The sequence below is a fragment of the Blastococcus sp. SYSU DS0617 genome (genome assembly GCF_054051075.1).
In genome coordinates, this window is record NZ_JBJHAO010000020.1 from 1 (window position 1) to 55,248 (window position 55,248).

At 73.5% G+C, this 55,248-nt stretch carries 58 protein-coding genes (1 of these 58 only partly in view); 37 read left to right on the forward strand and 21 right to left on the reverse strand.

The features are described from left to right. Positions 1–90 precede the first annotated feature (90 nt). Both ACI793_RS17515 and ACI793_RS17520 read left to right on the forward strand, forming a co-directional pair. Positions 91–861 carry a crotonase/enoyl-CoA hydratase family protein gene (locus ACI793_RS17515; protein ID WP_456607654.1) on the forward strand — a complete coding sequence of 257 codons (771 nt, stop codon included), beginning with the start codon at positions 91–93 and terminating at the stop codon, positions 859–861. Between the two features lie 109 nt (positions 862–970). Next, on the forward strand, positions 971–1,492 hold the full coding sequence (locus tag ACI793_RS17520) for a hemerythrin domain-containing protein (RefSeq protein ID WP_456607655.1): 522 nt from the start codon (positions 971–973) through the stop codon (positions 1,490–1,492). A 27-nt stretch (positions 1,493–1,519) separates the two neighbouring features. Here ACI793_RS17520 and ACI793_RS17525 read toward each other — a convergent pair whose 3' ends face one another. Both ACI793_RS17525 and ACI793_RS17530 read right to left on the reverse strand, forming a co-directional pair. Then, positions 1,520–2,302, reverse strand: coding sequence for a tyrosine-protein phosphatase (locus ACI793_RS17525; protein ID WP_456607656.1), 783 nt, complete (start codon positions 2,300–2,302; stop codon positions 1,520–1,522). 33 nt (positions 2,303–2,335) lie between these two features. Continuing rightward, a complete protein-coding gene (locus ACI793_RS17530) occupies positions 2,336–3,187 on the reverse strand; it encodes a PHP domain-containing protein (RefSeq protein ID WP_456607657.1) in 852 nt (283 codons plus the stop codon). Between the two features lie 322 nt (positions 3,188–3,509). Here ACI793_RS17530 and ACI793_RS17535 point away from each other — a divergent pair, with 322 nt between their 5' ends. After that, a complete protein-coding gene (locus ACI793_RS17535; protein ID WP_456607658.1) occupies positions 3,510–4,256 on the forward strand; it encodes an alpha/beta fold hydrolase in 747 nt (248 codons plus the stop codon). Between the two features lie 86 nt (positions 4,257–4,342). On the opposite strand, the gene ACI793_RS17540 is transcribed toward ACI793_RS17535, so the two are convergent. After that, positions 4,343–4,714: a helix-turn-helix domain-containing protein gene (locus tag ACI793_RS17540; RefSeq protein ID WP_456607659.1), complete on the reverse strand. Its 372-nt coding sequence runs from the start codon at positions 4,712–4,714 to the stop codon at positions 4,343–4,345. 339 nt (positions 4,715–5,053) lie between these two features. Between ACI793_RS17540 and ACI793_RS17545 the strand changes: the two genes are divergently transcribed. From ACI793_RS17545 to ACI793_RS17560, 4 genes are all read left to right on the forward strand, one after another. Then, positions 5,054–6,733 (forward strand): class I adenylate-forming enzyme family protein, encoded by a 1,680-nt coding sequence (locus ACI793_RS17545; RefSeq protein ID WP_456607660.1) that lies wholly within the window; start codon positions 5,054–5,056, stop codon positions 6,731–6,733. 160 nt (positions 6,734–6,893) lie between these two features. Continuing rightward, the gene (locus tag ACI793_RS17550) at positions 6,894–8,135 is read left to right on the forward strand and encodes a 3-deoxy-7-phosphoheptulonate synthase (protein WP_456607661.1); all 1,242 of its coding nucleotides are present in this window, start codon (positions 6,894–6,896) and stop codon (positions 8,133–8,135) included. Between the two features lie 227 nt (positions 8,136–8,362). Next, the gene (locus ACI793_RS17555) at positions 8,363–8,710 is read left to right on the forward strand and encodes a hypothetical protein (RefSeq protein ID WP_456607662.1); all 348 of its coding nucleotides are present in this window, start codon (positions 8,363–8,365) and stop codon (positions 8,708–8,710) included. Continuing rightward, positions 8,707–9,132 (forward strand): substrate-binding domain-containing protein, encoded by a 426-nt coding sequence (locus ACI793_RS17560; RefSeq protein WP_456607663.1) that lies wholly within the window; start codon positions 8,707–8,709, stop codon positions 9,130–9,132. Before ACI793_RS17555 ends, ACI793_RS17560 begins: the two co-directional genes overlap by 4 nt. Before the next feature lie 12 nt (positions 9,133–9,144). On the opposite strand, the gene ACI793_RS17565 is transcribed toward ACI793_RS17560, so the two are convergent. Continuing rightward, on the reverse strand, positions 9,145–9,288 hold the full coding sequence (locus tag ACI793_RS17565; protein WP_456607718.1) for a hypothetical protein: 144 nt from the start codon (positions 9,286–9,288) through the stop codon (positions 9,145–9,147). A 52-nt stretch (positions 9,289–9,340) separates the two neighbouring features. Then, entirely contained in the window at positions 9,341–11,875 is a 2,535-nt protein-coding gene (locus tag ACI793_RS17570; RefSeq protein WP_456607664.1) for a SpoIIE family protein phosphatase, read from the reverse strand. 179 nt (positions 11,876–12,054) lie between these two features. Here ACI793_RS17570 and ACI793_RS17575 point away from each other — a divergent pair, with 179 nt between their 5' ends. Together ACI793_RS17575 and ACI793_RS17580 are read left to right on the forward strand one after the other, a co-directional pair. Further along, positions 12,055–12,237, forward strand: coding sequence for a PspC domain-containing protein (locus ACI793_RS17575; RefSeq protein WP_456607665.1), 183 nt, complete (start codon positions 12,055–12,057; stop codon positions 12,235–12,237). A gap of 48 nt (positions 12,238–12,285) precedes the next feature. Beyond that, positions 12,286–13,053, forward strand: coding sequence for an alpha/beta hydrolase (locus ACI793_RS17580; protein ID WP_456607666.1), 768 nt, complete (start codon positions 12,286–12,288; stop codon positions 13,051–13,053). A gap of 2 nt (positions 13,054–13,055) precedes the next feature. Here the strand turns inward: ACI793_RS17580 and ACI793_RS17585 are convergent, their stop codons facing one another. Then, a complete protein-coding gene (locus tag ACI793_RS17585) occupies positions 13,056–13,652 on the reverse strand; it encodes a TetR/AcrR family transcriptional regulator (RefSeq protein WP_456607667.1) in 597 nt (198 codons plus the stop codon). 24 nt (positions 13,653–13,676) lie between these two features. On the opposite strand from ACI793_RS17585, the gene ACI793_RS17590 reads away from it, so the two are divergent. From ACI793_RS17590 to ACI793_RS17610, 5 genes are all read left to right on the forward strand, one after another. After that, positions 13,677–14,903 carry an MFS transporter gene (locus ACI793_RS17590; RefSeq protein WP_456607668.1) on the forward strand — a complete coding sequence of 409 codons (1,227 nt, stop codon included), beginning with the start codon at positions 13,677–13,679 and terminating at the stop codon, positions 14,901–14,903. A 44-nt stretch (positions 14,904–14,947) separates the two neighbouring features. Next, positions 14,948–15,772, forward strand: a complete 825-nt coding sequence (locus ACI793_RS17595; protein ID WP_456607669.1) for an MBL fold metallo-hydrolase — start codon at positions 14,948–14,950, stop codon at positions 15,770–15,772. Between the two features lie 14 nt (positions 15,773–15,786). Next, on the forward strand, positions 15,787–16,206 hold the full coding sequence (locus ACI793_RS17600) for a Zn-ribbon domain-containing OB-fold protein (RefSeq protein ID WP_456607670.1): 420 nt from the start codon (positions 15,787–15,789) through the stop codon (positions 16,204–16,206). Continuing rightward, positions 16,203–17,357: a thiolase C-terminal domain-containing protein gene (locus ACI793_RS17605; protein ID WP_456607671.1), complete on the forward strand. Its 1,155-nt coding sequence runs from the start codon at positions 16,203–16,205 to the stop codon at positions 17,355–17,357. Before ACI793_RS17600 ends, ACI793_RS17605 begins: the two co-directional genes overlap by 4 nt. 150 nt (positions 17,358–17,507) lie before the next feature. Then, positions 17,508–18,233, forward strand: coding sequence for a TetR/AcrR family transcriptional regulator (locus ACI793_RS17610; RefSeq protein WP_456607672.1), 726 nt, complete (start codon positions 17,508–17,510; stop codon positions 18,231–18,233). Positions 18,234–18,240: 7 nt separating this feature from the next. On the opposite strand, the gene ACI793_RS17615 is transcribed toward ACI793_RS17610, so the two are convergent. Next, positions 18,241–19,101 (reverse strand): MaoC/PaaZ C-terminal domain-containing protein, encoded by an 861-nt coding sequence (locus ACI793_RS17615; RefSeq protein WP_456607673.1) that lies wholly within the window; start codon positions 19,099–19,101, stop codon positions 18,241–18,243. Between the two features lie 223 nt (positions 19,102–19,324). Here ACI793_RS17615 and ACI793_RS17620 point away from each other — a divergent pair, with 223 nt between their 5' ends. Next, positions 19,325–20,896 (forward strand): MFS transporter, encoded by a 1,572-nt coding sequence (locus ACI793_RS17620; protein WP_456607674.1) that lies wholly within the window; start codon positions 19,325–19,327, stop codon positions 20,894–20,896. A 10-nt stretch (positions 20,897–20,906) separates the two neighbouring features. Here the strand turns inward: ACI793_RS17620 and ACI793_RS17625 are convergent, their stop codons facing one another. Beyond that, positions 20,907–21,818: an acyl-CoA thioesterase gene (locus ACI793_RS17625; protein ID WP_456607675.1), complete on the reverse strand. Its 912-nt coding sequence runs from the start codon at positions 21,816–21,818 to the stop codon at positions 20,907–20,909. 67 nt (positions 21,819–21,885) lie between these two features. Between ACI793_RS17625 and ACI793_RS17630 the strand changes: the two genes are divergently transcribed. From ACI793_RS17630 to ACI793_RS17655, 6 genes are all read left to right on the forward strand, one after another. Then, positions 21,886–22,497: a TetR family transcriptional regulator gene (locus tag ACI793_RS17630; protein ID WP_456607676.1), complete on the forward strand. Its 612-nt coding sequence runs from the start codon at positions 21,886–21,888 to the stop codon at positions 22,495–22,497. Further along, positions 22,494–22,718 carry a ferredoxin gene (locus tag ACI793_RS17635; RefSeq protein WP_456607677.1) on the forward strand — a complete coding sequence of 75 codons (225 nt, stop codon included), beginning with the start codon at positions 22,494–22,496 and terminating at the stop codon, positions 22,716–22,718. The genes ACI793_RS17630 and ACI793_RS17635 overlap by 4 nt, the downstream gene beginning before the upstream one ends. Continuing rightward, positions 22,705–23,973, forward strand: coding sequence for a cytochrome P450 (locus tag ACI793_RS17640; protein ID WP_456607678.1), 1,269 nt, complete (start codon positions 22,705–22,707; stop codon positions 23,971–23,973). The genes ACI793_RS17635 and ACI793_RS17640 overlap by 14 nt, the downstream gene beginning before the upstream one ends. A gap of 105 nt (positions 23,974–24,078) precedes the next feature. After that, on the forward strand, positions 24,079–25,323 hold the full coding sequence (locus ACI793_RS17645; protein ID WP_456607679.1) for an NAD(P)/FAD-dependent oxidoreductase: 1,245 nt from the start codon (positions 24,079–24,081) through the stop codon (positions 25,321–25,323). 131 nt (positions 25,324–25,454) lie between these two features. Beyond that, positions 25,455–25,838 carry a VOC family protein gene (locus ACI793_RS17650; protein ID WP_456607680.1) on the forward strand — a complete coding sequence of 128 codons (384 nt, stop codon included), beginning with the start codon at positions 25,455–25,457 and terminating at the stop codon, positions 25,836–25,838. Positions 25,839–25,879: 41 nt separating this feature from the next. Further along, complete coding sequence (locus ACI793_RS17655; protein WP_456607681.1) at positions 25,880–26,164, forward strand: DUF1905 domain-containing protein; 285 nt, start codon at positions 25,880–25,882, stop codon at positions 26,162–26,164. A 111-nt stretch (positions 26,165–26,275) separates the two neighbouring features. Here ACI793_RS17655 and ACI793_RS17660 read toward each other — a convergent pair whose 3' ends face one another. Next, complete coding sequence (locus tag ACI793_RS17660) at positions 26,276–27,394, reverse strand: epoxide hydrolase family protein (protein WP_456607682.1); 1,119 nt, start codon at positions 27,392–27,394, stop codon at positions 26,276–26,278. Positions 27,395–27,470: 76 nt separating this feature from the next. Continuing rightward, entirely contained in the window at positions 27,471–28,121 is a 651-nt protein-coding gene (locus ACI793_RS17665; RefSeq protein ID WP_456607683.1) for a helix-turn-helix domain-containing protein, read from the reverse strand. A 145-nt stretch (positions 28,122–28,266) separates the two neighbouring features. Here ACI793_RS17665 and ACI793_RS17670 point away from each other — a divergent pair, with 145 nt between their 5' ends. Both ACI793_RS17670 and ACI793_RS17675 read left to right on the forward strand, forming a co-directional pair. Next, positions 28,267–28,623: a hypothetical protein gene (locus ACI793_RS17670; RefSeq protein ID WP_456607684.1), complete on the forward strand. Its 357-nt coding sequence runs from the start codon at positions 28,267–28,269 to the stop codon at positions 28,621–28,623. A 199-nt stretch (positions 28,624–28,822) separates the two neighbouring features. Further along, positions 28,823–29,203 (forward strand): hypothetical protein, encoded by a 381-nt coding sequence (locus ACI793_RS17675; RefSeq protein WP_456607685.1) that lies wholly within the window; start codon positions 28,823–28,825, stop codon positions 29,201–29,203. A 120-nt stretch (positions 29,204–29,323) separates the two neighbouring features. Here the strand turns inward: ACI793_RS17675 and ACI793_RS17680 are convergent, their stop codons facing one another. Together ACI793_RS17680 and ACI793_RS17685 are read right to left on the reverse strand one after the other, a co-directional pair. After that, positions 29,324–30,556, reverse strand: coding sequence for an ABC transporter permease (locus ACI793_RS17680; protein ID WP_456607686.1), 1,233 nt, complete (start codon positions 30,554–30,556; stop codon positions 29,324–29,326). After that, a complete protein-coding gene (locus tag ACI793_RS17685; protein ID WP_456607687.1) occupies positions 30,553–31,503 on the reverse strand; it encodes an ABC transporter ATP-binding protein in 951 nt (316 codons plus the stop codon). Before ACI793_RS17685 ends, ACI793_RS17680 begins: the two co-directional genes overlap by 4 nt. Before the next feature lie 132 nt (positions 31,504–31,635). Here ACI793_RS17685 and ACI793_RS17690 point away from each other — a divergent pair, with 132 nt between their 5' ends. From ACI793_RS17690 to ACI793_RS17700, 3 genes are all read left to right on the forward strand, one after another. Continuing rightward, entirely contained in the window at positions 31,636–31,917 is a 282-nt protein-coding gene (locus tag ACI793_RS17690; protein ID WP_456607688.1) for a helix-turn-helix transcriptional regulator, read from the forward strand. Continuing rightward, positions 31,914–32,369: a hypothetical protein gene (locus tag ACI793_RS17695; RefSeq protein WP_456607689.1), complete on the forward strand. Its 456-nt coding sequence runs from the start codon at positions 31,914–31,916 to the stop codon at positions 32,367–32,369. The genes ACI793_RS17690 and ACI793_RS17695 overlap by 4 nt, the downstream gene beginning before the upstream one ends. Before the next feature lie 74 nt (positions 32,370–32,443). Next, the gene (locus ACI793_RS17700; protein WP_456607690.1) at positions 32,444–33,088 is read left to right on the forward strand and encodes a GPP34 family phosphoprotein; all 645 of its coding nucleotides are present in this window, start codon (positions 32,444–32,446) and stop codon (positions 33,086–33,088) included. 65 nt (positions 33,089–33,153) lie between these two features. Here the strand turns inward: ACI793_RS17700 and ACI793_RS17705 are convergent, their stop codons facing one another. Together ACI793_RS17705 and ACI793_RS17710 are read right to left on the reverse strand one after the other, a co-directional pair. Next, entirely contained in the window at positions 33,154–34,086 is a 933-nt protein-coding gene (locus ACI793_RS17705; RefSeq protein ID WP_456607691.1) for an alpha/beta hydrolase, read from the reverse strand. A 69-nt stretch (positions 34,087–34,155) separates the two neighbouring features. Further along, positions 34,156–35,661 carry a flavin-containing monooxygenase gene (locus ACI793_RS17710; RefSeq protein WP_456607692.1) on the reverse strand — a complete coding sequence of 502 codons (1,506 nt, stop codon included), beginning with the start codon at positions 35,659–35,661 and terminating at the stop codon, positions 34,156–34,158. Positions 35,662–35,848: 187 nt separating this feature from the next. On the opposite strand from ACI793_RS17710, the gene icmF reads away from it, so the two are divergent. From icmF to ACI793_RS17725, 3 genes are all read left to right on the forward strand, one after another. Next, a complete protein-coding gene (gene icmF, locus ACI793_RS17715) occupies positions 35,849–39,103 on the forward strand; it encodes a fused isobutyryl-CoA mutase/GTPase IcmF (RefSeq protein WP_456607693.1) in 3,255 nt (1,084 codons plus the stop codon). Further along, positions 39,100–39,852 (forward strand): helical backbone metal receptor, encoded by a 753-nt coding sequence (locus ACI793_RS17720; RefSeq protein WP_456607694.1) that lies wholly within the window; start codon positions 39,100–39,102, stop codon positions 39,850–39,852. The genes icmF and ACI793_RS17720 overlap by 4 nt, the downstream gene beginning before the upstream one ends. A gap of 189 nt (positions 39,853–40,041) precedes the next feature. Next, complete coding sequence (locus ACI793_RS17725; RefSeq protein WP_456607695.1) at positions 40,042–41,148, forward strand: transglycosylase family protein; 1,107 nt, start codon at positions 40,042–40,044, stop codon at positions 41,146–41,148. A gap of 18 nt (positions 41,149–41,166) precedes the next feature. Here ACI793_RS17725 and ACI793_RS17730 read toward each other — a convergent pair whose 3' ends face one another. Further along, the gene (locus tag ACI793_RS17730; protein ID WP_456607696.1) at positions 41,167–41,961 is read right to left on the reverse strand and encodes a crotonase/enoyl-CoA hydratase family protein; all 795 of its coding nucleotides are present in this window, start codon (positions 41,959–41,961) and stop codon (positions 41,167–41,169) included. A 59-nt stretch (positions 41,962–42,020) separates the two neighbouring features. Between ACI793_RS17730 and ACI793_RS17735 the strand changes: the two genes are divergently transcribed. The 4 genes from ACI793_RS17735 (at position 42,021) to ACI793_RS17750 (ending at position 45,366) form a co-directional block, all read left to right on the forward strand. Continuing rightward, positions 42,021–42,422: a DoxX family protein gene (locus ACI793_RS17735; protein ID WP_456607697.1), complete on the forward strand. Its 402-nt coding sequence runs from the start codon at positions 42,021–42,023 to the stop codon at positions 42,420–42,422. 201 nt (positions 42,423–42,623) lie between these two features. Further along, on the forward strand, positions 42,624–43,328 hold the full coding sequence (gene fabG / locus ACI793_RS17740; protein ID WP_456607698.1) for a 3-oxoacyl-ACP reductase FabG: 705 nt from the start codon (positions 42,624–42,626) through the stop codon (positions 43,326–43,328). 58 nt (positions 43,329–43,386) lie between these two features. Further along, complete coding sequence (fabI, locus tag ACI793_RS17745) at positions 43,387–44,157, forward strand: enoyl-ACP reductase FabI (RefSeq protein ID WP_456607699.1); 771 nt, start codon at positions 43,387–43,389, stop codon at positions 44,155–44,157. Positions 44,158–44,223: 66 nt separating this feature from the next. Beyond that, positions 44,224–45,366 (forward strand): ferrochelatase, encoded by a 1,143-nt coding sequence (locus ACI793_RS17750; RefSeq protein WP_456607700.1) that lies wholly within the window; start codon positions 44,224–44,226, stop codon positions 45,364–45,366. A gap of 112 nt (positions 45,367–45,478) precedes the next feature. Here the strand turns inward: ACI793_RS17750 and ACI793_RS17755 are convergent, their stop codons facing one another. The 3 genes from ACI793_RS17755 to ACI793_RS17765 all read right to left on the reverse strand — a co-directional run bounded on the left by ACI793_RS17755 (position 45,479) and on the right by ACI793_RS17765 (position 48,443). Beyond that, positions 45,479–46,111, reverse strand: a complete 633-nt coding sequence (locus ACI793_RS17755) for a hemerythrin domain-containing protein (protein ID WP_456607701.1) — start codon at positions 46,109–46,111, stop codon at positions 45,479–45,481. Between the two features lie 91 nt (positions 46,112–46,202). After that, on the reverse strand, positions 46,203–47,654 hold the full coding sequence (gene argG / locus ACI793_RS17760) for an argininosuccinate synthase (RefSeq protein WP_456607702.1): 1,452 nt from the start codon (positions 47,652–47,654) through the stop codon (positions 46,203–46,205). A gap of 51 nt (positions 47,655–47,705) precedes the next feature. Further along, positions 47,706–48,443, reverse strand: a complete 738-nt coding sequence (locus ACI793_RS17765; protein WP_456607703.1) for a hypothetical protein — start codon at positions 48,441–48,443, stop codon at positions 47,706–47,708. 124 nt (positions 48,444–48,567) lie between these two features. On the opposite strand from ACI793_RS17765, the gene ACI793_RS17770 reads away from it, so the two are divergent. Both ACI793_RS17770 and ACI793_RS17775 read left to right on the forward strand, forming a co-directional pair. Beyond that, positions 48,568–49,005 carry an NfeD family protein gene (locus tag ACI793_RS17770; protein WP_456607704.1) on the forward strand — a complete coding sequence of 146 codons (438 nt, stop codon included), beginning with the start codon at positions 48,568–48,570 and terminating at the stop codon, positions 49,003–49,005. 78 nt (positions 49,006–49,083) lie between these two features. Beyond that, positions 49,084–50,295, forward strand: coding sequence for an SPFH domain-containing protein (locus ACI793_RS17775; RefSeq protein WP_456607705.1), 1,212 nt, complete (start codon positions 49,084–49,086; stop codon positions 50,293–50,295). A gap of 81 nt (positions 50,296–50,376) precedes the next feature. Here ACI793_RS17775 and ACI793_RS17780 read toward each other — a convergent pair whose 3' ends face one another. Together ACI793_RS17780 and ACI793_RS17785 are read right to left on the reverse strand one after the other, a co-directional pair. Further along, positions 50,377–51,375 carry an RNA polymerase sigma factor SigF gene (locus tag ACI793_RS17780; protein ID WP_456607706.1) on the reverse strand — a complete coding sequence of 333 codons (999 nt, stop codon included), beginning with the start codon at positions 51,373–51,375 and terminating at the stop codon, positions 50,377–50,379. Next, on the reverse strand, positions 51,372–51,869 hold the full coding sequence (locus ACI793_RS17785) for an ATP-binding protein (protein WP_456607707.1): 498 nt from the start codon (positions 51,867–51,869) through the stop codon (positions 51,372–51,374). The genes ACI793_RS17780 and ACI793_RS17785 overlap by 4 nt, the downstream gene beginning before the upstream one ends. A 301-nt stretch (positions 51,870–52,170) precedes the next feature. On the opposite strand from ACI793_RS17785, the gene ACI793_RS17790 reads away from it, so the two are divergent. Together ACI793_RS17790 and ACI793_RS17795 are read left to right on the forward strand one after the other, a co-directional pair. Next, complete coding sequence (locus ACI793_RS17790) at positions 52,171–53,940, forward strand: SpoIIE family protein phosphatase (protein WP_456607708.1); 1,770 nt, start codon at positions 52,171–52,173, stop codon at positions 53,938–53,940. 58 nt (positions 53,941–53,998) lie between these two features. Beyond that, positions 53,999–55,006 carry a DNA topoisomerase IB gene (locus tag ACI793_RS17795; RefSeq protein ID WP_456607709.1) on the forward strand — a complete coding sequence of 336 codons (1,008 nt, stop codon included), beginning with the start codon at positions 53,999–54,001 and terminating at the stop codon, positions 55,004–55,006. A 63-nt stretch (positions 55,007–55,069) separates the two neighbouring features. On the opposite strand, the gene ACI793_RS17800 is transcribed toward ACI793_RS17795, so the two are convergent. Then, positions 55,070–55,248: the 3' end of an STAS domain-containing protein gene (locus ACI793_RS17800; RefSeq protein ID WP_311344105.1), read on the reverse strand. Its footprint extends 220 nt past the window's final position; 179 of the gene's 399 nt are visible here — the last part of the coding sequence; its start codon lies off the right edge, out of view; the stop codon is at positions 55,070–55,072.

The window sequence follows — 55,248 nt, forward strand, 5'->3', positions numbered from 1 at the left end:
CAGCCGCTGCTGACAGCGGCTGCGCCCCCGGCCCCCTCGCACGCACCACTGCACGACTCCCCGCCACGACTGCGCGACCGACCGAAGGAGATGGCTGTGTCCGACGAGGTGCTCCTGGACCGCCGGGACGGTGTCCTGATCATCACGATCAACCGGCCGGAGGCGCGCAATGCCCTGAACAAGGCCGTGGCGGACGCCGTCGCGGCCGCCGCCGACGAGCTCGACTCGTCCGACGAGCTGCGCGTCGGCGTCCTGACCGGCGCTGGAGGCACCTTCTCGTCCGGCATGGACCTGAAGGCGTTCATGCGTGGTGAGACCCCGAGCATCGCGGGTCGCGGGCTGTGCGGGATCACCGAGACCCCGCCGCGCAAGCCGCTGATCGGCGCCGTCGAGGGCTGGGCACTGGCCGGCGGCTTCGAGCTGCTGCTCGCGTGCGACCTCATCGTCGCCGCGGAGGACGCCCGGTTCGGTGTCCCCGAGGTGAAGCGCTCGCTCGTGGCGGCCGGTGGCGCCGCCCTCGCCCTCCCGCGGCGGATCCCGCAGGCCATCGCGCTGGAGCTGCTGCTCACCGGCGAGCCGATCAGCGCCTCCCGGGCCGCCGACGTCGGCCTGGTCAACCGGGTGACCGCACCGAGCGCCGCCCTCGAGGGGGCATTGGCCCTGGCCGCCGTCATCGCCGCGAACGGACCGCTCGCCGTGGCCGCCACCAAGCACATCGTCCGCTCGGCCCCGGACTGGACGTTCCGGGAGGGCTGGGACGAGCAGAGCAAGGTCATCGCGCCGGTCTTCGCCAGCGAGGACGCGCGCGAGGGGGCGACCGCCTTCGCGGAGAAGCGCGCGCCGCAGTGGAAGAACCGCTGAGGCCGCGGCGGAGCCCATAGCCGTCAGGCGTCCGCCCGGCAGCGACCAGGTCCCCGGGTGGGCCTGCTCCCGACTCTTACGAGCCGCAGGGACGGGTAAGGGGTCCGGCATGTCGGACTTCGAGATCACCGCCCTGGTTCTTGCCGAGCACGAGGTCTTCCGGCGGGAGTTCGCCGCGCTCGACGACCTGAACGGGCAGGAGCTCGCCGACGCCTGGAAGGCGCTGCACGACAAGCTCGAGGTGCACGCCGTCGCCGAGGAGCAGCTGTTCTACCCGCTGCTCGCCCAGGAGGCGGACGGCGAGAAGGAGACGGCCGACGGCGTGCACGACCACAACGAGATCCGGCACGCCGCGGCCGCGGTCGAGGAGCACGAGGTCGGCAGCGAGGCCTGGTGGGACGCGGTGCGCAACGCGCGGCAGATCAACGCCGACCACATGGCCGAGGAGGAGACGGACTTCTTCCCTCCCTTCAAGGAGGCCGTCGACGACGAGCAGCGCGAGGCCCTCGGGATGCGCTGGCTGGCCTTCCACGACGAGCACGAGGAGGCCGACGGGCTGTCCGGGAACGACGCGAAGGTGGCCGAGGTGGTCGCGATCGAGGTGCCGGAGGGCGACCCCACCGTCCAGTGATCCCGAAGCGCGCGGGCTGCTCGGGCGTCAGGGCTCCATGCGCCGTCGGAGGGCGTCGATGGTGCCGTTCGCCAGCCCCAGCCGGCGCAGGTAGCCCGAGGTCGAGCCGTACGCGGTGCTGACGTGATCGAGCATCCGCAGGATGGCATCGCCACCCCGGCGGTCCTCGAAGGGTGAGGCAGGCGCGTCGGGACCGAACAGTTCCGGGACCAGGGCGTAGTCGGCGGCGATGACCTCGCGCTTGGCACCGGCCAGGTCCAGGAGCAGCGCGACGACCATGCCGGTGCGGTCGCGCCCGGCGCGGCAGCACACCAGGACCGGGCCCGGCCCCTGCGGCGCCTCGGCCAGGGCGACGAAGATGGCGGCGATGTGCGTGGCGTTGCGCTGCAGGCTGCTGCTGTAGATCTCGCCGAGCGTCCGGTACCGGCTCATGTCCTCACGTGCCTCCGCCGCCGGATCGATCAGCGGCACGGACCGGTAGCCCGGAAGCTGCGCCAGGGGGTGTGGGCAGTCCCGTACCTCGTCATGGGACCGGAGGTCCAGGACCGCCTCGAACCCGACGGCTCGGGCGGCGGCCAGCTCGGCCTCGGTCAGCTTCGCGGGCGTGTCGGCCCGGACGATGCGCCCCGCAGGCACGCGCCGACCGTGGGACAGCTCCAGACCCCCGAGGTCGGCAGAGTTGGGAAAGCCGGCCAGCAGCCCGCGGGGCCGGGCTCGAGGAGTTCCCGCCGCGGCCACCGCAGGACGGTAACCCGCTGTCCGTCGACCCAGCCGACCGGCTGCACCTCCACGACCTCCCGGGCACGGCACGACCCGCCGGCGCGGGGCTGCACGGAGGGCTGGTCAGCGGGTCCAGAAGTCCTCGGGCCGCGTTCCTGGGGCGAAGCCGACGTGGTCGAGCAGTGCGACGGCTTCGTGGAAATGCGCCGCGAGCCCGTTCGTCGCGTGGTCGTCACTGCCGAAGCTGACGGCTCGTCCGCCCTCCTCGGCCCACCATTGCGGGATCCACGGTCGGAGGGGGCGCCCGGTGTTCATCTCCAGGGCCCGCCCGGTCGAGGCGATGGCGCGCATGGCCTGCCGGAAACCGTCCTCGAACCGCAGGTGGTCGAAGGGGCCGTGCTCGTCGGCCGGCCAGGAGCGCGCCGCGTAGTCGATGTGGGTGAAGACCTCGAAGTCTCCGCCGTCGACCATGACCGGGACCTCCGCCAGGTAGGTCCAGATCACCTCGGCAGGGTCGGACCACTCGCGGAACAGGGTCACCGGCTCGCTGCGGTGTCCGTCGTGCGGCAGCGTGTGCAGCGAGCCGTTGACCCGGTCGAGCGTGGAGAAGTCGACGAGGGCTTCGGCGGCTCGACGGTCCAGGTGGGGCTGGCCCAGTTCGACGCCCGTGAGGATGCGGAGGTCGGGGAACTCGCGCCGGCAACGCTCGATGGAGTCGACGTAGCCCTCGACGTCGAGGGGCGGCGGCTGCATCAGCCCGTCCCGGTCGATGAGCCGGCGGTGGTGCTCGGCGAAGTCTTCGGGGGCGGCGCGCCACCCGCTGACGTCGAGGTGCTCGGTGAAGATCACGGCGGGGAGGCCGATGCGGACGGCGCGCGCGCAGGTGCGCCTCATGGTCCCGGCCGCCGACGCAGCCGCCGGACCACCGGTGTCCCAGGAGAACTCGCTGTGGACGTGGGCATCAGCCGGCAGCACCAGCACTCCAGACGCGGACGAGGGAACGAGCCGTGGGGGCGTGGTGATGGGCTCGCGCGACGCGGTGGTCCCCGGCGCGACGCCGCGTTGCTGCGGATGGCGCGCACTGCACGTGAGGCTAGGCCGTGGCGGCCGGGGACGACCCGGTGTCCCGCCGAGCGGGCGGCCTCGGGTGACCCGGGCCGATGGCCGGGGGAGTGCGTGACCCGCCGCGAGATGGGCATCGACGGCGGGCATGGAGCTGCCTTCAGGAACTGTCCGGTCGGTCGACGTCGGCGGTTGCCGGCTCAATGTCCGGTCAGCGGGTGACAGCGGTCCGCCGGTGCTCCTGGTGCACGGGATCCCCACCAACCACCGGCTCTGGGACGACGTGATCCCGGCGCTGGCCGCGCACGCCCGGGTGTTCGCGGTGGACATGCTCGGATACGGCGATTCCGCGAATCCGCAGCGCCATCGCGTCGACCTGGCCGCCCAGGCCGCTCTGCTGGTCGACCTCCTGGACGCGCTGGAACTGGACCGGGTGGTCGTCGTGGGTCACGACCTCGGTGGCGGAGTGGCCCAGATCCTCGCCACCACCAGCAGCACGCGGGTCGCGGGGCTGGGGATCGTGGACGGCGTCTGCTACGACGGGTGGCCGGTGCCCCTCGTCCGGGCCATGAAGGCGGCGTGGCCGCTGGTCGACCGGCTGCCCCCGTCCGCGCTGGGGGCCGCATTGCGGCCGGCGTTGCGCACGCTGTTCGCCCACCAGGAGCGCTCAGGCCCCTTCATCGACCACTTCGTGCGCCCGTGGACGCGACCGGGAGCGCCTCGGCAGCTCGCCGCGCACCTGCGCTCGCTGGACTCGGTGTACACCCAGACCGTGGCGCCGTTCCTGTCGCGGCTCGACGTCCCTGCCGAGGTGGTGTGGGGGCGTCTGGACCACCAGCTGTCACCGGCGTACGGGGAGCGACTGGCCGGGGAGATCCCGGGCGCCCGGCTGACCGTGGTGGACGACGCGAGCCACTTCGTCCCGGCCGATCGGCCCGACGTCGTCTCCGACGCGGTGATCCGGCTGGTGCGTGCCGTCTGACGACGCCTCTGCCGGGGCGGCGGACGGTGCGGCCGTGGAGTGGGCGCCGGACGCCGGGTGCCGCCTCGCCGTGCGGCGGCGGGAGATCAGGCGACGTCGGTGCGGGCGCCGGCCAGGTACTCGCGCACGGCCGGCTCGGGAACGCGGAAGGAACGGCCGACGCGGACGGCGGACAGCTCCCCGCCGTGCACCAGGCGGTACACGGTCATCTTCGAGACGCGCATGATCGCCGCCACCTCCGTCACGGTCAGGAACGAGACCGCCGTGCGCGGAGCCGGCCGCTGCATCACAGGACCCGCAGGCGCCTGCGCCTCGGGGCGCATCCCCATCGGCCGAGCGCCCATGGTGGGCTGGACGGGCAGGCGCGCGCCGGGCACGGCCGGACGGTGGACGGGACGCTGGCCGTAGCCGGCGGGGCGGGCGAGAGCGGGAGCGGCGGAGCGCTGGGGAAGGGTCACGGTCGTTCTCCTCGGTGTGGTCCGCTCGGCGCGGGGACTGCTCGTCACCGGCGACTTTGTGCGCCCGTGCTGCTACCGACAGTAAGCGGGGGCGACGGCGGCGGCGAGGTGCACAGCGGACGAGACGGAACGGTCCGGTTCGTCAGATGTTGCCCGTGCGCCCGACGGGAGCGATGAGACGCCACCGCGGGCCGGAGCGTCGTCGAGGCGGAGTAAACGACGCGGTGGAACGCCACGTCCGGACGGCTGTTGCCCGAAATGCTTCGAGCATGAAAGTGTCGATGTTGCCGAGGTCACTGCTCGGCGTCCTGTCGCACAACCGCCTAGGAGGCGTCTTCCGTGTCGTTGAGTCACCAGGAGGCAGTGGCCCAGCTCACCAGCCCCGGGCAGATGTTCGAGCTGGAGCCCTGGATCCGCCCCGACGGGGGGACCTACCAGGTCTTCAAGAACGCTCCGCCGAGCATGCGCGAGATCTTCGGCCTCGCCCGCGCTCATGGCGACGCCCCCTACCTGGTCTACGGCGACGAGCGGCGCACCTTCGCCGAGACCTTCGCCGAGGCCGACGCCTTCGCCGCCACGCTGGTGGAGCGCTACGGCGTGAAGAAGGGCGACCGGGTCGCGATCGCGATGCGCAACTACCCGGAGTGGGTCGAGGCGTTCATCGCGGTCCTCTCCATCGGCGCGATCAGCGTCTCCATGAACGCCTGGTGGACCGAGGACGAGCTCGACTTCGCCCTGCAGGACTCCGGTGCGACGGTGCTCGTCGCCGACGAGTCCCGGGCGAAGATCGCCGGCGCCTCCGCCGCGCGGCTCGGCTGCCGCGTCATCGTCGTCCGCGCTGCCGAGCCGGTCGAGGGCGCCGACAGGTGGGAGGACGTCTTCATGACGGGCGCCCCGCTGCCCGACGTGGCGGTCGGCCCCGACGACGACGCCACCATCCTCTACACCTCCGGCACCACGGGCCGCCCCAAGGGCGCCGTCTCGACCCACCGCGCGCTGGTCAGCGCGGTCATGGGGTTCCTGGCCCGCGGCATGGTGCAGGCCCTGGTCAACCCGCCGGAGGACCCCGACGCGCCGCCCGGCGGCGCGATCCTCGCCGTGCCGCTGTTCCACGTCACCGGCTGCGTCGCCGTGATGCTGGGCTCGCTCGTCGCCGGGCGGAAGCTGGCGATCATGTACAAGTGGGACCCGGAGGCCGCGCTCAAGCTGATCGAGCGCGAGCAGCTGGCCGCCTTCGTCGGCGTCCCCACGCAGAGCATCGACATGCTGCAGCACCCGCGGTTCGCCGAGTACGACACCTCGAGCCTGGTCTCGGTGGGTGGTGGTGGCGCCCCCACGCCGCCCGCGCTGATCGCCAACATCGACAACGCCTTCAAGGCCGCCAGCCCGGGCTTCTCCTACGGGATGACGGAGACCAACGCGCTCGGACCGAGCCTGGCCGGCCAGGACGCGCTGGACAAGCCGATGGCCGCGGGCCGGGTTCCGCTCCCCATGGAGGTGGAGATCCGCGACCCCGCCACCTTCGAGGTGCTCCCGGTCGGCGAGCGCGGCGAGATCTGGTTCAGGGCCGCCAACCTCATCCGCGGGTACTGGAACCGCCCGGACGCCACCGCCGAGACCATCGTCGACGGCTGGCTGCGCACCGGCGACATCGGGCACCTGGACGACGAGGGCCTGGTCTACGTCGACGACCGGCTCAAGGACATGGTGCTCCGCGGCGGCGAGAACGTGTACTGCGCCGAGGTCGAGGCGGCCATCTACGAGCACCCGGCCGTGATGGAGGCCGCCGTGCTGGGCGTCCCGCACGAGCGGCTGGGGGAGGAGGTCGCCACGGTGATCGTGCTGAACCCCGGCGCCTCCCTCACCAAGGACGAGCTGATCGGCTTCCTCGGCGAGCGGCTGGCGTCCTTCAAGCTGCCGACGGTGATCGACATCAGGACGTCGCCGCTGCCGCGCAACCCGGCCGGCAAGTTCCTCAAGCGCGAGCTGCGCGGCGAGCTGGAGCCGCAGCAGGGCTGACCCACCCCGCCCGCCCGTCGCGCGCCCCCCGCCGGACCTCCGGCGGGGGGCGCGCGGTTCCCCGCGCGGGTCCGGTGTCGGGGCGGCGCGGACGACGGACGATGCTGGGGTGCCGGACCGCTTCCCGCGGTGCGGATCCCGTCGAGGCGCTGGAGGACCCGTGACGACGCAGGAGCACGCCCATCCGGGGAACAGCATCCTGGCCGAGGCCACCCGCGTGGCCGACCTGCTGGTCGACGTCCAGACGCAGGTGAACGCCCGGATCGACGCCGCCCTGGTGGAGCTGCTCCCCGAGGTCGCGCGGCGGCTGGACGTCGCGGACGCGCCGCCGGTCGACCTCGGGGATCTGGTCAACGCCCGGATCACCGGCCTGAGCGTCGTCGTCACGCCGGCAGCGGTCGCGTCCGTCGTGCCGCTGTCCGCGGCGTCGGTCGCCACCACCCGGGCCGCGCGGCGCGCGGTCACCGACGTGCTCGCCGGCGCCGACGACCGCGTCGCCGTCATCGCGGGGCCCTGCTCGATCCACGATCCGGCGGCCGCGCTCGAGTACGCCGACTTCCTCGCCCGCATGCGCGAGCGGCACGGCGCGGACCTCGAGATCCTGATGCGCACCTACACCGAGAAGCCGCGCACCGAGGTGGACTGGAAGGGTTTCGCCTACGACCCGTTCCTCGACGGCTCCAGCCGCATCAGCGTCGGGCTGGTCGCCACCCGCATGCTCATGGGCCGGATCACCGGGCTCGGCGTGCCGGTCGCGGCCGAACCGCTGAACGCCCTCACGCCGCAGTACGTCAACGGGCTGGTCACCTACAACGGCGTCGGCGCCCGCAACGTCACCGACCAGACGGCCCGGGAGCGGGTGTCCGGGTTCTCCTCGGTCGTCGGCTTCAAGAACTCCCCGGAGGGCAGCATCGACGCCGCCATCCAGGCGGTGGTGGCCGCGCGGGCTCGGCACGAGTTCCTCGGCGTCGACGCGCACGGCGTGAGCGCCCAGCTGTCGACGACGGGCAACGCCACCGGGCACGTCATCCTGCGCGGCGACCGGTCGGGGCCGAACTACTCCGCGGCCCACATCGCCGCGACCAGGGCCAAGCTGGCCGCCCGGGGCCTGCCGGAGGTGGTCGTGGTCGACGCCTCGCACGGCAACAGCCAGAAGGACCACCGGCGCCAGATCGAGGTCGTGCGCGACCTCGCCGGGCAGATCGCCGGGGGTGAACGGGCCATCCGCGGCGTGATGGTGGAGAGCAACCTGGTCGAGGGGCGGCAGGACCTCGACCAGCGCCACCCCGACCGGCTGACGTACGGCTGCAGCGTCACCGACGCGTGCGTCGACCTCGGCACGACCGAAGTGATCCTCGCCGAGCTGGCCGAGGCGGTCCGGGCCCGCCGCGCCGCCGCGTAGCCCGCCCCCGCCGGGCGCGGGCGAGCACCGGCGAGACGACGACGGCGAACAGGACCGCCAGCGCGGCGACCCCGAGCATCGCGCCCCGGAGGTCCACGGCGTCGGCCAGCTGCCCGACGTACACGTGGACGGACCGGCGCCCTCGGCGTGGTGCTCGGTGAACCCTCACGTACGCCTTCGACGACCCCCAGGCCACCCAGTTCCTCGCCGGCGTCTCCGGTGTCTGCGTGGACCACGAGCTCGGGCTCACGCTCATCCCGGTGACGGGGACCGCCGCGGACGCCGACCGTGTCCGTGAGGCGGCCGTCGACGGGTTCGTGCTCTGGACGACGGTCGACGACGACCCCCTGCTCGACGTCGTCAGCGAGCTCGGCGTCCCCGCCGTCGTCCACGGTGGCCCTCGGGTCGACGGCATGGCCCTGGTGTCGGTCGACGACCGGGCGGCGGCCCGGGCGGTCGGTGGGGCGACGTTCGCCGGCAGCCGGTCCCCGGCAGTCGTCTCGTTCCCCTGGACCGTCGGCGGGAGCCCGCGCTGCTCCACGGGCCCGACCCGGGCTCCGCGCCGTTCCCGGTGACCCGGGCCCGGCTCGAGGGGTTCGCGGCGGCGCTCGGCGAGCGGTGGGCCGAGACGCCCGTCGTGGTCCTCGCGCGCAACGACCCGGTCGAGGCGGAGGCAGCCGCAGAACGGCTGCTCGCCGACGGCGCCGTCGACGCGGTCGCCGCGATGGGGGACGAGCTCGCCCTCGGAGTCCTTCGCGCCGCCGCCCGGCTCGGCCGGTCGGTTCCCGCTGAGCTCGCCGTCTCCGGCTGGGACGACTCGGCAGCGGCCGAGGCCGCCGGCCTCACGACGATCCACCAGTCGCTGCGCGAACAGGGGCGGGCGTGCGCCCTGGCGGTGGTGCAGGACGAGGCGGGGGAGACGCTCCTGCGTCCGGAGTGGCGGCTGGTCGAACGTGCGACCACCCGACGGGCGTCCCCGGCAGCTCGGACCGACTGAGCGGCCGCGGCGTCAGTCCAGGTCGTCCGGGCCCGGGCCGACCCCGCCCGAGTCCGGCAGCGGCGAGGTCTCCGGCACGTCGTCGTCGGGTGGCTCGTCGGCCACCGGGCCCTCGCTGTACAGGGTGCTCGGGTCCTTGGGGTTCATCTCGCGCACGTCGCAGGTGTGCCCGGCCCCGCACCCGGCCATGCGTCGCGCGGCGCCGTGCCTAGCCGTGCAGCCGGATGGCGACCAGGGCGACGTCGTCCTCGGGCCGGCCGTCGACGAGCCGGTCGATGACGCCGTCGCACAGCTCGTCGAGCGTGCAGCCGGCCAGCTCCTGCACCGCGTCGCGCAGCCGCTGCAGGTCGACGTCGAGGTCGCTGCCGCGGCGCTCCACCAGGCCGTCGGTGTAGAGCAGCACGGTCGTGTCCCGCTCCAGGGTCCGGACGTACTCGGCGCGTTGCGCCGTCGGGTCGACCCCCAGCAGGAGATCGGCCCGCGGACCGGTGAGGAAGTCGTGGCTGCCGTCGGCGTGCACCAGCAGGGGCGGCGGGTGACCGGCGTTGGCCCACACGAGCCGGGTCCGGCCCCGGGTGCGCTCCTCGGCGCTCTGCTCGAGGCGGGCGACGGCGGCAGTCGCCAGGGTCCGGGTGCCCAGCAGCTCCATCGACGCGTCGAGCCCGCGCAGCACCTCGGCCGGCCCGCCTCCGCCGTACGTGGCGATGCCGCGCAGCATGCTGCGCAGCTGCGCCATCGCGGCAGCGGCCTCCACGTCGTGCCCGGCGACGTCGCCGATGACCAGCATGGTGCCCCGGTCGGGTTGGACGAAGGCGTCGTACCAGTCGCCACCCACGCGGGCGGACTCGCTGGCCGGTACGTACCGCACCACGATCTCGACCGGCTCCTGCTCGGGCGGCGGGGTGAGCAGGTTGCGCTGCAGGCCCTCGGCGAGCTGCGACTGGGCTCGCGCGAGCCGGGCGTTCTCCAGCGCCAGGCCGATCCGGTAGGCGATCTCCTGGGCCGCTGCCTCGTCGTCCGGGCTGTGGGTCCTGGCGGCGCCGGAGAAGAGCGACAGCGCGCCGACGAGCCGACCCCGGCCGTGGATGGGCAGCACCAGCCCGTCCTGACCGCCGAGCTGGTCGAGCAGGTCCCGGGCCGGCCCGTCGGTCAGCAGCCCGCGCAGCTCGTCGGCGGTGCTGCGCACCGGTCGCCCGGTGGCCAGCACCCGGGCCACCGGCGCCCCGGCGGGCATCGAGTCGAGGCGTTGGGAGGTGTACTGGACCAGGGCCTCGCGGCGGGCGGGGTCGGCGTGCCAGCAGCCGACGTCCTGGGGGCGGCCGTCCTCCTGGAGCAGCGTGATGAAGCAGCCGTCGGCCAGCAGCGGGACCAGCCGGCGGGGGAGGTCGGCCACGACGCCGGGGACGTCGTCGGCGACGAGCAGCGCGCTGTTGACCTCCGCCAGCAGCAACAGACGTCCCGACGCGGCCTGGGCCTCGGCGGCGGCCGCCTTGCGGTCGGTGACGTCGGCGAAGTACAGCGAGAGCCCGTCCGGGGTGGGCCAGCAGAGAATCTCGTACCAGGCGTTGAGCGGGCCCGGGTAGAACGCCTCGATGGTCCGCGGTGTCCGGGTCTCCACGGCGGTGCGGAACGCCGTCTCGAACTCGTTGTCCACCGTGTCCGGGAAGGCCTCCCAGATCGTGCGCCGCAGCAGCTCGTCGCGGTGCCGGCCGAGCAACCGCTCGGCGGCGGTGTTGAGCACGGTGAACCGCCACTCGGCGTCCAGCGAGACGAATCCCGACGGCATGGCCTCGAGCATCCGGCTGGTGCGCGGCTGGTGGACGTCGGTGGTGTCGTAGGCCGCGCCGAGCAGGCGCACGGCGGTGCCGTCCTCGTCGCGCAGCGTCTTGCCGCGACCCTGGAGCCACCGAGTGCTGCCGTCGGGGGTGACCACCCGGTACTCGACGTCGAGGTCCCCGTCGCCGCGCACCGTCGCCTCGATCGCCTGGCCGACCCGGTCGACGTCGTCGGGGTGCAGCCGTGCGTTGAACGCCTCGATCGTCCGGTCGAACTCCCCGTCGGCGTAGCCGAAGAGCTCCTGCAGCCGTGCGTCCCAGACCAGCTCGCCGGTGAGCAGGTCGTAGTCGAAGCTGCCCACCTCGGCGGCGTCCACGGACAGCGTCCAGCGGAGCCGCTCGGACTCGTGCGCCACGAGGAACGCGGCCATGGTCAGCTCGTTGGCGACCGCCCGGCCGAGGACCCGCAGGATGTCGACGTCCCCGGCCGACCAGTCGCGCGGGCCGGGGTCGAACACGCACAGCGAGCCGAGCACCTCGCCGTCGCGGTCGAACAGCGGCACACCGAGGTAGCCCCGGACCGTGCCGGTGGCCACGGGCCCGAGGGGAGCGGCCCGGTCGTCCAGCCGGGCGTCGCGCAGGACCAGCGGCCGGCGATCCGCCGCGGTGAGGGTGCACAGCGAGTCGTCCAGCGGCCCGGTGGTGCCGACGTCCGCCCGGGCGACGCCGGACCCGGCGGCCACGAACTGCTCGTCCGACAGCACCGACACCTGGCCGGACGCCGCGCCCAGCAGGCGGCAGGCCGCGGAGACGAGACCGTCGAGAGCGGCGGGGACCGACGTGTCGACACGCAGCTTCCGGACGGCGGCCAGCCGGCCCTCACCGAGCAGTTGCCGGGCCGCTTCGGCTGCCCCACGGGCACCGGCACGCGAGCCCGGCGCCGATGGGTCGGCCCCTGTCGCACTCACTGCGTCGCGGTCCTTCCGCCGGGGCCGGGGGTCCTGGCACCGCGTCGGGGACGACGATGGCCGTTCCCTACATGATCGTGCACGGTGCTTCCTCCCGTCCAGGGTGCCCGGTGAGATCGGCCACGTGGCGGTGCTCCCGCGGGTGTGCGTCCCCCCGTCCCGGGGGTAGGGGTCCCCGCATGGCATCGACTCTGGTGAGGCCCCGGTCCGGCAAGGTCATCGCGGGGGTGTGCGCGGCGCTGGCCGACCGGTTCGGCCTGTCGCGCGGCCTGGTGCGCGTGGGCTTCGTGCTGTTCGGGCTCTTCGGCCTCGGCGAGCTCGCCTACATCGTCCTGTGGATCATGATCCCGAAGGCCCGGTGAGCGGCAGCCAGGATCGGTTGCGCCCGGTCGCGCGGGTACAGGACGGCAGTGCTGACGCGTCGAGGGCTCCTCGCGGCCGCCGCCGGCCTGCTCGCGGCCTGTGGTGCGCCCGCCGGCGAGCGGCGGAGCGGGGGAGCAGCAGGTGACGCCGGCGTGCTGACCGCGCGCCCGGGAGCCCGGTCGTCGGCGTCGGCTGCGCCGCCCGCTCCTGGTACCCGGCCGCTGGGTCTGCAACCCGAGCGGGACGCGCTCCTGCACGTGCCCGGGACCCTGGTACCGGGGGAGGCGGCGCCGCTGGTGCTCAGCCTGCACGGAGCCGGGGGGAACGCCGAGGGGGCACTGACGCTGCTGCGCCCACTGGCCGAGGAGTACGGCCTGCTGGTGGTGGCGCCGGCGTCGCGGGGCAGCACCTGGGACGCCGTCACCGGCGATTACGGGGTCGACGTCGAGGTCGTCGACCGCGCACTCGAGGCCGCGTTCGCCGCCGTCCCGGTGGACCCCGGGCGGGTCGCGGTCGCCGGCTTCTCCGACGGCGCGTCCTACGCTCTCGGCCTGGGCCTGGCCAACGGGGACCTGTTCGGCGACGTCCTCGCCTTCTCGCCGGGCTTCGTGCCGCCGGGGGCGCCGCGCAGCGGCAGGCCGGCGATCTTCGTCTCCCACGGGATCGCCGACGACGTCCTGCCGATCGAGCAGACCAGCCGTCGGATCGTGCCCGCCCTGCGCGACGACGGCTACGACGTGACCTACCGCGAGTTCCCCGGGCCGCACGTCGTGCCGCCCGAGATTGCGCGCGAGGCGGTGGACCGGCTGGTCTGAGCTCAGCCGGAGCGGGCGGCGCGCACGTGCAGCGCGGCCAGCCGGCGCGCCCGCGCCAGCGGGTCGTCGGCCGGCAGTCCGGGTGTCGTGGCGGCCCGGGCGAAGCGGTTGAGCGCGCCGTCGTAGAGCAGCAGCAGCGTGGCGGCGACGTCCGCGGGGTCCTCGACGCCGGCCTCCGCGGCGAGCTCGCGCAGCCGGGTGGTCAGCAGTTGCGAGTCGGCGTCCAGCCAGCGCTGCCCGGCGTGGCCGGGGGGCAGCTCGGTGGCCGCCGCGAGGAAGCCGCAGCCGCGGCGGTTCCCCGCGCGCTCCCGGTAGCGGGCCACCGCGTCGAACACGGACAGCAGGCGCTCGACCGGGTCGCGCCGCTCGGCGAGGACGTCGTCCCAGGCCCGCCGCCAGTCCTCGTGGCGCTGCTGCAGGTAGGCGGCCACCAGGCCGTCCTTGCCGGCGAAGTGGGCGTACATCGTGGCGGGGGAGACCGAGGCTCGGGTGAGGACGGCGTCGACGCCGGTCGCGGCGATGCCCGACTCGTAGAACAGCTCGCCTGCGGCGGCGAGCAGCCGTTCCCGAGCCGGTCGGGATGCGAGATCAGCGACCATGCGCCTACTGTAACGCTCGTTATGATGAAACGATCGTTACGGCTCAGTCGGGGGAACCGGCTGGTCGCTGCCGGACTGGCCGTCATCGCGGTCACCTACGGCCTCGCCCGGTACGGCTACGGCCTCTACCTGCCCGAGTTCCGAACCGCCTTCGGGCTGTCCGCGGGCACGGCGGGAGTCGTCGCGGCGGGCAGCTACGGGGGCTACTGCGCCTCCGCCGTCCTGGCGGGCCGGCTTGTGGGCGCCGGTCGGGCCCGCGCCACGCTGTGGCTGGCCGGTGGGAGCGCGGCGCTGGGGTGCCTCGTGGTCGCCGTCGCCTGGAACGGCCCCGTCCTCGCCGTCGGCGCCCTGGTCGCGGGCAGCGGCGCGGGTGCGGCGACCCCCGCGCTGGTCGCCGCCGTCGCCTCGACCGTGCCCGCGGCCGGGGCGGCACGGGCGCAGGGGGTCGTGAACAGCGGTACCGGGGCGGGCGTCGTCGCCGGTGGCCTGCTGGTGCTCTTCCTGCCCGACGCCTGGCGCTGGTCGTGGGTGGCGTTCGGTGTGGTCGCACTGGCGGTCACCGGCTGGGCGGACCGGAGTGCGCGATGGGGCGCGGAGGCACCGGCGACCGCGGCGCCGAGGGCCGCTGGGCTCCGCGCGCTGCTCGGCCGGCTGTGGCGGCCGCTGCTGGCCGCCGTGCTGTCGGGCGCCGGGTGTGCCGGCGTGTGGACGTTCGGGCGTGACCTCATGACCCAGGAAGGTCTTCCGCCCCGGGTCACCGGACTGCTCTGGTGCGTCCTGGGCGCCGCCGGACTGGTCGGCGGGATCAGCGGCGTGCTGGTCCAGCGCCTGGGACTGCGCCGTGCCTGGATCTGCACGGTCCTGATCACCAGCGCCGGGACCGCGGGGCTCGCGTGGGCGCCCGGTGACCCGGTGCTCGCCGCCCTGGCCCTGGCCTGCTTCGGCGGCGCCTTCGTCGCCCTGAGCGGTGTCCTGATCGCCTGGGGGGCGGACCGGGCACCGGCAGCCGCGCCGGCCGCGGCCGGCGTCCTGTTCATCGGGCTGACCGTCGGCCAGGCCGTCGGCGCCGTCCTGCTCGGCGCGGTGACCGGCGCGGCGAGTTCGCAGGTGGCCTTCTTCGTCGCCGCCGGACTGCTCGTGGTGTCCACGGGGGCCGCCGAAGCACGACGACGGCCGGCCGCCGGCTGCGCCGCACAGGGCCGCCGCAGCGCCACCGGGGAGCGCTCGGGGGTGCCCGAACCCATGGTCTAGGGTGCGAGGCGGATTCTAGAACCGCGATCTAGGAGGCGCTCGACGTGTGGACCCGGGACACCGCGCCCCCGCGCCCTGGCGTCCCGTCGCCCGCCACCGAGCGGGCCACCCTCGTGCTCGCGCCCAACGCCAACGCCTGGACCTTCGAGGGCACCAACACCTGGGTGCTCGCCGAGCCGGGCAGTGACGTCTGCGCGGTGCTCGACCCCGGTCCCGACGACGACGCGCACCTCGCCGCGGTCCTGGCGGCGGCCGGGAACCGCCGCGTCGTCGAGGTGTGGGTTACCCACGCCCACTCCGACCACTCCGAGCTCGCCCGCCGGCTGGCCGCGGTCACCGGCGCGACCTTGCGGGCGGCGAACCGCCGCCTCTCCGACCGGCCCTTCGCCGACGACGAGCTGATCGGGATCGGCGCGCTCGAGGTCCGTGCGCTGTGGACGCCGGGCCACACCGGCGACTCCTTCTGCTTCTCCCTCCCCGTGGAGGGCAGCGTCCTGACCGGCGACACCGTCCTCGGACGCGGGTCACCGATCGTCGAGCCCGGTCGGCTCGGGGAGTTCTTCGCCGGCCTCGATCGGCTCGGCGAGGTGCTGTCCGCGCCGGGGTCGGTCATCCTCCCCGGGCACGGCCCTGCCCTGCCCGACCCGCTGCCCGAGCTCGAACGCCGTCGGCAGGCGCGGATGCGCCGTCTCGACCAGGTCGTGCAGGCCATGGCGGACGGCATCCGCGAACCCGACGCGCTGGTCGACCACCTGTACCCCGAGCTGGCCCCCGAGCTGCGCGACGCCGCGAGGATCTCCGTGGAGGCCTCGATCGCCCACACCCGGACCCCGCACCCCCAGACCACTGCCGATCCCGTTCCGACCTGAGGAGAGCCACGCCGGTGCCGCCACTCACGAAGCCCGCCCCCGTACCCACCCCGGAGACCCTTCCCTTCTGGGAGGGCTGCGCCGCCGGTGAGCTGCGCATCCAGCGGTGCACGTCCTGCGGGAAGCACGTCTTCTACCCGCGGCCCGCGTGCCCGCACTGCTACTCGACCGACCTGGAGTGGGTGGTCAGCGACGGCACCGCCACGCTGCACTCCTACGTCATCAGCCACCGGGGCGGCCCCGGGTTCGCCGAGGAGGTGCCCTACGTCATCGCGGTCGTGGAGCTCCCCGAGGGCGTCCGCATGATGACCAACCTCGTCCAGGTGGAGGCCGACCCCGAGCAGCTGCCGCTGGACATGCCGCTGCGCGTGGTCTTCGAGCCGCGCGGCGACGTCCACCTGCCGCTGTTCGCACCTGCCGGGAGTGCCGCATGAGCGCCAAGGACGACATCGTCATCATCGGTGCGGCCGAGACCGACGAGCTGGGCAAGCTGCCCCACCTCTCGACGCTGAGCCTGCACCTCGAGGGGGCGCGCAACGCGCTCGCGGACGCGGGGATGACCCCCGCCGACATCGACGGCATCGCGACGGTCCAGTCGCCGGGGCCCGTGGGCATCGCCCACGCGCTCGGCATCGAGGCGAAGTGGCTCGACGGCACGGGTGTGGGCGGGACGTCGTTCCTCTTCCACGTCCGGCACGCCGCCGGGGCCATCCGCGCCGGCCTGGCCGAGACCGTGCTCATCACGCACGGCGAGTCCGGGCGCTCGCGGGTCGACGCCCCCGGCTGGGGTCGCAGCCCGCAGTCGCTCAACGGCCAGTTCGAGGCGCCCTACGGCGTCTTCGGCCCGCCGACCGCCTTCACGCTCACCGCGCTGCGGTACATGAAGGAGACCGGCACGACGCTCGAGCAGCTGGCGGAGGTCGCGGTCGCCCAGCGCCGCTGGTCGAACAAGAACCCGCGCGCCCTCATGCAGGACCTGGCCACGGTCGACGACGTCCTGAACTCGAAGATGATCGCCTGGCCGTTCACCCTGCTCATGTGCTGCCTGGTCACCGACGGCGGCGGCGCGCTCGTGGTCACGACGCGGGAGAAGGCCGAGGCCCGCGGGTACGACAAGCCGCTGGTGCACCTGCTCGGTGCCGGCGAGGCCGCGGACTCCCCGATGGTCAGCCAGATGCCCGACCTCACCTCGTTCGGCGCCTTCAAGCGCTCGAGCGCGGCGGCGTTCGCCGAGGCCGGCATCACCCACTCCGACGTCGACCACCTGATGATCTACGACGCCTTCGCCCACGTGCCGCTCTACGGGCTCGAGGACGCCGGCTTCGTCGGACGCGGTGAGGCGGGGGCGTTCGTCGCCGAGGGGCACACCTCCCCGGGCGGGCGGCTGCCGCTGAACACCAACGGCGGCGGCATGTCGTACACGCACACCGGCATGTACGGCATGTTCGCGATCCAGGAGGCCGTGCGGCAGGTGCGCGGCGAGGCCGCCGCGCAGGTCGAGGGCGTCGAGCGCAGCGTCGTCATGGGCAACGGCGGCATGTTCATGGCGGGCGCGACCCTCGTGCTGGGGAAGTCGCCCCGCTGATCCCGCGGCCGGCCGCCGCTCCGCTGGGGGCGGCGGCCGGCGCGGTCTCCCGTGAGCGTGGCGGAGCTCGCGTTCCGCCGGGAGGTTCCCGGCCCGTCGGTGCCCTACGCTGTTCTAGAACGTCGTTCTAGCCCGGGAAGGGGAGCTGCGATGCCGCGCGACGCCGGTCCCGTCCCGGGGCGCAGTGCCTGGAAGTGGAGCCGCACCGGCGAGACCCGCCGGGTACTGCTGGACGCTGCCCGCGAGGTGTTCGCCGAGCGAGGCTTCGCGGAGTCCAGCGTGGCCGACGTCGTCGAGCGCGCGGGCTCCAGCGTGGGCAGCCTCTACCACCACTTCGGCGGCAAGAGCGAGCTCTTCCTGGCCCTGTGGGAGGACTGGCAGGGCAGCCAGGAGAAGCGTGCGGCCGAGGCCGTCTCCGCCGCGCGGCGAGCGGGGGAGGACCGGCCCCTCGCGCTCTTCGTCGCGGGGGCGCGGGGCTTCCTGCGCGGCTCGTGGGAGGGGCGCGGCGTGGGCAGCCTGTTCGTCGACAAGGACGGCCCGCCCGGTTTCGAGCTGATGCGGCGCACCCGCGGCCACGAGTGGCTGAGGCAGAACTCGCTGCTGCTGCAGGCCCGGGACGACGCCATCGGCCGCGTCACGGTCTCCGTGCTGACCACCGTCATCGGCGAGGCGAGCCGTGAGGTCATGGCAGCCCGGACCCGCCGGGAGGCCGATGCCATCGTCGACGCGGCCGTGGCGATGATCGAGCGGCTGGGTCTCCTGCCCGCGGTCGCCGACGAGCTCGGCGCCGGCACCGGCCCGGAGGAGACGGACCCCTCCGCAGCCGGTGAACCGGAGCCGCGGTCAGACGCCGGCGCGGCCGTCGCCGGCGCCTGACCCCGGATCACTCCGGCGCGCCGACCTCCGCCCGGCCGCGGTCGATGACGACCGTGCCGTCGCCGCGGAGCGTCCGGAACAGCAAGGCGCCGTCGGCACCGCCGTCCTGGCGCCAGATGCGCACGGTCAGCTCGTCACCGGGCAGTACCGGAGAGCTGAAGCGCCCCGACATGGCGCGGAACTGTCCCGGGTCGCCGTCCATGGCCGACATGAGCAGCGCGCGGCCGGTGATGCCGTAGGTGCACAGCCCGTGCAGGATCGGCCGCTCGAACCCGGCGCGCGCCGCGAACTTCGGGTCGGAGTGCAGCGGGTTCCGGTCGCCGTTGAGCCGGTAGAGCAGCGCCTGCTCCGGGCGGGTGGCCAGGGTGACCTCCCAGTCCGGCGCGCGGTCGGGCTGCGCCCAGTCGTCGGCCGGTGCGGCCGAGCCGGACTCGACCTGCTCGCCCCGGATGAAGATCGAGCTGCGCGTGGTGATCAGCGGCGCGCCGTCGACGTCGACGGCCGTGGACGACGTCGTGACCAGGGCGCCGCTGCGCTTGCCCTCCATCGACTCCACGCGGGCCTGGGCGCGCACCGTGCCCTCGACCGGCAGGACCCGGTGCAGCCGGATCTCCTGCTCGGCGTGCACGAGCATCGTCCGGTCGAACTCGCCGATGCCCGGGCCGGGCGCCTGGGCGAGCAGGACGCCGAAGGTGGGCAGCACCTGCTGGTCCACGCCGTGGCTGTTCTCCGTGGTGAAGGAGAGCTCCTGGCTGGGGTCACCCAGTCCGGCGCCCACCCCGACGGCGTAGAGCAGGGCGTCCTTGGACGTCCAGCTCCGCTCGTGGGGTGCCCCCTCGCGACCGATGGCCGATGGGTCCAGCGCCATGGTCAGGCACCCCCCGCCCGCGCGCCCGGGCCGGTCTGCCCGTCGAGCTCCTGGAGACGGCCTGGGCCGCCCGCACTCGTTCCGATCGCCACCGCGTCCACTGCCGGCATCCGCCTTCCCTCGACCTCGCGGCGCTGCTCTGCGCCGCCCGGCCAGCATGCCCCACCGCCGTCCTCAGCTCTAGAGCCTTGTTCTAGGATTGCCGGGACAAGGGGGAGGGCTCATGGCCTGGTCGACCGCCTCGCGCCCGGACGGGCTCGAGCAACCGGTCGTCGGCACCTCCGGCGCGACCGACAGCCCCGAACCGGCCTTCCCGGCCGTGCCCCCGACGGAGTCGGCGCCTGCCCGCGACGAGTCCGCCGTCATGCGCGAGGCCTGGCGGGTGCTCTCCGTCGTCGGGCTCGCCAGCATGTTCTCCGGGATGTCGAACAGCGCCCTGAACGTGGCGCTGCCCGCGGTGGCGCGCGAGTACGACGCCTCGGCGACGGCGTCGAGCTGGATCCTGCTGTCGTTCATGCTCACCCAGACGCTGCTCATGGTGTCCTTCGGCCGGCTGGCCGACCTCTTCGGGCGCCGGTCGATGTACCTGACCGGCCTGGCGGTCTTCACCGTGGGCAACCTGCTCGCGGGGTTCGCCCCGGACGCGTGGTGGCTGGTCGCCTGCCGGGTCCTGCAGGCGGCGGGCGCGGCGATGCTGCTGACCAACAGCGCGGCTCTGGTCACCGGCGCCTTCCCGCGGCACCGGCTCGGCCAGGGCATGGGCATCTACCTGGCGTCGTTCTCCGTCGCCCAGCTCGTCGGTCCGACGCTGGGCGGCTTCCTCGCCGAGCACGTCGGGGTGCAGTGGCTGTTCTGGTCCAACGTGCCGGTCGGCATCGGCTGCCTGATCTGGGGCATCGTCGCGCTGCCGCCGGTACCGCGCTCCGGTGAGCGGATGGCGCTGGACGTCCCGGGCAACCTGCTGGCGTTCCTGGGACTGGGGTGCGGTCTCGTCGCGCTGTCGCAGGCCACCGCGCTCGGCTGGGGGCACCCGGTGGTCGTGGGTGGGCTGATCGCGTTCGCCGTCCTGCTGCCCGCGTTCCTGCTGGTCGAGCGCCGGGTGCGTGACCCGCTGATGGACACCCGCCTGTTCGAGGACCGCAGCTTCTCCTGGGGGCTGAGCGCCTCGTTCCTCAACGCCATCGGGCAGTTCGGCGTCGTGCTCCTGGTCTCGCTGTACCTGCAGGCCGTGGGTGGGGAGGATCCGCTGTCGGCCGGGCTGAAGGTCCTCCCGCTGGCGGTGTCGGCGCTGGTCTTCTCCGCGGCGTCGGGCTTCTTCCAGCGGTGGATCGAGGCGCACACCCTCACCGTGCTGGGCAACGCCGCCACGGCGGCCGGCCTGGGCGTCCTGCTGGCGTTCGCCTCTGCGGAGGTCCACTACGGCGCGGTGGTGTTCGCGCTGGTCCTCGTGGGCGCCGGCTCCGGGTTCTTCATGCCCTCCAACACCCAGGTGCTGCTCGCCACGATGCCCAGCGAGCGCCTCGGCATCGCCAACGGCATGCGGCTGATGCTGCAGAACACCGGCGCCGTCCTGGGCACCGCGGTGATCCTCACCGTGCTGACCAGCCCGCTGCCGCAGGAGCTCCGGCGCTACGTGTTCGCCGGGACGATCTCCGAGGTGTCCGACGCGGGTCTGCTGGATCTGGTGACCGGGTACCGGTGGACGGCGATCACCATGCTGGTCGTCTGCCTCGGCGCGATGGCGTGCTCGCTGGGTGCCCGCCGCGCGGTCCGGACGGCCGCCCGGCAGGACTGACGCCGGCGGGTCACCGGGGCCCGAGCGGGCGCACCATGCCCTCCTGCGCGACGGTCATGACCAGCCGGCCGGCGCGGTCGAAGAGCCGGCCGGAGCAGTGGCAGCGCCCACCGGCGGCCCACGAGCTCTCCTGCTCGAAGCAGAGCCACTCGTCCGCGCGCACCGGGCGGTGCAGCCAGACCGCGTGGTCGAGGCTGGCCGCGGCGACGTCGGGGGCGCCCACCGCCCGCGCGTGCGGCGCCAGCGACGTCGACAGCATGAGCATGTCCGACGCGTACGCCAGCGCGGCCGCGTGAACCAGTGGCTCGTCGGGCAGCGGCTCGAGGGAGCGCATCCAGAACCGCTGCCTGGGGGGCGCCGCCTCACCGCGGGACGCCGCGACGCGGGGGAGCTCGCCGTCGAAGCGGATGTCGAAGGGGTGGCGGCGGGGAAGCCGGGCGAACCAGTCGCCCAGCGGCCCCTCGATGTCGGCCGCCGCCTCCTGGGCGGTGGGCAGCGACTCGGGCTCGGGTGCGGCCAGCTGCGGCACCTGGTGGGTGAAGCCGGCCTCGGCGACCTGGAAGGAGGCGGTCAGCTCCAGGATCGCCCGGCCGGACTGCTCGGCGGTCACCCGGCGGGTGCTGTACGACCCGCCGTCGCGCACCCGGTGGACGTGAAGGTCGATCGGGGCGGAGGCCTCTCCGGCCCGCAGGAAGTAGGCGTGCAGGGAGTGCGCGGGGCGGTCCGGGGGAACCGTGGCGCCGGCCGCCAGCAGCGACTGGGCGACGACCGCACCCCCGAAGGAGCGCTCCGGCGCGCGGCGGCGCGGCGGCGCACGGAAGGTGTCCGTCCCCGTCGGTGAGACGGGAAACACCCCGGCCCAGCCCTCGCGGACGACGTCCTGCTGCTCGCCGCCGGACTCTGCGACGCCTTCGACCTGCATGGATTCTTCGACTCCTCCGGGGCCAGCCCTCTTGACCTGTTAAGTGAATCACTATTCAATTCGTGTCGTGGGACGCATCGCGGGCGCAACGGGCGCACAGACACGGCAGCGGCTGCTCCGTGCTGCCGCCGACGTGTTCGCCCGCCGCGGCTACGACGGCACCCGCGTCGCCGACATCGCGGCGGAGGCGGGGCTCAGCAACAGTGCCCTGTACGCCTACTTCACCTCCAAGGCCGAGCTCCTCGTCGGGGCGCTGCGCACGCACGGCCGCCGGCCGATGGAGGACATGGTCGCCGCCGACCCCCACGGCTCGATCGTCGACATGTTCCTCCGGACCGGTGCCGGTCTCCGCGAGCGCCCGGACCCCGAGCGCTACCTGGTCATCGAGGCGCTCATCGCGGCGCGTCGCGACCCGGAGGTGGCCGCGTCGATGACCGCCTACGTCCGCGAGCGCGCCGACTGGATGACCGGCCTGATCGAGCAGGCGCAGCTGCGCGGCGAGATCGACCCGACCGTGTCGCCGCGCGCGGTGTCCCACCTCGCCACCTCGCTGGCCATCGGCAGCACGCTGCTGACCCCAGATCTGCACGACGTCGACGACGAGGAATGGACAGCGCTGCTGACCCGCGTCGTGACGAGCATCGCCCGTACCGAGGAACAGATAGGAACCCGCACATGAAGGTGCAGATCGACTCGCAACTGTGCCAGGGCCACGGCCGCTGCTACGACCTCGCTCCCGACCTGTTCGGCGAGGACGAGGAGGGCTACGCCACGCTCACCGCGCTCACGGCCGACGGCAACGTGCCGGACGGCCGCGAGGGCGACATCCGTCTCGCTGCAGCCAACTGCCCCGAGTCCGCCGTTCTGGTTCATGAGGAGGCACGGAATGACAGTCGATGACAGGTTCACCGACTCCCCGTTCCAGCGGGCCGATCCCGCGGAGCTCACCCGGTTCGAGGTGATGGACGGCCCGGTCTCCGACTGGGCCACCGACTTCTCGCACATGGACGAGCAGTACGCCGAGAACGCCCACGAGATCTGGGACGACCTGCGTGGGCGCTGCCCGATCGCGCACACCGAGCGCTTCGGTGGCGCGTGGCTGCCCACGAAGTACGAGGACGTCCAGGCCATCGCCTACGACACCGACCACTTCACCTCGCGGGCGATCATCGTCGGCAACTACCGGCCCCCGCTGGACCTGGCGCCCGTCGGAGGGGTCCCCCCGATCTCGTCCGACCCGCCGTTCCACCACGACGCCCGCAAGCTGCTGCTGCCGGCGTTCACGAAGGCGAACGTCGCGAAGCAGGAGATCACCACCCGGGCCTTCTGCCACTCGCTGATCGACTCCTTCGAGGGCCGCGACAGCGTCGACGCGGCCACCGAGTACGCGATGCACATCCCGATCCGGGTGATCGCGGACATGCTCGGTTTCCCGGCCGAGGACGCGCCGAAGTTCAAGGTCTTCGTCGAGAACGCGCTCGAGGGCATCAACCGGTCGCCCGAGGAGCGCGAGGCCTCGACCGAGGTGCTGTTCGCCTACCTGCTCGAGCAGGTCCGCGACCACATCGACAACCCGCGCGACGACCTGACGACCTACCTCATCAACGCCGAGCTGTACGGGCAGAAGCTGGCGCCGAACCACGTGGTGGGCACGATGGCGCTGCTGCTCATCGCCGGGATCGACACCACGTGGAGCGCGATCGGCGCTTCCCTGTGGCACCTGGCGAAGAACCCCGAGGACCGCAAGCGCCTCGTGGCGGAGCCTGCCCTGCGGACGACGGCGGTGGAGGAGTTCCTCCGCGCCTACGCCCCCGTGACCATGGCCCGCCTGGTCAAGGAGGACGTCGAGCTCGGTGGCGTCGAGATGAAGAAGGAGGACTGGGTCCTCCTGCCCTTCCCGGCCGCCAACCGCGACCCGGAGAAGTTCGAGCGGGCCGACGAGGTGGTCATCGACCGCGAGGTCAACCGGCACGCCGCCTTCGGTCTCGGCATCCACCGCTGCGCCGGCTCGCACCTGGCCCGCATGGAGCTGCGGGTGGCGCTCGACGTCTGGCTGGACCGGATCCCCGAGTTCAGCCTGGCCGAGGGTGCGCCGATGCGCTGGTCGACCGGTCAGATCCGCGGTCCCCGGATGCTGCCGATCAACATCGGCTGACGCCGCAGGAGCCCCGGTGGTCGTGCCCGTCACGATCACCGGGGCTCCGTCACGTCCAGCACCTCGCACCAGGGCCACATCCACTCACAGCAGGGGGTCCCACCCGTGTCCACCCAGACCGTCGTGGTCGTCGGCTCGTCCGTCGGCGGGGTGCGCGCCGCCCAGGCCCTGCGCCGCGAGGGCTTCCCCGGCCGGATCGTCCTCGTCGGGGAGGAGGCGGCGGCCCCCTACGACAAGCCGCCGCTGTCCAAGCAGTACCTGGCGGGGGAGTGGGACCTCGACCGGCTCGCGCTGATCACCCCGGAGGCAGCGGAGACCGCGGAGATCGAGCTGCAGCTCGGCGTCGCGGCCGTCCGGCTGGACGTCGCCGCGCAACAGGTGCTGCTCGCCGACGGCACGGCGCTGGACTTCGACCACGTCGTGATCGCCACCGGAGCCGCCGCCCGTCCCTCGCCGTGGCCGGCCGACTCGGGCGTGCACGTCATCCGCACCCTGGCCGACGTCGACGGGCTGCGCGCGGACCTGGCGGCCGGTGGCGCCGTCGTCGTCGTCGGCGGTGGCGTCGTGGGCGCCGAGGCGGCCGCCACGATCCGCACGCTGGGTCACGAGGTCACCGTCGTGGACCCGCTGGCCACGCCGCTGGCCCGGCTGGTCGGCCGCGAGGTCGGCGGGCCGCTGGAGGAGCTGCACCGCAGGCACGGCGTCGACCCCCGGTTCGGGGTCGGCGTCGAGGACGTCGAGGGCTCCGCCGGGGACCTCACCGTCCGGCTGACCGACGGGACGGTCCTGAGGGCCGCCACCGTCCTGGTCGGCATCGGCGCGGCGCCCAACGACGGGTGGCTCGCCGACTCCGGCCTGCTGATCGACAACGGCGTCGTCTGCGACCGGTACTGCCGCGCGGTCGACTCCGACCACGTCTGGGCCGTGGGCGACGTCGCCCGCTGGCAGGACCCCCGCTACCCGGCGGAGGTGCGCCTGGAGCACTGGACGAACGCCGTGGAGCAGGCGGCCGCGGTCGCGCACAACATCGTGCACGCCGACGACCTGCAGCCCTACAGCCCGCTGGAGTACGTCTGGAGCGACCAGTACGACTGGAAGCTGCAGATCGTCGGGCACGCCTCGCGCGGCGGGCGGCACGAGGTCGTCGGCGACCTGTCCGCCGACCCGGCGCGGGCGGCGGTGCTCTACTCCGACGACGACGGCCGGCTGATCGGTTCGGTGACCGTCAACTGGCCCAAGGCGCTGGTGACGAGCCGGCGGGCACTCACCGCCGGGGACGTCGACTTCGAGCAGTTCGTCGCCCAGATCAGGGCGCTCCCCGCCAAGCCGTCCGCACCTGCCGCTCGCTGACGACCCGACCCCACAGGAAGCGTCGGGGCACCGGGAGAGGCGTGTCCGTCCGTCGTCCCGTCGCCGGACCTCCGGCAGGGGAGACCGGGCGCGGCCGATGAGTTTCCGGGCGAGGCGGCGTCTGGAACGGTATGACGCTGACGACGAGAGTACTGAGTGTCTCCGTTCCGGTGGCCGACCAGGACGCGGCGCTGAGGTTCTACACCGACGTACTGGGCTGCGAGCTGCGCGCCGATGTGGAGGTGTGGCCGGGCGCCCGGATGATCGAGGTCGTTCCGCCGGGGTCGAGTGTCGCCCTGGTGCTCTTGACCCCGGACAGCGGGATTCCGATCGCGATCCGGTTGGGCACCTCCGATGCCCGACAGGCCCACGACAAGCTCCGCGAGGCCGGCGCGACCCTGCACGGCGAGGGACTGGTGCGGATGGAGGGGGTCCCGCCGATGTTCTCCTTCGCCGACCCGGACGGCAACGGTCTGGTCTACCTGGAGGACTCGGACCAGAACGAGCCTCGGTGAGCCCGGCAGCCTCCCGCCCAGCGCAGCGAAGGAGCACGACCATGGCAGGTCCCCGCCCCCTGGACATCACGTTCACCGCTCGGCTGGGCAAGGTCCGGCCCGGAGACACCTGGACATGTGTGCAGTTGCCGGAGTCAGCACAGATCTTCGGGACGCGTGGCCTGGTCAAGGTCGCCGGCACCGTCGACGGGCACCCGTTCACCGGAGCGTTCATGGCCCTGGGAGACGGCACCCACAAGCTCCCGGTGGCTGCTCCGATCCGCGCGGCCATCGGTAAGGGCGACGGCGACGACGTGGAGGTCCGCCTGACCGAGCGGCTGAACTGAACAGGCAGATGCCGGATGGCGGGTGAGGATCCCGGATCGGGATCCTCTGCGTGACCACGACGGCAGGACCTCTCGGCGGTCTCCCGCCTCTCCGCGCACCGTCGCTGTGGCTCATCGAGAGAAGATCGCCGCTGCCTGTAGCAGGTCGCGAGCGACGACGGCGGGGCATTCTGTCGCCGCGAAGTGGCCGCCCCGCTCGTGCGTGCGCCATTGGGCGATGTCGTAGAAGCGTGCGGCGAGTGCCTCGGGCGGGACGCCGATGTCGCGCGGGAAGATGGAGAACGCTGCCCGCGGCTTCGCCGCCGCTGACCGATCGCCGGCGGTCTCGTCGGCTCCCCATGCCTGGTCGTCCCATGTGGTCTGGTCATCGGCGTAGAGCCGCAGTCCCGACCAGGCCGTCCCGGTCAGCCACGTCAGCGCGGTCAGCCCGACCACGTCCTCGGGGTCCACGTCGTCGCTCATGGCGTCGAACTTGTCGGCGATCCAGGCGAGCAGCCCGATGGGTGAGTCGGTGAGCCCGTACGCGAGCGTGAGCGGCTCGGCGGACTGCACCGAGAAGTACACCGCCTTCTCCATCCACGCATCCGAGGCGGCGAAGAACGCCTGCTCGTCCGCGTCGAGCGAGTCGCGGTCGACCGTGAACTGCTTGGGGAACGGCACATCGGTCAGGTGCAGCCCCGCGACGTCGTTCGGGTAGGCACTGACGAGCTCGTCCGCGATGACGCTTCCGAAGTCGCCGCCGTGGAGGACGTACGTGGTGAGACGCAACTCGGCCAGGGCTGCCCGCACCCGCTCGGCTGCGGTCGTCGCGGTCAGCGGCTCGTCGGGCTGGCCCGAGAACGCGAATCCGGGCAGCGAGGGGACGATGACGTCGTGCCCGGCGGCCGTGAGCAGTGGGATGAGCTTCCGGAATCGGAGGAACGTGTCCGGCCAGCCGTGCAGGAGCACGATGGGAAGGCCCGCTCTCCGTTCAGCCGGCGCACGCACGATGTGCAGCGGGTAGTGCCCGTCGTCGTGGATCAGATGCTCGAACTGGTCGATGGACGCCGCGAACGCGTCCCACTCGAAGGCTTCCCTCCAGTAGTCGGCGAGCTCGCGTACGCGCGAGATGGCGATGCCGTGTCCGTCGACGCCGGCGGGGACGTTCGGCCAGACCGTGGTCTTCAGGCGCTCGTCGAGCAGCTCCCGACGTGCGGGGTCGATGCTGATCCGGAAGGGGGTGATGGGCACGGAACTCCTCCTGAGGTGTGCCCGCACACTCCCGGCGGCGCGCCCCCACCGTCTTGAACGATGTGGCCACTTCGTCCTATCGGCCGGAGAGGATCTGACCCGGTGTGCGGCCGGCAAGCGCTCGGAGAGACCTGGTCAGATGTGCCTGATCGCTGTAGCCGGCCCGCTCGACGACGTCGGGGATCCCGACGCCCTCGCTGAGCAGTCGAAAGGCCTCGCGCGCTCGCTCCATGCCCGCGATCTGCTGACGGTTGAGCGCCGTCACCTCCCGTACACGACGTCGCAGCGTCCTGCCGTCGCTGGCGGGTGCGCCCGACAGTGCGGTCCTCACCGATGGCTCCACAGCGAGCAGCCCGTCTGCGACGAGCGCTTCGACGACATCGCCGAGGTGGTCCTCATCCGGGATCTCGTACTCGCCAGCACCGACGGTGAAGCGGTTGGCCCGGGACGGAAGGGCCTGGATGACGTCGAGCGCTTCCTTCGCAACACCGCGGAGGAAGGCGTAGGCCTCGAACTCGACTCCCCAGAAGCGGTCACCGGGGGCCATCTCGAAGGCTCGGGGGCGAGCCGTGGGGCCGACGAACTCCGCTCGTCGCCCTCTGGCTGTCGCGGTGAAGCCGAGACCCCAGAACTCGGTGGCGGGCTGCACCCATGTGCCACCGGTCTCTGCCGCTACGGCCCAGGCGCAGCGCACCTCGGCCCGCGGCAGGACCCACTCCCGGTACATGCCTCGATCCTGCGCCACGCCAGCGACCGGCACCGCCCCCGGTAGGACAGTCGCCTTGCCTCGGAGGGGAAGGAACTCGGGGTACTGGCGCCTCCGCTGTCAACCTGAGGTTGACAGCGGAGGCCTGGTCGGGTGGCATGGGGGCATGCGCGACCACCTGCCGACGCTCGCCGTCGCAGCTGCCATCACTGTCGCGGTCGGGCTGCTCACGGCCGCGGGGTGGCCCGGCTTCGTCATCGGCGCGGTGCTCGCGGCGTCACTGTGGATGATGCTGTTCTTCGGCTCGTTCGAGGGCGACCAGCGCGGGGCGGTTCCTCCGGCGACGTATGCGGGGGCAGCCGTGGTGGCTGTGGCGCTCGGCTACGTGCTCTTCCGGCTGGGGGACGACAACGGTGCCTGGTGGGCGCCGGCGTTCATCATCGCCGGGGCGATCATGGCCGGGGCCTCGTCCCGTGCCGGCGGGGCCGCTCGCGGGTCGGGGGCCACCGACGACCGGGGATGAGGTCGGGCCCGCCGGCCTCGACGACGTCGCCACCGCCCAGCAGCGGCTCGAGCAGGCACGGGCCGACCTGCAGACTGCAGTCGCCCGGGCGCACGCACGTGGCCACACGTGGAGCGAGCTGGGCGGGGTCCTCGGCATCACCCGGCAGGCGGCGTTCAAGCGGTTCGGATCCCCTCGCGACCCGCGGACAGGAGGAACCATGCGTCCTGCAACGACGGCCGACGACGTGGCCGAGCTGACCGAGCGGGTCTTCCGCCTGATCGACGCCGGCGACTACGACGGGCTGCGCGGCCTCATGACCGAGGAGACCGCCGCGCACCTGACCTCCGACCTGGTCCTCAGCACCTGGGCGCGGGCGGTGGCCGACACCGGCAACCTGGTCGGCTGTCGGGAGACCGGAGTGGAGCTGCCCGACGGCACGCCGGTCGAGGCCGGTGAGACGGTACTGGGCTCGCTCGTCGGCCACACGGTGCTGGAGTGCGAGGCCGGGCACTGGCTCGGCCGCGTGGCGCTCGACCCCGAGCGTCGGATCATCGGGCTGCTCGTCGTGCCACCCGACCACGGCAGGCTGCCCTTCTAGGGCGCAGGCCCCTGCCGCCACCACGGCGGAACCGCGTCGCGTACCGGGTCTTCCTCGGCGGTGGTGCTGCTTCACCCATGACTCGCGGGACCTCGAGTGGCATCCCGGCGCGGGGCGGGGTCAGCGGCGGCGCAGTGCCTCGCGCAGCGGGACCTGTCCGCCGGAGTGCAGCACCGAGCCTGCGTAGACCCGGCCGGCGACGGCGAACGCGGCAACGGTCGTGGCCAGCGCCACGGCCAGGGAGAGGCCGAGCTGCCAGGCGGGCACCGGTTCGAGGGCGAGCCGGGCCGGCATCACGAAGGTGTTGAAGACCGGTGCCATCGACGCGGCGTCGAGCAAGGCGCTCTCGGCGTACTCGAAGACGAGGTAGGTGGCGGCAGCCATCGGCACCAGGGCCAGGCCCAGGGCCGGTTGCAGGGCGCCGCTCAGATCCTCCTGGCGCTCGACCCGGGCGGCGAGCCCGGCCATCAGCGTGTTGCAGGTGACGACCCCGAGCACGAGGCTGATCACGCCGGCGAGGACGACGGCCCACGAGACAGCGTCCACGTCGGGCAACGAGCCGCCCAGAGCCAGGGCGGCGAAGGTGGCACCGAGCACGACGGCGAGCTGAGTCAGCCCGATGACGGTGGTGGCGATGACCTTGCCGGCCAGCAGTTGCCAGGGGCGCACGCTCGTCAGCAGGATCTCCACGACGCGCGACACCTTCTCCTGCATCACGTCGGTGGCCAGCGGGATGCCCCACAGGAGTACGACGAGCACCGCGCCGGCGGCGAAGGCGAGTCCCAGCAGCACGTCGGCGACGGCGAGGTCCTGCCCTACTGCGACCACGTCGACGGCCGCCCTGCCGGCGGTCGGTCCCACGGCGCCGACCAGTACCTCCGGGTCGACGCCGGCCTCCTGGGCGGCCGCCCGGAGTGAACGCTCCTGCAGCGCGACGTCCAGCAGCGCGCCGAGCTGAGGATCGAGCGCGTCCTGGACGAGCACCCGCACCCCGCCGTCGGAGGACAGCAGTACGGCGCTGGCCTTCCCCTCCTCGACCAGCGTCCGGCCGGCGGTCTCGTCGGCCACCCGCTCGAGCGACACCGCGCTCCCACCGACCGCGTCGACCGTGGTCGCCAGCTCCGCCGACGACCCGGTGTAGGCCAGCACGGGTGCGTCGTCGTCCCCACCGCCGGGACCGACGAGGGACCCGGCGAACGCGATCACCGCGAAGAGCAGGGTGCTGAGCCCGAAGGACCGGGTGAGCAGCTTCGTGGCGAGCTCGCGACGCACGATGATGTGCACCCCGCCGGTGCGCCGCACGCGGGTCGGGTCGGCCGTGATCTCGGGGCGGCGCAGGGTCGGCGTGCTCATGATGGCTGTACCTCCACGGTGGGACGGGTGTGCGCTTCCTGCGGCTGCCCGGGGACGTCGACCACGTCGCGGTAGACCTGGGTCAGCGAGGGGCGCCACGGGCGCAGTTCGCGCAGCGTGCCGTGGCGGCGGACGGCGTCGACCAGTTCCTGGAGGTAGGAGTCACCGGTCAGGCGGACCGTGACGGCGTCGTCGGCCACCGACTCGATGCTGACGCGGACGGCGGGGTCGAGGTCATGGGCCCAGGTGGCGGGATCGGCGTCGCTGCGCAGCAGGTAGCGGTGACCGTCCCCGCCGGTGAGGTCGTCGACGGCGCCGTCGGCCACCAGGCGACCGCCCTTCAGGATGGCCACGCGGTCGCACGTGCGCTCGACCAGCTCGAGCTGGTGGCTGGAGAAGAGCACCGGTATGCCGCGGTCGGCCTCCTCGCGCAGCACCTGCGACATCACGTCGACCGCGAGCGGGTCGAGTCCGGAGAACGGCTCGTCGAGCACGAGCGCGTCGGGTTCGTGCACGAGCGCAGCCGCCAGCTGGACGCGCTGCTGGTTGCCCAGGCTCAGGTCCTCGAGCGCGCTGTCCCGCCGCTCCTCGAGACCGAGGCGATCGAGCCAGTAGCGCGCGGCGTGTGCGGCGCCCGCGCGGGACAGGCCACGCAGCTCGGCGAAGAACTGCAGCTGCTGCTGCACCCGCATCGTCGGGTAGAGGCCGCGCTCCTCCGGCATGTAGCCCATCCGGGCGCGCAACTCCGCGTCGACCGGCGCGCCGTCGAGGGTCACGTGGCCGGCGTCGGCCGTGGCGACTCCGAGCACGATGCGCATCGAGGTCGTCTTCCCCGCCCCGTTCCCGCCGACGTAACCGACGATCGCACCACGGGGAACCTCGAGCCCGACGTCGTCGAGCACGAGGTGTGGCCCGTAGCGCTTGCTGATGTGGTGCAGAGCCAGCACGGCTCCTCCTCGCTCAGGGGGTCGCTGCGTCGGCGCCACCGTAGACACGGCGTTGGGTTTACACAACAAGTCGATGTAACGACCCTGGCAAAGATGTTGCGCATGCAGCGATTCGTTGGATAGCGTCACGGCGTGGCCGGAAAGTCCCAGGACGACGAGGCACGACGCATCCACAACCGTGTCAACGTCGCTCGCGCCGAGGTCGGCATGTCCCGCGCCGAGCTGGCTCGCCTGGTCGGAGTCAACCCGCAGACCATCGGCGCGCTCGAGCGCGGCGACCACTACCCGAGCCTCCAACTGGCCATGAGCATCTGCGAGGTCTTCGACCTCCCGATCGAGGCGCTGTTCAGCCGCCAGCCGTTCCGCTCGATCACCGCCGCCTACCGGCAGTCCGACCCGAGAGGTGACCAGTGACCACCCGGCCCGAGGCCCCTCACCCGGCCGCTCGTCGCGCCACCGCCGTCGTCGTCGTCGGCGCGGCCGCGTGGCTCGCCTTCACCGCCCTGACGGTGACGGCGCAGGCCTATTCGTGGGCCTGGCTGGTCTGCTTCGCCGTCATCGGCGCGGCCTGGGTGAGCGCGCGCCTGCTCATCCGCGACATCGCCGAGCGGCGGGCCAGCGAGGTCGACGAGTACGAGCTGGCGCAGCGCAACAACGCCCGCAACGCCGGGTACGTGGCCGCACTCGTCGCCGCCCTGGTGGTCTACCTGCTGCTCTCGGTGGCCGGGGAACTCGCCGAGCGCGGCAACGACCAGCTGCTGCTGCAAGCCGACCAGCTCGTGCTCGCTGTGTTCCTGCCCCCGGCAGCCCTGCCGTCCTTCCTCGTGGCATGGCGGTTGCGCCGCCAGAACGACCCCGACGGCTGACCCGCTGTCGGACGCAGGACCGGCACGTCCGCACTCCCCGCAGAGCAACGCCACCGATGAAGGAGCGTCTCCACATGGGCCTGTCCGTGCCCGCCCGCGAACTCACCCTGCCCGAAGCCCTGATGGCCTTCCTCCACGCCCGCAACGGGCGGCCCTACGAGTCCGTCAAGCCGGACCGCCTCACCGCCGCCGCCGAGGTCGCCGAGCTGCTCACCGTCGGCCTGGCTCGCCTGGAGGGCGACGACAGCAGGCGCCTCGTGGTCGACGCCCGCGCATCCAGCGACCGCCACTGGGTGTCCGCGGTGACCGCCGAGCTGGCCGGCCAGCCCACCGACGTCGCCACCTGGATCAAGCGGCGCAACGATGCCCTGTCCACCCAGCAGGCCGAGGCCGCCGCCCGCGGCGTGCTCGTCGCGGGCCGCAAGCGGCTTCTCGGGCTGTTCCCCTACGACACCCACACCGTCGACCCGGCCGTGCGCCGACAGCTGATCGATCACCTCACCGGTCCTCAGGCGGACGCCGACCCGCGTGCCCACGTTCTCGCCCGGTTGCTGGTCGCGTCGGGCCTGCACCGGCGCAACGGGCTGTCCCGAGGCGAACGCGCTCGCCTCGGGAGTCTCTCCGAGCACGCACCCTCGACCACGCCCGCCCCCGCCGCGCTGGACGCCGTCGACCTCGCCATGGTCACCGTCCTGTACACCACCGTGATCAGCGACTGATGCCGGGACCGGCGCTCCGTGGCGTCGGCCGCCCCGCTGACGAGCGTTCCGCGCGTGGTCGGGCGTCAGCCGTGGAGCAGGGTGCGGAACTTCCCGCAGGTCTCCTCGATGGCCGACCGGGCGGCGGGGGAGAGGCCGCCCATGTCGAAGAACCCGTGGATGAGGCCGTCGTAGCGGGTCACGTCGACGTGCACGCCCGCGGCCTTCAGCGCCTCGCCGTAGGCCTCGCCCTCGTCGCGCAGCGGGTCGAACTCCGCGGTGACGATGACCGCCGGCGGCTGCCCGGTCAGGTCGGCGTGCAGCGGCGCCAGGCGCGGGTCCTTGGCGTCCTCCCAGGCCCCGGCGTAGTGGCCGTAGAACCAGTCCATGGTCGGCTGCTCGAGGAAGTAGCCCCGCGCGTTCTCCACGCGGGAGGGGTACTCGCCGGCGGCGTCCACGGCGGGGTAGATGAGCAGCTGCGCGGTGACCGGCGTGCCCTCGGCGTGCAGCACCTGGGCCACCACGGCGGCCAGGTTGCCGCCCGCGCTGTCCCCGGCGACGCCGAGCCGGTCGTCCCCGCCGAAGCGGTCGCGGTTCGCGGCGATCCAGCGGGCGGAGGCGATGGCGTCGTCCGCGGCGGCCGGGAAGGGGTGCTCGGGCGCGAGCCGGTAGTCGACCGAGACCACGACGGCGGAGGAGTCCCGGCAGATGTGCCGGGCCATGTTGTCGTGGGTCTCCAGGTCGCCGATGACCCAGCCCCCGCCGTGGAAGAAGGCCACCGTCGGGAACGGCCCTTCGCCCTCGGGCCGGTAGACGCGGGCGCGCAGGTCGCCCTCGCCCCCGGGGACGGTGATGTCCTCGGTGCTCGCCACCGGGATGACCTGCTCGGGGCTGCGCAGCCCGGTGGTCATCGCCAGGTACTGGGCGCGCCCGACGTCCGGGGTGCCCTCGTACATCGGGGGCATGTCGGACTGCTGAGCCATGGCGAGCAGGGCGGCGATGTGCTGGTCGACCGGCACGGGGAGTTCTCCTGTCCTGGGGGTGGGTCGGGCGGGTCCGTGGGGCTGGGCTGAGCGTCGATGTGCGGCTCAGCGGCGGTAGACGAGCCCGTCGTCGAGGTCGGCCGTGGGCAGGATCGCCCGCTCCTCGCTGTACTCCTTGTGGTGCGTCCAGGGCTCCCGGTCACCGCGCTTGAACATCCGGTGCTGGGACCGCATCACGTACCCGGGGTTGAAGTTCTCCGGGTCCGACCAGTCAAGCAGCGGCATGTCGGCGTCCTCCGGCCGCAGCTGCGGGACGACGACGGGGGTGCCCTGCTCATCCATCTTGCTGAGCAGCCGGCAGACGAACTGGCTCACCAGGTCGGCGCGCAGGGTCCAGCTGGCCCGGAAGTAGCCGAAGACGTAGGCCATGTTCGGCACGCCGGTGATCATGATGCCGCGGTAGGTCACCTGCTGGGTGAAGTCGACCGGCTCGCCGTCGACGGTGAAGGCGACGTTGCCGAACAGGGACAGGTCGAAGCCCGTCGCGGTGACGACGATGTCGGCCTCGAGCTCCTCGCCCGACGTCAGCCGGATGCCGCTCTCGGTGAACCGCTCGATGGAGTCGGTGACGACCGAGGCCTTGCCCTCGCGCAGTGCGGTGAACAGGTCTCCCTCGGGCACCGCGGCCAGGCGCTGCTGCCACGGTCGGTAGGTCGGGTTGAAGTGCTTGTCGATGTCGAAGCCCTCGGGCAGCTGCGGACGCATCTCCCCGATGAGGAACTCGCGCAACACGTCCGGGGAGTCGATGGACATGCGCCACAGCTCCTCGCCCTGCTTGAAGGAGGCGCGGCGCATGATCTCGTGCGTCCACTCGTCGGGGATCTCCAGCGCCCGCAGCTGGGCGGCCAGCTCGGCGACCTTGGGCCGGGAGATGAAGAACGTGGGCGAGCGCTGCAGCATCGTCACGTGCCCGGCGGTCTCGGCGATCGCCGGGATCAGCGTGGCCGCGGTGGCGCCGGAGCCGATGACGACGACGCGCTTGCCGGTGCAGTCGAGATCCTCGGGCCACTGCTGCGGATGGATGATCTGACCACCGAAGTTGTCCATGCCCTCCCAGCGCGGCTGGAACGGCTTGTCGTGGTCGTAGTAGCCCTGGCACATCCACAGGAAGTCGGTGGTGAACCGCAGCTGCTCGCCGGTGTCCTCGCGGGTCACCTCGACGGTGTACTGCCGCTCCTCCGACGACCAGCTCGCGGCGGTCACCCGGTGCCGGTAGCGGATGTGCTGGGCCAGGTCGTTCTCCTCGATGACCTCGTCGAGGTAGGCGAGGATCTCGTCGGCGGTGGCGATCGAGGGCCCGCGCCACGGCTTGAACCCGTAGCCGAAGGTGAACAGGTCGCTGTCGGACCGTGCGCCCGGGTAGCGGTGCGTCCGCCACGTGCCGCCGCGGGCGTCGAGCGCGTCGAGGAGCAGGAAGCTGCGGCCCGGCTGTTCGTGCTGGAGGTGGTATGCGGCGCCGATCCCGGAGATCCCGGCGCCGACGATGAGCACGTCCACGTGCTGGACGTCGGGGGTCGTGGTCCGGCCGGCGGGGGCCTCGATCGTGGTCATGCCGAACTCCTCGCTGCCGCGTGACGTACGTCGCAGAACGTACCGGCGCCGGATCGGTATTGCTAGAACGCCGCTCTGGTTCGCGCACACCGCATTGGTACGTGGACGTCCTACTAGTTGGGGCCGTACGGTTCGGCCAGTCACGTCCTCCGCCCGGCGCGATCCGGGCTGCTCGGTCAGGAGCGCCATGCCCACCAGCGCCACGAGCACGGGGCGGCCGTCGCTGCACGTGCCGGTCCATCCGGTGCGGTTCGTGACGGCCGCCAGCCTGTTCGACGGTCACGACGCCTCGATCAACATCATGCGGCGGATGCTGCAGAGCCAGGGCGCCGAGGTGGTCCACCTGGGACACGACCGCAGCGTCGACGCCGTCGTCCGGGCGGCGCTGGAGGAGGACGTGCAGGGCGTGGCCCTCTCGTCCTACCAGGGCGGGCACGTCGAGTACTTCGGCTACCTCGTCGAGCGGCTCGCCCAGGCCGGCGCGGGGCACGTGCGGGTGTTCGGTGGCGGCGGCGGGGTGATCGTGCCGGAGGAGATCGCGGCGCTGCGCGACCGCGGCGTGACGATCTTCGCGCCGGAGGACGGTCAGCGACTCGGCCTTCCCGGCATGGTCAACGAGCTGATCCGCGACTGCGACGTCGACCTCGCGGCGCAGGCTCCCGACGTCGACGCGGTGCTCGGCGGCGACCCGGCCGCGCTGGCCCGGGCGATCACCGTGCTCGAGGCCGGCCGCTCCCCGGAGCTGGCCGCTGGGCTGCGCGCGGCGGCGGGGCGCCGGCCCGTCCCGGTCCTGGGCATCACCGGCACCGGCGGATCGGGCAAGTCCTCGCTGACCGACGAACTGCTGCGGCGGCTGCGGCTGGACCAGGAGGACAAGCTGCGCATCGCCGTCCTCGCGATCGACCCCACCCGCCGGCGCGGGGGAGGTGCCCTGCTCGGCGACCGCATCCGCATGAACGCGCTGGACGGCGCCGGCTCCCGCACCTTCTTCCGCTCCATGGCCACCCGCAGTGCCGGGGCACAGGTGCCCGAGCACCTCGACGACGTCCTCGCCGCGGTGCGGGCCGCCGGCTACGACCTGGTGATCGTGGAGACGCCGGGCATCGGGCAGGGCGACGCCGCGATCGTCCCGTTCAGCGACGTCTCGCTCTACGTCATGACGCCGGAGTTCGGGGCCGCCTCGCAGCTGGAGAAGATCGACATGCTCGACTTCGCCGACGTCGTCGCCATCAACAAGTTCGAGCGCCGCGGCGCGGAGGACGCCCGGCGGGACGTCGCCCGCCAGCTGGTGCGCAACCGCGAGGCCTTCGGCGTCCCCTGGGAGCAGATGCCGGTCTACGGCACCAGCGCCGCCCGGTTCAACGACGACGGCGTCACCGCGCTCTACCAGCACCTGCTCGGGCTGCTCGTGGAGCAGGGGCTGGCGGCGGGCCCCGGTGTGCTGCCGCGGGTGGACGTCCGCGCCTCGTCCGGCCTGACCAGCGTCGTCCCCGCGCAGCGGGCGCGGTACCTGGCCGAGATCAGCGAGGCGGTGCGGAGCTATGCGGCGACGACCGAGGCGCAGGCCGACGTCGCCCGGCGCCGGCAGCACCTGACGACGGCCGCCGGGGTCCTCGACGGTGCGGCCGCAGAGGCCGCGCGGGCCGCCGCGGAGGCCGCGGCCGCCGAGCTGCTGCCCGACGTGCGGGCGCTGCTCGACGAGTGGCCGGCGCGGGTCGAGGCCTACTCGGGGGAGGAGTACGTCTACTCGGTGCGCGGCACGGAGATCCGCACCCCGCTGACCCGCACGACCCTGTCGGGGAGCGCCGTCCGGCGGGTGTCGCTGCCCCGCACGCGCGACGACGCCGAGCTGCTGCGCTTCCTGCGTGCGGAGAACCTGCCCGGCGCCTACCCCTTCACCGCCGGCGTCTTCCCGTTCAAGCGGGCGGGCGAGGCGCCGGCCCGCATGTTCGCCGGTGAGGGCGACCCGTTCCGCACCAACCGCCGGTTCAAGCTCCTCTCCGCCGGCAGCGAGGCGACCCGGCTGTCCACGGCCTTCGACTCGGTGACGCTGTACGGCCGCGACCCCGACCCGCGTCCGGACATCTACGGCAAGGTCGGCACGTCGGGGGTCTCGATCGCGACGCTGGAGGACATGAAGGTCCTCTACTCCGGCTTCGACCTGTGCGCGCCGACGACGTCGGTGTCGATGACCATCAACGGGCCGGCGCCGACGATCCTGGCGATGTTCCTGGACACCGCGATCGACCAGCGGCTCGACGCCTTCCGCGCGGAGGAGGGCCGCGAGCCCGACGCGGCGGAGGCCGAGGAGCTGCGCGCCTGGGTCCTGGCGAACGTCCGGGGCACGGTGCAGGCCGACATCCTCAAGGAGGACCAGGGCCAGAACACCTGCATCTTCTCCACCGAGTTCGCGCTGCGGGCGATGGGCGACATCCAGCAGTGGTTCATCGACAACGGCGTCCGGAACTTCTACTCGGTGTCCATCTCCGGCTACCACATCGCCGAGGCCGGGGCGAACCCCATCAGCCAGCTCGCCTTCACCCTGGCCAACGGCTTCACCTACGTGGAGAGCTACCTCGCGCGCGGGATGGACGTCGACGACTTCGCGCCCAACCTCTCCTTCTTCTTCTCCAACGGCATGGACGCCGAGTACTCGGTGATCGGCCGGGTGGCCCGGCGCATCTGGGCCGTCGCGATGAAGGAGAAGTACGGCGCGGGGGAGCGGTCGCAGAAGCTGAAGTACCACGTGCAGACCTCGGGCCGGTCGCTGCACGCCCAGGAGATGGACTTCAACGACATCCGCACCACGCTGCAGGCGCTCTGCGCGATCTACGACAACGCCAACAGCCTGCACACCAACGCCTTCGACGAGGCGGTGACGACGCCCGGCGAGCAGTCGGTCCGTCGCGCGCTGGCCATCCAGATGATCATCGACCAGGAGTGGGGCCTGGCCGGCAACGAGAACCCGCTGCAGGGCTCCTACGTGATCGAGGAGCTCACCGACCTGGTCGAGGAGGCGGTGCTGGCCGAGTTCGACCGGATCGCCGAGCGCGGGGGAGTGCTGGGCGCCATGGAGACCGGCTACCAGCGCGGCCGCATCCAGGACGAGTCGATGCTCTACGAGCACCGCAAGCACGACGGCACCCTGCCGATCGTCGGCGTCAACACCTTCCTGGCGCCCGACCGGGACGACGCCCCACCCGCGCCGGTGGAGCTCGCGCGGGCCACGGAGGCGGAGAAGCGCTCGCAGCTGGACCGGCTGGCCGCCTTCACGGAGCAGCACGCCGCCGAGGCGCCGGCCGCGCTGGCCCGTCTGCAGCAGGTGGCGATGGACGGCGGCAACGTGTTCGCGGAGCTCATGGAGACCGTCCGCTGCTGCACGCTGGGGCAGATCACCGAGGCGTTCTTCCAGGTGGGCGGCCAGTACCGGCGGAACGTGTGATCGACGACCTGGGGACGGCGGTCGAGCTGTCGCGCCCGCCGCGTCGGGTGGTGTCGCTCGTGCCGTCGCTGACCGAGGCGCTGGCGGTCACCGTGCCCGACCGGCTCGTGGGTGCGACGGACTGGTGCACGCACCCGGCCGGCCTCGACGTCGCCCGCGTGCGCGGCACCAAGAACCCCGATCGTGCCGCGATCACCGCGCTCGCCCCGGACCTGGTGATCGCCAACCGGGAGGAGAACCGGGAACTCGACGTGCGGCGGCTGCGCGCGGCCGGTGTCCCGGTCTGGGTCACCGTCATCGAGTCGCTCGACGAGGCGCTGGCATCGATGCGCCGGCTGTTCACCGAGGTCCTCGACGTGGGGGAGCCGTCCTGGCTGCGCACCGCCGCCGACGAGTGGGCGCGCCCGGCGCCGGAGCCGGAGCTCCGGGTCGCCGTCCCGATCTGGCGGGACCCCTGGCTGGTGGTGGGCAGCCGCACCTTCGCCGGGGACGTGCTCGAGCGGCTGGGCCTGCGCAACGCCTTCGCCGACGACGCGCAGCGCTATCCGCGGGTCGAGCCGGCCGAGCTCCGGCGGCACGACCTGGACCTCGTGCTGCTCCCCGACGAGCCGTACGTCTTCACCGCCGACGACGGCCCGGAGGCGTTGCCCGGCGTCCGGTCCGTGCTCGTCTCCGGCCGGGACCTCACCTGGTACGGGCCCTCGCTGGCGACGGCCCGGGAGCGCCTGCTGGCCGCGACCCGCGGCTGAGCGACGCCGCCCGCACGGGCCCGCATCCCCAGATCGGTTCATCTCGTCAACCCGCAGGTCAGCGCGGCGCAGCGGGGCCCGGGCGACTGAGGCCCCCTGCGCGGACGCCGTCACGCGGGGATGCTGGCCGGGAACAGCGAGTCGACGAGGGGTGGGCGGGTGCACCGGAACAGCGGATCGCGACGGACGGTGTGCCGTTCGCTCGCCGTCGCCGTGGTCGCCGCCCTCGCGGTGGTCGGGGCCGTCGGCACGGCGGCCGCGGCGCCCAGCGACGCCGAGGTCGCCGCCGCGCAGCGGGCCGCCGACGAGGCCGCCGCGCAGGTCACGGAGCTGCTCACGGAGGAAGGCGCCGTGCAGGCGGAGCTGGACACCGCCGAGGCCGCCGCCGCGGCTGCCCTCGGCCGGTACGACGCCGAGCGGGCCGCGCTGGACGCGGCGCGGACGGCCGCCGAGCGTGCCCGGGCCGCCGCCGACGGTGCCGCGTCCGCCGTGGACGCCGCGCGGACGGAGCTGGCGGCCTTCGCCCGGCGCAGCTACATGGACGGCACCACCTCCGCGGGGATGCGGGCGCTGCTGACGTCCGGGGGCCCGGCGCAGATGATCGAGCGGGCGGCGCTCCTCGATGCCGCCGGCCAGGGACGGTCCGACGTCGTCGACCGGTTCACCGCCGTCCGGGACGACGCCGACGGGAGCGCAGCCGCGGCCGGAGCCGCCCTCGCCGACGCCGCGGAACGGGAGCGGCAGGCCTCGGCCGCACTCGCCTCCGCGCAGGCGGCGCAGGCGGAGGCGCGCCGGGCGACCGCTGCCTTCGAGACGCGGCACGCCGCGCTGCGGGCCAGGCTCCAGTCGGCGCGGACGACGATCGTGGACCTGCAGCGCGAGCAGACCGCCGCACGGGCCGTACCGCCGCCGGCGCCATCGGCGACACCACCGCCACGGCAACCGTCGCCGTCGCCGGTGCCGGCGCCCGCGCCCGCGCCGGCACGGGAGGCGCCGTCGCCCGCCCGGGGACCTGCTGCAGCGCCGCCCCCGGTCGCGGTCGTCCCGCCGCCGTCCGCCGGTCGGAACTGGGACGCCGTGGCGCGGTGCGAGTCCGGCGGCAACTGGAGCATCAACACGGGGAACGGCTACTACGGCGGCCTGCAGTTCTCGCAGAGCACCTGGACCGGCTACGGCGGCGCCGCCTACGCCCCGCGGGCCGATCTGGCGACGAGGGAGCAGCAGATCGCCGTCGCGGAGAAGGTGCTCGCCGGGCAGGGACGGGGCGCCTGGCCCACCTGCGGCCGGAACCTCTGAGCCGTCAGCGCACGGCGGTCAGGCGCCGCCGCCCAGGCGGCGGCGGACGACGGCGGCCTGCTCGGGCGAGCCGATGAGCTGCCCGATCTCGTGCTGCTCGGCGGCGAATCCCTCGGCGAGCGGCACCCGCCCGGCGAGGTCGACCAGCCGCTTGACCGCCCGGGTCGCGTTGCGGCTGTGCCCGGCGATCTCGCCGGCCAGGGAGAGGGCGGCGGCCAGCGGGTCGGCCTCCTCGCGGGTGGCCAGCCCCAGCCGCGCCGCCTCGGTGCCGGACACCCGGCGCCCGGTCAGCGCCAGCTCCTTGGCGACGTCGCGGCCGACGAGCTCGGGCAGCAGCTGGGTGCCGCACATGTCGGGGCAGATGCCCCACTGGATCTCCATGAGGGACAGCTGCGCGTCGGGGGCGACCAGCCGGATGTCGGCCCCGAGGGCGATCTGCAGCCCGCCGCCGAAGGCGTAGCCGTGCACCGCGGCGATCACGGGTGCGGGCACCAGCGACCACACGTGGACGGCCTGCTGGGCCAGCACTCCGGCCGCGCCGAGCGGCTCCCGGGGCACGACCTCGCGCGGTCCGCTCCGCTCGGCCATGGCGGCGAACCCGCTGAAGTCCAGGCCGGCGCAGAAGGCGCGCCCGGCGCCGGTGAGGACCACCGCACCGACGTCGTCGCGCTCCATCAACTCCCGGCCGGTGGCGACGATCGCCTCGAACATCGGCGTGTCCAGGGCGTTCATCTTCTCGGGCCGGTCCAGCCGGACGGTCGCCACGCCGTCGGCCACCTCGAGCGCCACGCGGTGCTGTGCCTCGTTCTCCATCCCGGCTGTCTACGGCCGGGGCGCCCGGCCTGTCAACGAGCCCTGCCTAGGGTGGCGCCGTGACCTCCCTGCCACGCACCGCCGCCCGCCTGCTGCTCGGCGCGACGATGGTGGGGGCAGGGGTGCTGCACCTGACCAGGCAACGGCAGGAGTTCCAGGCGCAGGTGCCCGGGTGGTTCCCCGTCGACGAGGACCTGACGGTGCTGGGCTCGGGGGTCGCGGAGATCGCGCTGGGCGCTTCCTTCATCGCGCTGCCCACGCGGAAGCGGCTCGTCGGCGCCCTGCTCGCGGCGTTCTTCATCGCGATCTTCCCCGGCAACGTCGCGCAGTACCTCGAGGGCACCGACGCCTTCGGCCTGGACACCGACCGCAAGCGGCTGGTCCGGCTGTTCTTCCAGCCGCTCCTCGTGCTCTGGGCCCTGTACGGCGGCGGCTGGCTGCGGCGCGACCGGCACCCCTGAGGCGCCTCGTCCCGACATCCGGGACGGCTACCGCCGTGGAGGCCCCGCCACCGCCGTGCGGCGCGGTACCGGGCGCGACACGGTGGTGGCCGGCTCCACCGTGGGACCGCGGCCGGCCCCTACCCGCCGGTAGGCGGTGTGACCTGCGACCAGGGGATAGGTTCGATCCAGGACAACGGTGTCGTCGGCAGGGGAGTGCACGTGGGCAGATCGGTGCTGGTGACCGGCGGCAACCGGGGCATCGGGTTGGCCATCGCCCGCTCGTTCGCCGAGCAGGGCGATGCCGTGGCGGTGACCCACCGCGGCAGCGGCGCCCCCGACGGGCTCTTCGGCGTGCAGTGCGACGTCACCAGCAGCGAGGACGTCGACCGCGCCTTCACCGAGATCGAGGCGCACCAGGGCCCGGTCGAGGTGCTGGTGAGCAACGCAGGCATCACGCGCGACGGCCTCCTCATGCGGATGAAGGAGGAGGACTTCGCCGACGTCCTCGACGCCAACCTCACCGCCGCCTACCGGGTCGCCAAGCGGGCCAGCGCCAAGATGGTCCGCGCCCGCTCGGGGCGGATGATCTTCGTGTCGTCCGTCGTCGGCCTGCTCGGCTCGGCGGGACAGACGAACTACGCGGCGTCGAAGTCGGGCCTGGTCGGCCTGGCCCGCTCGATCGCCCGCGAGCTCGGCAGCCGCAGCATCACCGCCAACGTGGTGGCGCCCGGCTTCGTGACCACGGACATGACCGCGGCGCTGCCCGAGGCCCGGCAGCAGGAGATCCTGGGGCAGGTGCCGCTGGGGCGGTACGCCTCCGCGGAGGAGGTGGCCGGCGTCGTGCGCTTCCTGGCGAGCGACGCGGCCGGCTACATCACCGGGGCGGTCGTCCCGGTCGACGGCGGACTGGGGATGGGGCACTGATGGGGATCTTTCGCGGGGCGCTGGCCCCGAGCGGCACCGGACCTGAGGTGGAGTACTGATGGGCATCCTGGCGGGGAAGACAGTGCTGGTCACCGGCGTGCTGACGGAGGCGTCGATCGCCTTCGCGACGGCGCGCATCGCCCAGGAGCAGGGCGCCACCGTCGTGCTGTCCAACTTCGGGCGCGCGCTGTCGCTGTGCCAGCGGATCGCCAAGCGGCTGCCGCAGGAGGCCGCCGTCGTCGAGCTGGACGTGACGAACACCGAGCACCTCGGCTCGCTGGCCGACCGGCTCCGCGAGCAGGGCGTCGACACCCTCGACGGCGTCGTGCACTCGATCGGCTTCGCGCCCCAGGAGGCGATGGGGGAGGGCTTCCCGGAGGTCGCCTGGGAGCACGCGGCCACGGCCTTCCAGGTGTCGGCCTGGTCCTACGCCTCCCTCACCCAGGCCTGCCGACCGCTGCTGGCGAACCCCTCCTCGGTCGTCGGGCTCACCTTCGACGCCACCGTCGCCTGGCCGGTCTACGGCTGGATGGGCGCGGCCAAGGCGGCCCTGGAATCGACCTCCCGTTACGTCGCCCGCGAGCTCGGCCCCGAGGGCGTGCGGTCGAACATCGTCGCCGCCGGCCCGCTGCGCAGCATGGCCATGAAGTCCATCCCCGGCAGTGCGCAGTTCGAGGAGGCCTGGGAGGGCCGCGCGCCGCTGGGCTGGTCGGTCACCGACACCGAGCCCGCCGGCAAGGCCGTCGTCGCGCTGCTCTCCGACTGGTTCCCCGCCACGACCGGAGAAATCGTCCACGTCGACGGAGGCTTCCACGCCGTAGGCGTGTGACAGCCGTCTCCGCGCCGGCGGCGCGGACGTGCATCCAGAGCCACCCAGCAACAGGAAAGAACCCACGTGCCCCGCGCCATCGTCGACATCACCCCTGCCGGTCAGCGTCCCGACGAGGACCCCTCGCTGGCCGTCCGCAACAACGGCGGCGCCGAGCCGTCGTCCGCACCGGCGCCGGCCGGACGCCGCGAGGCCCTGCTGCTGCTCTCGTTCGGCGGCCCGGAGGGTCATGACGACGTCATGCCGTTCCTGGAGAACGTGACCCGGGGCCGTGGCATCCCGCGCGAGCGGCTCGAGGAGGTCGCCGAGCACTACCACCACTTCGGCGGCGTCAGCCCGATCAACGACCAGAACAAGGCGCTGCTCGCCGCACTCGAGGGCGGGCTGCGCTCGGCCGGGATCGAGCTGCCGGTCTACTGGGGCAACCGCAACTGGGCGCCCTACGTCGAGGACGTCTGGCAGCAGATGGCCGACGACGGCATCCAGCACGCCTACGTCCTGGCGACGTCGGCCTACGCGTCCTTCTCCGGCTGCCGGCAGTACCACGAGGACGTCGCCCGGGCCCGTGCCGCGATGACCGGGGACGCCGGCGCCGCCGGTGGGCCGACCGCGGAGAAGCTGCCGCACTACTTCGACGCCGAGGGCTTCGTGCGGGCCAACGCCGACGCGCTGGCCGCCGCCCTGGCCGAGCTGCCCGACGACGTGCGGGACTCCGCCCGGCTGGTCGCGACGGCGCACAGCATCCCGGACTCGATGGCCGCCGTCGCCGGTCCGCAGGGTCACGCCTACGAGGCCGAGCTGCAGGCGGCGGCGCGGCAGGTCGTCGACCTGGTGGCGCCCGGGCGCGACTTCGACCTGGTGTGGCAGAGCCGGAGCGGCCCGCCGTCGGTGCCCTGGCTGGAGCCCGACGTCAACGACCACCTGAAGGCGCTGGCGCAGGCGGGGGAGAAGGCCGTCGTCCTGTTCCCGGTCGGGTTCGTCAGTGACCACCTCGAGGTGATCTGGGACCTCGACAACGAGGCGAAGGAGACCGCCGAGGAGCTGGGGCTCGCGTTCGCCCGCGCCGCGACGGCCGGCACCCACCCGGCGTTCGTCGCCTCGCTGGTTGAGCTGCTCGCCGAGCGCCGCGCCGGGGGAGAGCCGCGGCTGGGCACGAACTGCCCCGCCAACTGCTGCTTCGTACCGCCGCGTCCGCGCCCGACCGCCTGAGCCAGGCCCTCCCCGCCCTCGGCTCCGAGGGCGTTCTTCGTGCTGCTGGGGTGCTGCAGGACCCCAGCAGCACGAACGACTCCGCGAAGCGGCGTCCGCTGCCGCCCGGCAGTCAGCGCCAGGTCGGCGCGATCTCCTTGTGGTAGCGGCGGCCGAAGGTCCTCGACAGCACGGTGACCACCGGCGAGGGCACCGTCTGCTTGAGGAACGCGCGGTGCTCCGCGCTCATGCCGTCGGTGAGCCAGGCGAAGAAGCGCCCCGTCACGGGCAGCGGCTGGCTGCGCAGCTTCTTCTCGACGGCCTTCCACTCCGGGCTGTCGTGGTGCGGGGCGAGCAGGGGCTCGAGCTCGGTCTCCTCGTGCCGGAGGTGGCGCTCGGTGACGTCCCGCGTGCGCAGCAGGCTGTCCCGGGCCGCCGCGGCGTCGGCGGCGCGACCGCTGTCCGCGAGCGCCGCCATGGCCGCACCCGTCGCGGCCAGCGCCTCCGCCATGGCGGCGTGCTCGCTCTCCATGGTCTCCAGCAGGCCCCGGTCGACGCCCACCGTGGCGAGCATCGGCCAGACGTGGGTGTCCTCGCCCACGTGGTGGTGGTGCAGCTCGTCGTGCAGGTTGCGGTAGGCGCGGTCCAGCGCCCGGGCTCGGGGCAGGTCGCCGTCCTCCATGCGACCCAGTGCGTCCGTCAGGCGTTCCAGGTCGCGCCGCACCGCGGCGTGGATGACCCGGTTCATCGTCAGCTGCTCGGTCATGCCGGCACGCTAGCGAGCCCCGTGCGCCGTCGGAGGGGCCTTCGGCCCCGTCCGGAGGCAGGACGCGAGGGGTGGGGGAGAGGGAGCCCCCTCAGTCGGTGCCGGACTCCATCGCCGCGCGGTCGAGCAGCTCGTCGTGCCGCGAGACCTCGCCGCGGGAGGCGATCGCCTCCGCGCCGCCGGCCTCGGAGGCGTCGATGAGCCCGGTGGACGCCGCCTGCGCGGCGCCGATCGCGGCATGGGTGGTGGACCCGCCGACCATGCCGATCCGCGCGTACTGCTCGAGCCGCGCCCGGGAGTCGGCGATGTCGAGGTTGCGCATGGTCAGCTGGCCGATCCGGTCGACCGGGCCGAAGGCGGAGTCCGAGGTGCGCTCCATCGACAGCTTGTCCGGGTGGTAGCTGAACGACGGACCGGTCGTGTCGAGGATCGAGTAGTCCTCGCCGCGGCGCAGCCGGATCGTCACCTCACCGGAGACCGCCATGCCGACCCAGCGCTGCAGCGATTCCCTGAGCATGAGCGCCTGGGGGTCCAGCCAGCGCCCCTCGTACATCAGCCGGCCCAGCCGCCGGCCCTCGGAGTGGTAGGTGGCCAGGGTGTCCTCGTTGTGGATCGCGTTGACCAGCCGCTCGTAGGCGATGTGCAGCAGCGCCATGCCGGGTGCTTCGTAGATGCCGCGGCTCTTGGCCTCGATGATCCGGTTCTCGATCTGGTCGGACATGCCCAGGCCGTGCCGCCCGCCGATCGCGTTGGCCGCCATCACCAGGTCGACGGCCGAGTCGAACTCCTTGCCGTCGATGGTCACCGGGCGGCCCTGCTCGAACCCGATCGTCACCGTCTCCGGCTCGATCTCCACCGCCGGGTCCCAGAACCGCACGCCCATGATCGGCTCGACGGTCTCGATGCCGGTGTCCAGGTGCTCCAGGGTCTTGGCCTCGTGGGTGGCGCCCCAGATGTTGGCGTCGGTGGAGTAGGCCTTCTCCGCGCTGTCGCGGTAGGGCAGGTCGTGGGCGACCAGCCACTCCGACATCTCCTTGCGTCCGCCCAGCTCGGTGACGAAGTCGGCGTCCAGCCACGGCTTGTAGATCCGCAGCCCCGGGTTGGCCAGCAGCCCGTACCGGTAGAACCGCTCGATGTCGTTGCCCTTGTAGGTGGAGCCGTCGCCCCAGATCTGCACGTCGTCCGCGAGCATGGCGCGCACCAGGAGCGTGCCGGTGACGGCGCGGCCCAGCGGCGTGGTGTTGAAGTAGCTGCGCCCGCCCGAGCGGATGTGGAAGGCGCCGCAGGTCAGCGCGGCCAGGCCCTCCTCGACCAGCGCGGCGCGGCAGTCGACCAGCCGCGCGAGCTCGGCGCCGTAGGCGGTGGCCCGGCCGGGCACCGAGCCGATGTCGGGCTCGTCGTACTGGCCGATGTCGGCGGTGTAGGTGCAGGGCACGGCTCCCTTGTCGCGCATCCACGCGACCGCCACCGACGTGTCGAGACCGCCGGAGAACGCGATGCCGACGCGTTCGCCGACCGGGAGAGACGTGAGCACCTTGGACACGAGCACAAGTATTCACGACTCTGCATGACCATGCAGCACCGGGTCCGACGGTCAGCGGGGCAGCGCGTTGTACGCCGCGGTCACCGCCTCGCGGACGGCTCCGGACAGGGGACGCAGGACGGCGTCGCGGCGGGCGGCCTGTGCCTGGTTGACCGCGCCGCCCGGTGCGTCGGCCAGGGCCAGGTCGAGGACGGCGGCCACGCGCAGGGCCCGGCCGAGGATGGCCAGGGCCAGCGGGTCGTGGTCGTCGGGCAGCCCCGGCGCCGGCTTCGGGCGGGCCAGGCCGGCGAGCAGCCCGGGCACCTCGGGATGCCAGCGCGCGAGGTCCAGCTCGGCCAGCGTGCGGGCGGAGTCGGTGACGGCGAGGTCGAGCGCCCCGGACGCGGCGCGCAGCGTGCCCTCGACCGGCGGGGGCGGCGGGGCGATGCCGTCCAGCGGGAACGCCGTCCACTGCAGGACCTCGGGGCCGAGCGGCTCGGGCACGAGGACGACCCGGTCGCCGACGGCGGCCTGCCCCGCCTCCAGCGCGACCGGCGCCAGTCCGGGCGCCGCGGGCAGGCCGCGGACGTCGCCGGGGGCGGGGAGCACCAGCCGCAGCCGGCGTTCGCCCAGGCGGCGCAGCGCGGCGAGCGCCTCGCCCAGGGGGACGGCGCCGTCGGTGCCGGGCAGCCCGCTCACCCGGTGGGCGGTGTCGCCGGTGACGGCGTCGAGGGCCTCGTCGAAGGACGTGCGGCCGGTGAGCCAGGCGGTGGCCCACACTGCGAGGCGGCCGGCGGGGAAGTCGTGCACCGGGCGAGGCTACGTCGGCGGGGCATCGGTCCGCCGGGGCATCGTCCCGCCGGGGCATCGTCCCGCCGGGGCGCGCGGCGTGTGCCGTCCCACGCCCGGCCCTCGGCTCTGCCAGACTCCGGCCATGGCTGCGTGGCTGCTCTGGCTGATCGCCGCCGGCCTGTTCGCCGGTGGCGAGATGCTCACCCTCGACCTGGTCCTGCTGATGTTCGCCGGCGGCGCGCTCGGGGGGATGGGCGTCGCGCTCGCCGGCGGCGCGGTGGCGTTCCAGCTGCTCGCCTTCATCGTCGTCTCGCTGGCGCTGCTCGCCGTCGTCCGGCCGATCGCCAAGCGGCACCTGACCGAGCGCACGCCCTTGCAGCTGGACGGCGTGGACGCGCTCGTCGGGCGCACGGCCACGGTCACCCGTGCGGTCGACGCGGCCGGTGGCCGGATCCGGCTGGGCTCCGACGAGTGGTCGGCCCGCACCCAGTACGAGGGTGAGGCCTTCGCCGTCGGCACGACCGTCCGCATCCTGCAGATCGAGGGCGCGACCGCGGTCGTGGGCGACGCGCTGGAGTGAACCGGCGGCCGGCCGCGTGACCGGCGCTGCGGGACGTGAAAGGGTCGGCTCCGACCGCCCCCGACGAAGGAGCCCCCCGTGGACCCCGCTCTGATCGCGCTGATCGTCGTCGCCCTGCTCTTGATAGTCGTGCTCGCCAAGAGCGTGACCATCGTGCCGCAGGCCCAGGCCAAGGTCGTCGAGCGGCTGGGCCGCTACAGCCGCACGCTCACGCCCGGCTTGTCGATCCTGGTGCCCTTCGTCGACCGCGTGCGCGCGACGATCGACCTGCGCGAGCAGGTCATCTCCTTCCCGCCCCAGCCGGTGATCACCGCCGACAACCTGCAGGTCGGCATCGACACGGTCGTCTACTTCCAGGTCACCGACCCGAAGCTGGCCGTCTACGGCATCGCTAACTACATCACCGGCATGGAGCAGCTGACCACCACGACCCTGCGCAACGTGGTCGGCGGGCTCAACCTCGAGGGCGCGCTGACCGGCCGCGACGGCATCAACAGCCAGCTGCGCGAGGTCCTCGACGGGACCACCGGACCGTGGGGCCTCCGGGTCGCGCGCGTGGAGATCAAGGCCATCGACCCGCCGCCCTCCATCCAGGACTCGATGGAGAAGCAGATGCGCGCCGACCGCGACAAGCGCGCCATCATCCTGACCGCCGAGGGTGCCCGGCAGTCGGCCATCACCACCGCCGAGGGCGAGAAAGCCTCGGCCATCCTCTCCGCGGAGGGGCGGAAGCAGGCGGCCATCCTCGAGGCCGAGGCCGAGCGGCAGAGCCGGATCCTGCGCGCCGAGGGCGAGCGGGCGGCGCTCTTCCTGCAGGCGCAGGGGCAGGCCAAGTCGATCGAGACGGTGTTCCAGGCCATCCACGACGGGAAGCCTGACCAGGGGCTGCTGGCCTACCAGTACCTGCAGACGCTGCCGCAGATCGCGCAGGGCGACGCCAACAAGATGTGGATCGTCCCCAGCGAGTTCAGCAAGGCCCTCGAGGGGCTGGCCAGCCTCGGCGGCGCCGAGGGCGGCAAGTCCTGGATGGACGTCGAGCCCTCGGGCGACGGGCGCACCGCTCCTCCCGAGGGCGGGATCGACACGAGCAGTTGGTTCGAGTCGCAGCTCCCGCGGGCGGCTGACCAGCCCGAGGCGAAGATCGAGATGACGAGCATCAGCGACTCCGCGCCCGCCGTGCCCGCGCCGCCGCCGCTGTCGCAGCTCACCCGCGACGTGCGGGACAGCGGGCCGGCTGCCGACCCCGACGTCCGCGAGCAGTTCGGCGAGAGCGACCCGCAGCAGGGCTGACGCCGGCACCTCCGAAGCGTTGAACGCAGATGGCCCAGAACCCGCCGGGTTCTGGGCCATCTGCGTTCAACGGTCGGTGTTCTAGTCCTTGAGCAGGCCCTCGCGGAGCTTGGCCAGCGTCTGGGACAGCAGCCGCGAGACGTGCATCTGCGAGATCCCGATGTCGGCGGCGATCTGCGACTGGGTCATGTTGCCGAAGAACCGCAGGATCAGGATGCGGCGCTCGCGGGCCGGGATGGTGGCCAGCAGCGGCTGCAGCGACTCCCGGTACTCCACGCCCTCGAGCGCGGCGTCCTCCTCGCCCAGGGTGGCGGCCAGGGTGGGGGAGTCGTCGTCGCCGGAGAGCCGCTCGTCCAGCGAGCTGCTGCGGTAGGCGTTGGCGACGGCGAGGCCCTCGAGGACCTCCTCGCGCGGGATGCCCAGGTGCTGGGCCAGCTCGCTCGGCGTGGGCGCGCGGCCGTTCTTCTGCGCCAGCTCGCCCACCGCCGCGTTGAGCGACAGGTGGAGCTCCTGGAGCCGGCGCGGCACGCGCACCGACCAGCCCTGGTCGCGGAAGTGCCGCTTGATCTCACCGGTGATCGTCGGCACCGCGAAGGAGAGGAACTCCACCCCGCGGGTGGGGTCGAACCGGTCGATCGCGGCGATCAGGCCCAGCGTGCCGACCTGCAGCAGGTCGTCGAAGGGCTCGCCCCGGTTGCTGAACCGGCGGGCGAAGTGCCGGACCAGCGGCAGGTGCTCCTCGACGAGGATCTCCCGCAGCCGCTCGCGGCGCGGGTCGTCCTTCTCCAGCGTGGCGAGCTCGGCGAACAGCGGCGCGGTGCGCTGGGCGCGGCGCCGGTTGTCCGAGATCGGCGGAGCATCCTCCGTGGCCGGGGCCTCGTCGGCGGTCATGCCCTCGGCGGCCACGCCCTCGGCGGGCGTCTCGGCCGCAGCCGCGAGCTCCGAGACGGGGACGTCGGCGGCGTCGGGCCGGGCACCGGCCGTCACGTCCACCTCCGGCGCTTCGCGCGGCTCGGGCGTGACGCCGTCCCGTGGGCCCACCGTGATCCCCGCGGGGTCGGTGGCGGGAGACCGGGTCATCGGGCCACCGAGAGGTTCTGCCCCGCCCCGCCCGCGAGCTCGGCGGGACGCTGACCCGGGAGGAACTTGTCCATGGTGATCACGGCGACCGGTGCGGTGGAGCCGTCCCCGCCGGGGACCTGGTCCTGGGTGGCCGGGCGGCCCTCGACCGCGTCGACCAGCGTGGCCAGCACGGCCCAGCCGAACCCGTCCCGCGGCACGTCGACGCCCGCGGTCGTGGGCACCCAGGCCTCGATGTGCAGCCCGGAGCGCGTGGTCTCGAAGACCACCGTCAGCGGCGCGTCACCGGCGACGATGCTGGCGAGCGTCGCGCAGGCCTCGTCGACGGCGAGGCGGAGGTCCTCGACGCTGTCGAGGTCGTAGTCCATCCGGATGGCCAGGTCACCGGCCATCGCGCGGACCGCCGGGAGCTGCATGGGGGTGATGGGTACCCGCAGCTCCAGCCGTTCCGCACGCCGCCCGTCCTGCGCGAGGGCACCCCTCGAGTCCACCATCCGTTATCCGCTCCTTCGTCCCGGCGCACTCGGCTGTCGAGCCGCGCAGCGTCCATCCTGCCCCGCCGACCTGGTCGAGGCCCAGCAGGCCCTCGGCGCGCGAACGCCGACGGCGCCTACTACCCACCGCACGCAGCGGGCGAAACGTGCGGTGGCCCACCCCGCGGAGGCCTGCCGCGGCGCGGTTGCCGAGGCGAGGGGCCTGTTGTTCCCTGGCCATGGAATGAGCACCCACCAGGAACGTCTGTCAACCCCTCCGCCCGTCCTCGGGGCGGAAGGGGCCGCTGCGGTGCTCGCGGGCATGGAGACGGCTCCGGCCGCCATCTACTGCGTGGGCGGCGCGGGGCGGACGATCTGGGCCAACGCCAGCGCCCGCCGCCTGGGCGCCGACCTCGAACGGCTGCCACCCGTCGACGGCCGGCCGCTGGCCGGAGTGGTGGACGCGGTGACCAGCACGGGACGGGCCGACACGGTCCGCGGCCCGCTGGGGCCGGACGGGCCCCCGGTGACCGTCGTCGTCCGGGCCATGTCCTTCGCGGGCGAACGCGGCGCGATGGCCGTCATCGAGCACGACGGCCCCGACGCCTCGCCCTGGCCGGTGCCGGATGCCCACGCCGTCGAGGCGGCCCAGTCCTCGCTCCTGCCGCCGTTCCTCCCGATGCTGCCCGACCTGGCCCTGGCCGGGAGCTACCACCAGGCGACCTCGGTGCGGGCCGCCGGTGGTGACTGGTACGACGCGGTCCCGCTCGGGGACGGGAAGGTCGCCCTCGTCGTGGGCGACGCGGTGGGCCACGGCGTCGCCGCCGCGGGCGCCATGAGCCGGCTGCGCGGGGCCATGCGCTCGACGGCGCTGCGCGATCCTTCCCCGCCGGCAGTCCTGGCCGATCTGGACGCCTTCGCGGCTCCGATGGACGACGTCGAGGGCGCGTCGGTGTTCTACGGCGTGCTCGACTCCGCCACCGGCATCTTGTCCTACACCACCGCCGGGCACCCGGCCCCTCTCGTCGTCCGGCGGGACGGCAGCGCCTCCTTCCTCCCGGTGACGCCGCGTCCGCCGCTGGGCAGCATGCCCGGCGCGGAGACTCCGGTGCACGAGTACGAGCTCCCGCAGGGCGCCACCCTCGTGCTGTTCTCCAACGGGGCGCTCGCCGGGGCCGGCAGCGACTACGCGGTCGCGCTGGACCGGCTGGTCGCCGCCTCGCGGGAGGTGCTGGGCCGGCCGGGTGCGGGCGACCCGGGCACCGCGTCCGGGCTCGCCGTGGCGATCGCCGAGTCGGTCCGGCCGCCGCACGACTGGCCCGACGACGTCGCCGTGCTGGTGGCCCACCGTCGCGCGACCGCCCTGGAACCGTTGCAGCTGGACCTCGTGGCCGTGCCCGCGTCGCTGCCGGCGGTGCGGCGCCGGCTCAGCGCGTGGCTGACCGCGCTGGGCATGGGCGAGAACGACCGGGTCGGCGTGATGGCCGCCGTGGGGGAGGCGTGCGCCAACGCCGCCGAGCACGCCTACCGCGGCACGGAGCCGGGCCCCATGTCGGTGCGGGCGGCGGTCGACGCCGACGGGGTGCTGTCGGTCACCATCCACGACGACGGGACCTGGCGGGCGCCCGACCGCGATCCGGGCGACCGCGGGCGGGGGCTGCTGATCATGCGCCAGCTCGTCGACACCGTCTCGCTGCACGACCGGAACGGCACCACGGTGACGCTGTCGGTGCGCCTCCGGCGCAGCCAGGAGCCCGAGCCGTCGTCGGCGGCCGGTGCGGAGAGTGCGACCGTCGTCGTCGACCGGGACGGCCCGCGGCCGGTCGTCCGCGCCACCGGAGCGGTGGACGAGGCATGCGCCCGGCAGCTTCGGATACGCCTGCTGGAGGCCAGTCACGGCGGCACCGTGCAGGTCGAGCTGGATTTGCACGAGGTGACGTTGTTCAGCAGTGCCGCGGTGCGCGTCGTCCTTGCGATGGCGCGGATCGCGCGGGACGAGGGGTGGCGGCTGGCCGTGCACGCCGCCGAGAGCGGCGTGACCCGTTCCGTGCTGGAGGTCAGCGGCCTCGGCGGCCTGGTCGACCTCCGCTGACGGGTGACGGCGCGCCCGCCAGGGTTTGCGCGCCGGTCCCCGTGCCCATCCTCCGGCGGTGAGACTGCGGCGGAGCGACGTGAACCGGCCCGGCTACGGACGTCGGCGGGCAGGGCGGGGCTTCGCCTACTTCGACACCGAGGGCGCGCTGATCAGGGACGAGCGGCTGGACCGGATCCGCGGCCTGGCCATCCCCCCGGCCTGGCGGGACGTCTGGATCTGCCCGTGGCCCAACGGTCACATCCAGGCCACCGGTGTGGACGCGGCCGGGCGGCGGCAGTACCGCTACCACGACCAGTGGCGGGCGCGCCGGGACGCCGAGAAGCACGAGCGGGTGCTGGAGATCGCGCGCCAGCTGCCGGACGTCCGGGACGAGGTGACCGCCGCGCTGCGCACCCGGGGACTCAACCGCGAGCGGGTGCTGGCCACGGCCATCCGGTTGCTCGACCTCGGCGCCTTCCGCGTCGGCAGTGAGCAGTACGCCGAGGAGAACGGCACGTACGGGCTGGCCACGCTGCGCCGCGAGCACGTCCGGGTGCGGGGGGAGCGGACGTTCTTCTCCTACACCGCCAAGGGCGGCATCGAACGCGAGGTGGAGCTGACCGACCGGCCCACGGCCACCGTCGTCCGGCAGCTGCTCGAGCGCCCCGAGGGCACGGGGGAGGAGCTGCTGGCCTACCAGGTCGAGGACGGCACCTGGCGGGACGTGACGAGCACCGAGATCAACGCCTACCTCAAGGAGATCAGCGGCGCCGAGATCACCGCCAAGGACTTCCGGACCTGGAACGCCACGGTGCTGATGGCGGCGCAGCTGGCCGAGGCGGCGCCGCCGACGTCGCGCACCGCGCGCAAGAAGATCGTCAGCGCCGCCTACAGGCAGGTGAGCGAGCAGCTGGGCAACACCCCGGCGGTGTGCAAGGCCAGCTACGTGGACCCGCGGGTGGTCGACCGGTTCGAGCACGGTGAGACCGTGGCCGAGGCCCTCCGGGAGGCGGCGGAGGCAGAGGCGGACCGGGACGCGCAACGGCTCCTGGAGCAGGCCGTCTGCCAGCTGCTGTCCGCCTGAGGGCGCCGGGGGACGAGGAAGGGCCCCGCCGGATCCGGCGGGGCCCTTCCTCGTTACCTCAGCTCAGCGTGCGGTGCTGTCGGCGATCGTGAAGAGGTCGATCAGCCCGGTCACCTCGAGCGGCCGCGTGACGGCACGGGTCGTGGCGATGAGGCGCAGGGCGACCTCACGGCTGCGGGCGGACTTCTGGGTTTCGACGAGCACGGCCAGGCCGGCCGAGCCCAGGAACTGGACGCCGGACA

What these genes read in the sequence shown, in the direction of transcription:
- ACI793_RS17635 (WP_456607677.1), top strand. Translation starts at nt 22,494, where the DNA reads ATGAAGGTGCAGATCGACTCGCAACTGTGCCAGGGCCACGGCCGCTGC.
- ACI793_RS17730 (WP_456607696.1), bottom strand. Translation starts at nt 41,961, where the DNA reads ATGGAGAACGAGGCACAGCACCGCGTGGCGCTCGAGGTGGCCGACGGC.
- ACI793_RS17610 (WP_456607672.1), top strand. Translation starts at nt 17,508, where the DNA reads ATGCCGCGCGACGCCGGTCCCGTCCCGGGGCGCAGTGCCTGGAAGTGG.
- fabI (WP_456607699.1), top strand. Translation starts at nt 43,387, where the DNA reads ATGGGCATCCTGGCGGGGAAGACAGTGCTGGTCACCGGCGTGCTGACG.
- ACI793_RS17650 (WP_456607680.1), top strand. Translation starts at nt 25,455, where the DNA reads ATGACGCTGACGACGAGAGTACTGAGTGTCTCCGTTCCGGTGGCCGAC.
- ACI793_RS17590 (WP_456607668.1), top strand. Translation starts at nt 13,677, where the DNA reads ATGAAACGATCGTTACGGCTCAGTCGGGGGAACCGGCTGGTCGCTGCC.
- ACI793_RS17640 (WP_456607678.1), top strand. Translation starts at nt 22,705, where the DNA reads ATGACAGTCGATGACAGGTTCACCGACTCCCCGTTCCAGCGGGCCGAT.
- ACI793_RS17615 (WP_456607673.1), bottom strand. Translation starts at nt 19,101, where the DNA reads ATGGCGCTGGACCCATCGGCCATCGGTCGCGAGGGGGCACCCCACGAG.
- ACI793_RS17575 (WP_456607665.1), top strand. Translation starts at nt 12,055, where the DNA reads ATGGCATCGACTCTGGTGAGGCCCCGGTCCGGCAAGGTCATCGCGGGG.
- ACI793_RS17700 (WP_456607690.1), top strand. Translation starts at nt 32,444, where the DNA reads ATGGGCCTGTCCGTGCCCGCCCGCGAACTCACCCTGCCCGAAGCCCTG.
- ACI793_RS17520 (WP_456607655.1), top strand. Translation starts at nt 971, where the DNA reads ATGTCGGACTTCGAGATCACCGCCCTGGTTCTTGCCGAGCACGAGGTC.
- ACI793_RS17680 (WP_456607686.1), bottom strand. Translation starts at nt 30,556, where the DNA reads ATGAGCACGCCGACCCTGCGCCGCCCCGAGATCACGGCCGACCCGACC.
- ACI793_RS17605 (WP_456607671.1), top strand. Translation starts at nt 16,203, where the DNA reads ATGAGCGCCAAGGACGACATCGTCATCATCGGTGCGGCCGAGACCGAC.
- ACI793_RS17675 (WP_456607685.1), top strand. Translation starts at nt 28,823, where the DNA reads ATGCGTCCTGCAACGACGGCCGACGACGTGGCCGAGCTGACCGAGCGG.
- ACI793_RS17655 (WP_456607681.1), top strand. Translation starts at nt 25,880, where the DNA reads ATGGCAGGTCCCCGCCCCCTGGACATCACGTTCACCGCTCGGCTGGGC.
- ACI793_RS17665 (WP_456607683.1), bottom strand. Translation starts at nt 28,121, where the DNA reads ATGTACCGGGAGTGGGTCCTGCCGCGGGCCGAGGTGCGCTGCGCCTGG.
- ACI793_RS17780 (WP_456607706.1), bottom strand. Translation starts at nt 51,375, where the DNA reads ATGACCCGGTCTCCCGCCACCGACCCCGCGGGGATCACGGTGGGCCCA.
- ACI793_RS17785 (WP_456607707.1), bottom strand. Translation starts at nt 51,869, where the DNA reads ATGGTGGACTCGAGGGGTGCCCTCGCGCAGGACGGGCGGCGTGCGGAA.
- icmF (WP_456607693.1), top strand. Translation starts at nt 35,849, where the DNA reads ATGCCCACCAGCGCCACGAGCACGGGGCGGCCGTCGCTGCACGTGCCG.
- ACI793_RS17790 (WP_456607708.1), top strand. Translation starts at nt 52,171, where the DNA reads ATGGAGACGGCTCCGGCCGCCATCTACTGCGTGGGCGGCGCGGGGCGG.
- ACI793_RS17755 (WP_456607701.1), bottom strand. Translation starts at nt 46,111, where the DNA reads ATGACCGAGCAGCTGACGATGAACCGGGTCATCCACGCCGCGGTGCGG.
- ACI793_RS17620 (WP_456607674.1), top strand. Translation starts at nt 19,325, where the DNA reads ATGGCCTGGTCGACCGCCTCGCGCCCGGACGGGCTCGAGCAACCGGTC.
- ACI793_RS17585 (WP_456607667.1), bottom strand. Translation starts at nt 13,652, where the DNA reads ATGGTCGCTGATCTCGCATCCCGACCGGCTCGGGAACGGCTGCTCGCC.
- ACI793_RS17770 (WP_456607704.1), top strand. Translation starts at nt 48,568, where the DNA reads ATGGCTGCGTGGCTGCTCTGGCTGATCGCCGCCGGCCTGTTCGCCGGT.
- ACI793_RS17515 (WP_456607654.1), top strand. Translation starts at nt 91, where the DNA reads ATGGCTGTGTCCGACGAGGTGCTCCTGGACCGCCGGGACGGTGTCCTG.
- ACI793_RS17670 (WP_456607684.1), top strand. Translation starts at nt 28,267, where the DNA reads ATGCGCGACCACCTGCCGACGCTCGCCGTCGCAGCTGCCATCACTGTC.
- ACI793_RS17710 (WP_456607692.1), bottom strand. Translation starts at nt 35,661, where the DNA reads ATGACCACGATCGAGGCCCCCGCCGGCCGGACCACGACCCCCGACGTC.
- ACI793_RS17625 (WP_456607675.1), bottom strand. Translation starts at nt 21,818, where the DNA reads ATGCAGGTCGAAGGCGTCGCAGAGTCCGGCGGCGAGCAGCAGGACGTC.